The sequence below is a fragment of the Kosakonia sp. YIM B13588 genome (assembly GCF_042788165.1).
Classification (GTDB): Bacteria; Pseudomonadota; Gammaproteobacteria; order Enterobacterales; family Enterobacteriaceae; genus Kosakonia; species Kosakonia sacchari.
The window spans coordinates 1-57,671 of record NZ_JBHZPO010000003.1 but is presented as its reverse complement, the minus strand read 5'-3'; the positions used below and the strand labels follow the sequence as shown (position 1 = coordinate 57,671).

Genomic DNA, 57,671 nt, shown 5'->3' with positions numbered 1-57,671 from the left:
TAAATCAGGCGCCGATATATTCTGCCAGGCATTATTTGCGCAGAGCAGAATCAGTAAATAATTTTCAGGTTCAAATGAACAAAGCAAGTCGCGGGCAAAAAAGTATAGACCATTGTTCTGATTTGGCATGGTGAAAATTCTGATTTTATCCGGGCCCTGCTCTTTATCTAACTTAATGATTTTGCGCAGGTCATGACCCATACCGATTGCCGCTACCAGCGCGTCTTTATCCTGGGCCGCGAGCGTTTGATTTATCAGGCTTATTGCATCTTGTTCACGATCGGTATTTACCCACCAAACACCGCCCGCAGGCATATGACGCAATTCGTCCCATAACGACTCAATGCCGATAGAAAATATGGGCTCCACGATGTCCCTCTTGATGCAAAATTGTCTGTATCTCAGTTTACTAGCGAAAGCCGAGAAATAAACCTAACATTGAAATTAAAGAACATCAGATTTAGCATGTAAACGAATTTTCTCGGGTACGATGCCTTGCTACATCTGTACATGTATTTCTATTCGAAGGGATCGGGCCAGAATGCATAACAATGAACCCAAAACGCAGTCAGACCCTACTCTGGGCTATACATTCCAAAATGATTTTCTGGCGTTAAGTAAGGCATTTTCATTGCCTGAAATTGATTACGCCGATATTTCCCAGCGAGAACAGTTGGCGGCGGCATTTAAGCGCTGGCCGCTGCTGGCAGAATTAGCCCGTCAACAATAAGGGATAACCAGGATGGCCATCTTGGGATTACAGGGGATTCGCGGTGGTGTGGGTACAACATCGATCACTGCGGCTCTGGCCTGGTCATTACAAATTTTAGGCGAGTCGGTGCTGGTGATTGATGCCTGCCCTGATAATCTTTTGCGCCTGTCATTTAATGTCGACTTTGAACATCAACACGGCTGGGCGCGCGCGGTACTGGATGGACAAGACTGGCTTGATGCCGGAATGCGCTATACCTCGCAGCTCGATCTCTTGCCTTTTGGCCGTCTGGCGGAAAATGAGTGGGAAAACCTCCATTTATTGCACGAACCGCTTAGCCAACTCACCACCATTTTGCAGGCGCTGAAAACGCAGCAAAGTTATCAGTGGGTATTAATCGATCTCCCGCACGGCGTTTCGCCGCTGACGCGCCAGTTTGTGGCGCAGTGCGACCATCTTTTTACGGTGGTAAAACCCGACACCAACTGCCATATCCGTTTGCATCAACAATTGTTGCCTGCGGGCGCGCATATTCTGCTTAACGATCTGCGCATCGGCAGCCAGTTGCAGGACGATCTCTGGCAGGTGTGGCTGCAAAGCCAGCGGCAGATCCTCCCGACCCTTATCCACCGCGATGAAGCGATGGCGGAATCGCAGGCATCGAAACAGCCATTGGGCGAATACCGGGCAGATTCGCTGGCGGCGGAAGAGATATTAACGCTGGCGAACTGGTGCCTGCTGCACTGCGCGCACACGCAAGAAGTAACCGGTGAGCAGGAAGGGAGCCCGCAATGAGCCGCCTTTCCGCCTGGTTGCTGATCCCGCCGGTGAGCGCGCGGTTAAGCGAGCGCTACCAGCGTTACCGTGAGCACGGCGCTTCCGGGTTTAGCGCAGCCTCTGGCTGTTTCTGGGCGATCCTCGCATGGATGTTTATTCCGCTGGAGCACCCGCGCTGGCAGCAGCTCCGTGCGCAGCAGCATTTGTGGTTCCCGCATATTGATCCTGATAAACCGCGGCCGCTCGATCCGGCGCGTTACCTGCTGCAAACCTTGTGGTTGCTGGTTATGCTCCCCTGGGGTGATAGAAAGTCGCCCCGTCGCCAACGTTTTGCCCGGGCGCGCGTGCTGCGTGGGCGCTGGTATCACTGGCTGGATACGCTGCCGGAGCGCGTAACGCACCGTACCGGCCATCTGGATGATAAAAAAGAGTTGGCGCATATCAGCCCGCGTGCGCGCCGCTTTATTCTCGGCATCATTGTGGTTTTCTCGCTGATCCTCGCCATTCTGTGCATTACGCAGCCGTTTAACCCGCTTTCGCAGTTTGTTTTCCTGATGCTGTTATGGGGCGTGGCGCTGCTGGTACGCCGAATTCCGGGGCGTTTCTCCGCCCTGATGCTCATCGTCCTTTCGCTCACCGTTTCCTGTCGCTATATCTGGTGGCGCTACACTTCGACCCTGAACTGGGACGATCCGGTGAGCCTGGTGTGTGGCCTGGTGCTGCTGTTTGCGGAAACTTACGCGTGGATTGTGCTGGTGCTTGGCTATTTCCAGGTGGTATGGCCGCTTAATCGCCAGCCGGTGCCGCTGCCGAAAGATATGTCGTTATGGCCTTCTGTCGATATTTTTGTACCGACCTATAACGAAGATTTGAATGTGGTGAAAAACACCATTTATGCCTCGTTGGGTATCGACTGGCCGAAAGACAAACTGAAAATTTGGATCCTCGATGATGGCGGGCGCGAAGAGTTCCGCCAGTTCGCCAAAAGCGTCGGCGTTGAGTACATCGCGCGAACCACCCATGAGCACGCAAAAGCGGGCAACATCAATAACGCGCTGAAATACGCGAAAGGCGAGTTCGTGTCGATTTTCGACTGCGACCACGTGCCGACACGCTCGTTCCTGCAAATGACCATGGGCTGGTTCTTAAAAGAGAAAAAGCTGGCGATGATGCAGACGCCACACCACTTTTTCTCGCCGGATCCGTTTGAACGCAACCTGGGGCGTTTTCGTAAAACCCCGAATGAAGGCACGCTGTTCTACGGGCTGGTGCAGGATGGCAACGACATGTGGGACGCCACCTTTTTCTGCGGTTCTTGTGCGGTGATCCGCCGTGGGCCGCTGGATCAGATTGGCGGTATTGCCGTTGAAACCGTCACCGAAGATGCGCACACCTCGCTGCGTTTACACCGCCTTGGGCATACGTCGGCGTATATGCGCATCCCGCAGGCGGCGGGGCTGGCGACAGAGAGCCTGTCTGCGCATATTGGTCAGCGTATTCGCTGGGCGCGCGGCATGGTGCAGATTTTCCGCCTCGACAACCCGCTGATGGGCAAAGGGCTCAAACTGGCGCAGCGTCTGTGTTACGTCAACGCGATGTTCCATTTCTTATCGGGTATACCGCGGCTTATCTTCCTGACCGCGCCGCTGGCCTTTTTGCTGCTGCATGCCTACATCATTTACGCACCCGCGCTGATGATTGCGCTGTTCGTGCTGCCGCACATGATTCACGCCAGCCTGACTAACTCAAAGATTCAGGGCAAATATCGTCACTCTTTCTGGAGTGAGATCTACGAAACCGTGCTGGCATGGTATATCGCGCCACCGACGCTAGTGGCGTTGATCAACCCGCACAAAGGGAAGTTTAACGTCACCGCCAAAGGCGGCCTGGTGGAAGAAGAGTATGTGGACTGGGTGATTTCACGTCCTTACATCTACCTTGTGCTGCTCAACCTGGTGGGGATCCTGGTGGGGATTTGGCGTTATTTCTACGGCCCGGAAAACGAAATACTCACCGTCTTCGTCAGTATCGCGTGGGTGTTCTACAACATGATTATCCTTGGCGGTGCGGTCGCGGTCTCTGTAGAGAGTAAACAGGTTCGTCGCTCGCATCGCGTTGAAATGTCGATGCCGGCGGTGATTGCCCGCGAAGATGGGCATCTTTTCTCCTGTACCGTACATGATTTCTCCGACGGCGGGCTTGGCATCAAAATTAACGGCCAGGCACAGGTGCTTGAGGGGCAAAAAGTGAATTTGCTGCTCAAACGCGGCCAGCAGGAGTATGCGTTTCCCACCACCGTGGCGCGTGTTCACGGTAATGAAGTGGGCCTGCAATTGATGCCGTTGACGACCAAACAGCATATCGATTTTGTGCAGTGTACTTTTGCCCGCGCCGACACATGGGCGTTGTGGCAGGACAGCTTCCCGGAAGACAAGCCTCTGGAAAGTCTGATGGATATTTTGAAACTGGGTTTCCGCGGCTATCGCCATCTCGCGGAATTTGCTCCACCGTCTGTCAAAGTGATTTTCCGCTCATTCACCGCGCTGGTGTCCTGGGTGGTGTCATTTATTCCGCGCCGTCCGGAACGGAATGTGGCAGTGCAGCAACCGATGACGTGACTGGCTCAACAATGATGAAAACGCGATGAAAAGAAAACTTTCCTGGATTTGTGCAGTGGCTATGGGGACGAGTGTTTTATCTCCGGTGATGACGTATGCAGCGCCAGCCCCGACGGTTCCGGCTGTTGCGCCCGCCACTGAGCCGGTGGCAACGCCTGCGCCGGGACAAACGGAATCATTGACGCCAACCACGCCGACAGACGGCCAAAATGTTGTCGGACAGGTAATGCCGGGCGTACCGGGGGCGAATGCGCCGGTGGTCGCCGCCAACGCGCCGTCGCGCGATGTGAAACTGACTTTCGCCCAAATCGCGCCGCCGCCTGGCAGCATGGTGCTGCGCGGTATCAACCCGGACGGCGGCGTTGAGTTTGGTATGCGCAGCGATGAGCTGGTTTCGAAAGCGGTGCTCAACCTTGAGTACACGCCATCGCCCTCTCTGCTGCCGGTGCAATCTCAGTTGAAGGTCTATTTGAATGATGAACTGATGGGCGTCTTGCCGGTCACCAAAGAGCAACTCGGCAAGAAAACGCTGGCGCAGGTGCCGATCAACCCGCTGTTTATCACCGACTTCAACCGGGTGCGGCTGGAATTTGTCGGCCATTATCGCGATGTGTGCGAAAACCCGGCCAGCAGCACGTTATGGCTGGATATTGGTCGCAGCAGCTCGCTGGATTTGACTTACCAGAAGCTGGCGGTGCAAAACGATCTCTCCCACTTCCCGATCCCGTTCTTCGACCCGCGTGACAACAGAGCGCTGACGCTGCCGATGGTTTTCGCTGGCGCACCGGACATTGAACAGCAGCAAGCCGCTGCGGTTATTGCTTCCTGGTTTGGCTCCCGCACCGGCTGGCGTGGGCAGAGCTTCCCGGTCACTTACAACACGCTGCCGGACCGCAACGCGATCGTCTTCGCCACCAATGACAAACGTCCTGATTTCCTGCGTGATGCACCGGCGGTGAAAGGGCCGACCATCAGCATGATCAACCACCCGAATAACCCGTACGTGAAGCTGCTGGTGGTGTCTGGACGTGATGACAAAGACCTGATGCAAGCGGCGAAAGGTATCGCTCAGGGTAACGTGCTGTTCCGTGGCGATAGCGTTACGGTGGATGAGGTGAAACCGCTGCTGGCGCGCCAGCCTTACGATGCGCCGAACTGGATACGTACCGACCGCCCGGTCACCTTTGGCGAACTGAAAACCTATGAAGAGCAGTTGCAGTCGACCGGGCTGGAACCCTCGGCGATTAACGTGTCGCTGAACCTGCCGCCGGATCTCTATCTGCTGCGCAGTACCGGTATCGATATGAACCTGAATTATCGTTACACCGCGCCGCCGACCAAAGACAGCTCGCGCATGGATATCAGCCTCAACAACCAGTTCCTGCAATATTTCAACCTGACCAGCAACCAGGACACGAACCGTCTGTTGCTGCATCTCCCGGTGTTGCAGGGGCTGCTGGACAACAAAACGGATGTCTCTATTCCGGCGCTGAAGCTGGGCGCGGTGAACCAGTTGCGCTTTGATTTCCAGTATATGAACCCGATGCCGGGCGGCACTATTGAGAACTGTGTGACCTTCCAGCAGGTGCCAAACCGCGTGGTGATCGGCGACGACTCCACCATCGACTTCTCGAAGTATTACCACTTTATTGCGATGCCGGACTTACGCGCCTTCGCCAATGCGGGCTTCCCGTTTAGCCGGATGGCCGATTTGTCGCAAACTATCGTCGTCACGCCGCCGCAGCCCACACCTGCGCAAATGGGCACGCTGCTCGATTCGCTAGGTGCGGTGGGCGCACAGACCGGTTTCCCGGCCATCAATGTGCAGCTGACTAACGACGGTAATCAAATCAAGGATAAAGACGCCGACATCATGATTATCGGTACCATTCCACCGGCGTTAAAAGACGATAAGAAAATCGATCTGCTGGTGAATGCGGCGCAAAGCTGGGTGAAAACGCCGCTGCGCCAGACGCCGTTCCCGTCGATTGTGCCGGATGCCGCCGACCGTCAGGCCGATGCGCAAACCGGGATCACGTCCGATGGCCCAATGGCGGCGATTGTCGGCTTCCAGTCGCCGTATCACGATCAGCGCAGCGTGGTCGCGCTGCTGGCAGACAGCCCGCGCGGGTATGAATTGCTAAATGGCGCGATGAATGACAGCGGCAAGCGCGCGGCGATTTATGGCTCGGTGACGGTGATTCGGGAATCTGGCGTCAATGGCCTGCGCGTGGGCGATATTTATTATGTCGGTCACTTGCCGTGGTTTGAGCGCATCTGGTACGCGCTGGCTAACCATCCGGTGCTGCTGGCGGTGCTGGCGGCGGTCAGCGTGGTGTTGCTGGCGTGGGTACTGTGGCGTCTGCTGCGGATCATTAGCCGTCGCCGCCTCGACCCGGATCACGAGTAACGAAAATGAGAACGCGACGTTGGTGGGTGATAGTGGTGTTGTTGCTGGTGGCGGTAAATGTGCGCGCCGCCTGCTCCTGGCCTGCCTGGGATCACTTCAAACAAGCCTATATCAGCGACGGTGGCCGGGTGGTTGATCCCAGCGATCAACGCAAGATAACCACTTCAGAAGGGCAGAGTTATGCGCTGTTCTTCGCGCTGGCGGCTAACGATCGCGACACCTTTGCCAGGGTGCTGCAATGGACGCAAAACAATCTGGCGCAAGGCTCGCTTAGTACCCATCTTCCCGCCTGGCTGTGGGGCAAAAAAGAGGACGATAGCTGGACGGTGCTCGATACTAATTCAGCGTCTGACTCCGATCTGTGGATTGCCTGGTCGCTACTGGAAGCGGGACGTTTATGGAAAAACGACGAGTACAGCCAGCTGGGTAAGGCGCTGTTAGCCCTCGTCGCTAAAGAAGAAGTGGTGACGGTGCCAGGGCTGGGTTCGATGCTGCTGCCGGGCAAAATCGGCTTTGCCGAACCGACCACCTGGCGTTTTAACCCGAGCTATCTGCCGCCGCAGCTGGCGAGCTATTTCAGCCGCTTTGGCGCACCGTGGTCGACGCTGCGCGAAACCAATCTTCGCCTGTTGCTGGAAACCGCGCCGAAAGGCTTTGCACCCGATTGGGTACGTTTTCAAAAAGGGAGCGGTTGGCAGCTTAAGTCCGAAAAGACGCTGGTGAGCAGTTATGATGCCATCCGCGTTTATTTGTGGGTCGGCATGATGCACGACCGGGACACGCAGAAATCGCGCCTGCTGGAAAAATTTAAACCGATGACCAGCGTGACCGCGAAAAATGGCCGCGTGCCGGAAAAAGTGGACGTGGCGAGCGGAAAAATTCTTGGGGATGGCCCGGTGGGGTTTGCCGCCGCGCTGTTGCCCTTTTTACAGGATCGCGATGCGCAAGCCGTACAACGGCAATGGGTCGCCGATCATTTCCCCGGCGACGATGCCTACTATAGCTATGTCCTGACCCTGTTTGGCCAGGGGTGGGACCAGCACCGTTTTCGCTTCACCCCTCGCGGTGAGTTACAACCTGACTGGGGCCAGGAATGCGCAACTTCACAGTAAGCTTACTCTGTTTCTCACTCGCGCTTGCGCTGGCTCCCGCCGCGCTTGCGGCCGATACTGGCGCGCAGCAGCAACTGCTTGATCAAGTCCGCCTTGGCGAAAGCACCAAGCGCGAGGATCTGGTGCGCCAGTCGCTCTACCGCCTTGAGCTTATCGCGCCGGATGACCCGGAAGTCATCGCCGCGCGCTTACGTTATTTGCTGCGTCAGGGTGATAACGCGGGCGCGCAAAAGCAGCTTGATCGCATGAAACAGCTGGCACCCGATTCCAGCACCTATAAATCGGCGGTGACCACCATGGCGCTCTCCACGCCGGAAGGTCGTCAGTCGCTGCAACAAGCGCGTTTGCAGGCTACCACTGGCCATACGCAGGAAGCGCTTGCGGCCTACGACGCCTTGTTCAAAGGTAATCCGCCGCAGGGCGATCTGGCGGTGGAGTACTGGATGCTGGTGGCAAAAGTGCCCGCGCGTCATGCGGAAGCGGTTAAACGTTTGCAAGCATTGAATGCCGCGAATCCTGGCAACGATCAGTTGCAGGGCGGGCTGGCGCAGATGCTATTTGCCGACGGACGCAGCGCGGAAGGGTATGCGGTGCTGGAACAGATGGCGAAAACCAGCAATGGCCGCGCAGCAGCAGCGAGCATCTGGTATCAACAAATTCAGGCGATGCCGACCAGCGACGCGAGCGTGAAAGCCCTTCAGCGTTTTCTGACGCTGTTTAGTTCTGGCGACACGGTAGACAGCGCCCGTACGCTGCTTGCCGCGCAGCAAAAACAGTTGGCTGACCCGGCGTTTCGCGCGAAAGCAACAGGGCTTGCAGCGGTGGATGCCGGGCAGGGCGCGAAAGCGGTGGGCGAGTTGCAACAAGCTGTCAACGCTAACCGCGCGGACAGCGAAGCGGTTGGGGCGCTGGGGCAAGCCTATTCGCAAAGTGGCGATCGCGCCCGCGCGGTAGCGCAACTGGAAAAAGCTATCGCCATGGATCCGACCAGCGGCAACCGCAGCAAGTGGGATAGCTTGTTGAAAACTAACCGCTACTGGTTGTTGATTCAGCAGGGTGATGCGGCGCTGAAAGCCAACAACGTGCAGCAGGCGGAGCGTTATTACCAGCAGGCACGCAACACGGATAACACTGACAGCTACGCGGTGCTGGGTCTTGGTGATGCCGCCGCGGCGCGAAAAGATAACGCGGCTGCCGAAGGTTTCTATCGCCAGGCGCTGCGCATGGATAGCGGCAACAGCAACGCGGTGCGCGGTCTGGCGAATATTTACCGCGCGCAGTCGCCGGAAAAAGCGGAACAGTTTATTCAGTCGCTCTCTGCCAGCCAGCGGCGCAGCATTGATGATATTGAACGCGGGTTGACGAACGACCGGCTCGCGCAGCAGGCAGAAGCGCTGGAAAACAGAGGTGATTGGGCGCAAGCGGCAGAGTTGCAACGCAAGCGGTTGGCGCTCGATCCCGGCAGCGTATGGATAACCTACCGGCTGGCCAGCGATCTGCGCCAGGCAGGGCAGCGGGGCGAAGCCGATTCGCAGATGAACCGTCTGGTCACGCTCAAACCGCGCGACCCGGAACAGGTCTACGCGTATAGCCTCTATCTTTCCGGCAATAATCAGCAACTGGCGGCGCTGAATCACCTCAATGCGCTGCCGAAAAGCCAGTGGAACAGCAATATTCAGGAGCTAGCCGACAGGCTGCAGGCCAACCAGTTGCTGGACAACGCCAACCGTCTGCGTGATGGCGGTCATGAAGATCAGGCGATAGCATTGCTGGTGCAGCAACCGGCGTCTTCACGAATTGATTTAACGCTGGCCGACTGGGCGCAGCAGCGCGGCGACAATAGTGAAGCACAGCGTTATTACCAGCGTGTTCTGCAAAGAGAACCCGCCAATGAAGAGGCGGTGCTTGGCCTTGCGGAGCTGTATGCCGCAGATGGCAACCATATGGCCGCGCGTGGCGCGCTGGCGAAACTGCCTGCGACGACGCCCGCCCAGCCGCCATCAATCAACACCCAGCGTCGGCTGGCGCTGGTACAAACCCAGTTGGGCGATACCGCCAGCGCAAAACGGATCTTCACAACTATTGTCCCGCAGGCGAAATCTCAGCCGCCATCAATGGAAAGCGCGCTGGTATTGCGCGATGCGGCGCGTTTCGGGGTACAAACCGGCGAGCCGCAGCAGGCACTGGACAGTTATAAAGATGCAATGGTGGCGTCTGGCGTCACGACGACGCGCCCGGTGGATAACGACACCTTTACCCGCCTGACACGCAATGATGAAAAAGATGACTGGCTGAAACGTGGGGTGCGCAGCGATGCCGCCGATCTTTACCGTCAGCAGGATCTGAATGTCACATTGCAGCATGAGTTTTCGGACTCCAGCGGTACGGGCGGGTATTCGGATTTGAAAGCGCATAACACCATGTTGCAGGTGGATGCGCCGCTGTCGGACGGGCGGATGTTCTTCCGGACCGATGTGGTGAATATGGATGTCGGAACCTTCAGTAAACGCGATGACGGCACCTATCGCCCGCGCTTTGGTACCTGTGTTGATGTTCCTTGCGTTGGCGGTAATCGTCACCAGTCTGATAGCGGTGCCAGCGTTGCGGTGGGGTGGCGAAACAATACTTGGTCGATGGATATTGGCACCACGCCGATGGGCTTTAATGTTGTGGATGTGGTGGGCGGGCTAAGTTACAGCAGCGATGTCGGGCCGTTTGGCTATACCGTAGATTTACATCGCCGCCCCATTTCCAGTTCATTGCTGGCCTTTGGAGGGCAAAAAGATCCGAGCAGCAACACCGGTAAAACCTGGGGTGGCGTACGGGCGAACGGCGGCACGCTGAGCCTCAGTTATGACAAGGGCGAAGCGAACGGCGTGTGGGCGAGCCTCGGGGCGGATACGCTGGAAGGCAAAAACGTTGACGACAACTGGCGTGTGCGTTGGATGACCGGTTACTACTACAAGCTCATCAATGAGAACAACCGACGCGTTACCGTAGGCCTGAACAATATGATCTGGCACTACGACAAAGATTTGAGCTATTACACCTTAGGCCATGGCGGTTACTACAGCCCGCAGGAGTATCTCTCATTTTCGGTGCCGGTGTTGTGGCGTGAGCGTACGGAGAACTGGTCCTGGGAACTTGGCGGTACGGTGTCGTGGTCGCACTCCCGCACTAAAATGATGCCGCGTTACCCTCTGCTTAGCCTGATCCCTGCGGATTTTCGCACCCTGGCAAGCGAGCAGACCGAATCCGGCAGCAGCAGTAATGGCTATGGTTATACCGCGCGAGCGCTCATTGAACGCCGGGTGACTTCCCACTGGTTTGTCGGTGCGGGTGTCGATATTCAGCAGGCCAAAGACTACACCCCAAGCCACGCTCTGATTTATGTGCGTTATTCCGGTGCGGGCTGGCAGGGCGATATGGATATGCCGCTCCAGCCTTTGGTGCCGCACGCCGACTGGTAAAAAAGGAGTATTCCTGGCGGGAAATAACGGTATAAAGCGATAATCGCACCGTTGTTAACCGCCAGCGATTCAAGAAGTTATCACCTTCTTTCCCCGCAGTTTTCCGCGAATTGAGATTCTGCTTAGCGGTTTATCTCAAGCGACGTGCGATAGAGTATACTCTGGCGGCTAAATACCCTTTTTTTCTGTTCTGCGCTCATTGTGTCTCTGGAGAGTGATTTTGCGTGTCAGCCGTTCTTTAACCATTAAACAAATGGCCATGGTTGCTGTTGTCTCTATGGTGTTTGTTTTTATTTTCTGCGTCATTTTGCTGTTCCATTTCTTACAGCAGAATCGCTATAACACGGCTACACAACTGGAAAGCATTGCCCGCTCCGTACGTGAACCGCTTTCAGCGGCGATTTTAAAAGCCGATATTCCCGAAGCAGAAGCGATTATCAAACAGATTAAACCGGCGGGCGTTGTCAGCCGCGCGGATGTGGTACTGCCGAATCAATTTCAGGCCTTGCGCATGAGTTTTATCCCGGAACGTCCGGTTCCGGTGATGATCACCCGGATGTTTGAACTGCCCGTACAGATCTCCTTGCCCATCTATTCGCTGGAGCGTCCGGCAAACCCGCAACCGCTGGCCTACCTGGTGCTGCAGGCGGATTCATACCGGGTTTATAAGTTCGTCATCAGTACCTTATCAACGTTAGTGACGGCTTACTTACTTTTAACGTTAATGCTCACGGTGGCGCTCACCTGGTGTATCAACCGGCTGGTGGTTCACCCGCTGCGAAAAATTTCCCGGGCGCTTAATGATCTTCCGGCGCAGGAGCTTGCCGGGCATCAACTGCCGGTGCCTCGCCTCCATCATGATGATGAAATTGGCATCATGGTGCGCAGCTACAACCGCAATCAACAGTTGCTGCTGCGCCAGCAAGAAGAGCTGAACACCCAGGCGACGCATTTCCCGGTTTCTGAACTGCCGAATAAAGCTTTCCTGATGGCGCTGCTGGAGCAAACGGTGACCCGGCAAAACCCGACAGCGCTGCTGGTTGTCGCCTGCGACACGCTGCGTGATACCGCCGGTGTGCTGCAGGAGTCTCAGCGCGAGATGTTGTTGCTGACGCTGGTGGAGAAACTGAAATCGATACTGACGCCGAACAGGGTGCTGGCGCAGGTGAGCGCCTATGACTTTGCGATTATCGCCCACGATGTGAGTGAGCCGTGGCATGCGATGACGCTGGGTAAGCAAGTGCTCACTGTAATTAACGAACGTGTGCCGCTGCATGGCATCCAACTGCGTCCCAATGCCAATATTGGTGTGGCGATGTTTGACGGCAACCTTTCTGCCGGGCAGCTTTACCACCGGGCGGCTTCTGCTGTCGTTAGCGCACAGCGCAAAGGGAAAAACCAGATCCAGTTCTTCGATCCAGAGCAGATGGAGCAGGCACAGCAATGGCTGGCGCAGGAGAGCGACATTCTTACCGCGCTTGATGAGGGACGTTTCGCGATCTGGTTGCAGCCGCAGGTGGATGCGGCGAGCGGCGAACTGGTGAGCGCGGAAGCGTTGCTCCGTTTGCGCCAACCAGATGGCAGCTGGGCATTACCGGAAGGGCTTATCGAACGTATTGAGTCCTGCGGCTTGATGGTCAACGTCGGGTATTGGGTGCTGGAAGAGTCCTGCCGTCTGCTGGCGGGCTGGCAATCGCGCGGCATTATGCTGCCGCTCTCGGTGAACCTCTCGGCCTGCCAGTTGACGCATCCCACCATGCTGGCCGATATGCTGGATTTGTTGCAGCGTTACCGTATTGCGCCGCAAACGTTGATCCTCGAAGTGACAGAAAGCCGCCATATTGATGATCCCCAGGCAGCAGTAGCGATTTTGCGCCCGCTGCGTGACGCCGGGGTGCGCATTGCGCTGGATGATTTCGGCATGGGCTATGCCGGGCTGCGCCAGCTGCATCATATGAAGTCGCTGCCGGTGGATGTGCTGAAAATCGACAAAATGTTTATTGAAGGCTTGCCGGATGAAAACAGCATGGTGGCCGCCATTATCCACCTGGCACGTAGTCTGGATCTGCGCATCGTCGCTGAGGGCGTGGAGAATGAAGCGCAGCGGGCATGGCTGGCTGATGCGGGTGTTGATGTGGCACAGGGCTTTTTATTTGGCCGCGCGGCGTCTGCCGAGGCGTTTGAACAGCAGTTTTTCGCCGTATCGGATAAGCCTGAAAACACGTAATTTGTTACGGGCTTGTGCGAGTCAGTTCAAAGTTTTTAACATTGTTGTTTCAGATTTGATGTAAGTTTATTTCTGTCATGTTTGACGGGTGTTATTTTTAAACCGCAGGCTAACTGAAAACCCTACAAAGCCTGAGGTTTAATATCAAGGACACCTTATGAAAACCTCCCTGTTTAAAAGTCTCTACTTTCAGGTTCTGACCGCGATTGCCATCGGTATTCTGCTTGGTCATTACTACCCTGAACTCGGGGCGCAGATGAAACCGCTTGGTGATGGCTTCGTGAAGCTCATCAAGATGATCATTGCCCCGGTGATTTTCTGTACTGTTGTTACTGGTATCGCCGGCATGGAAAGCATGAAGGCGGTGGGTCGTACCGGTGCGGTTGCACTGCTCTACTTCGAAATTGTCAGTACGCTGGCGCTCATTATCGGGCTGGTTATCGTTAACGTGGTGCAACCGGGCGCCGGAATGAACGTTGACCCTGCAACACTTGATGCCAAAGCCGTGGCGGTTTATGCCGAGCAGGCGCAACAGCAGGGGATTGTCGCCTTCTTGCTTGATGTCATACCGGCGAGCGTGATTGGCGCTTTCGCCAGCGGCAATATTCTCCAGGTGCTGCTGTTCGCGGTGCTGTTTGGCTTCGCGCTGCATCGCTTAGGCCATAAAGGCCAACTGATTTTTAACGTTATCGAAAGTTTCTCGCAGGTGATCTTCGGCATCATCAATATGATCATGCGCCTGGCGCCGATTGGCGCATTCGGGGCGATGGCGTTTACCATCGGCAAATATGGTGTCGGTACGCTGGTGCAACTCGGCCAGTTGATTATCTGCTTTTATGCCACCTGTATTCTGTTTGTGGTGGTGGTGCTGGGCACAATCGCCCGTGTTACAGGCTTCAGCATCTTCAAATTTATCCGCTATATCCGTGAGGAACTGCTGATCGTTCTGGGTACCTCTTCGTCTGAATCGGCACTGCCGCGCATGCTGGAGAAGATGGAGCGCCTGGGCTGCCGTAAATCAGTAGTCGGGCTGGTTATCCCAACCGGCTACTCCTTCAACCTGGATGGCACCTCCATTTATCTGACGATGGCGGCGGTGTTTATCGCTCAGGCGACCAACAGCCATATGGATATTTTCCATCAGATAACGCTGCTGGTCGTGCTGCTGCTGTCGTCAAAAGGCGCCGCCGGGGTGACGGGCAGCGGGTTTATAGTGCTGGCTGCCACGCTTTCCGCCGTCGGGCACTTGCCGGTGGCGGGGCTGGCGCTGATTCTGGGCATCGACCGCTTTATGTCCGAAGCACGCGCGCTGACCAACCTGGTGGGCAACGGCGTCGCGACTATCGTGGTGGCGAAATGGGTAAAAGAGCTCGATCAAAAACAGCTGGTCGACACGCTGGATAACCGTTCCAGCGCGGCGAAAACCCCCGGAATTTCTTCATAATTTCGTGACTTATGACCGCAGTCCCTTGTCGGGCTGCGGGTACCTGCGCATAATTACCTCCTGGGCTCGTCACAATTTACGATGAAATTTCGTGATAATTCACGTCGCGATGTGACGTTTTGCATTTCCCGCGGTCTAAAAGCGAAGTGTTTTAACACGCTTTTAGCCCCTTTGTGCGGGCATACTTTTTAACCAGGAATGTTGATTAGGGGTTCACATGCAGGGCACAAAAATTCGACTGTTAACGGGCGGTTTGCTGATGCTGGCGGCTGTCGGTTATGTGCAGGCAGATGCGCTCCAGCCTGACCCGGCCTGGCAACAAGGGACGCTGGCAAATGGTTTTCAGTGGCAAGTTCTGGCCACGCCCCAGCGCCCCAGCGATCGCATTGAGATTCGCCTGTCTATTGATACCGGTTCGCTCACCGAAGGCAGCCAACAGAGCGGTTTCAGCCACTTTATCCCCCGCGTTGCGTTGACCCATAGTGGTCGGCTTGAACCTTCCCAGGTGCGCTCGCTGTGGCAACAAGGTATTGACCCGAAGCGCCCGCTGCCGCCGGCGCTGGTCTCCTACGAATACACGCAATATAACCTCAGCATACCGAACAACCGCAGCGACCTGCTGAAAGAGGCGATGGTTTACCTGGCGGATGCCGTCGGCAATCTCACCATCACGCCGGAAACGGTCAATCACGCCCTCGCCAGCAACGATATGGTTGCTACCTGGCCGCCCGATACCAAAGACAGCTGGTGGCGCTACCGGCTGAAAGGTTCGCCGCTGCTGGGGCACGATCCCGCCGGAACGCTGAAAGAGCCGGTTGATGCGGCACAACTGAAAGGTTTCTACGAAAAATGGTACACGCCGGACGCCATGACGCTGATTGTGGTCGGCAACGTAGATAGCCGCGCCATCGCCGAGCAGATAGGTAAAACCTTCGGCGAGCTGAAAGGAAAACGCCAGACGCCTGCGCCGGTTGCGACGCTGTCGCCGCTGCCGCGCCAGTCGGTTAGCTTGATGACCGAAGGCGTCACCCAGGATCGTTTGTCGATTATGTGGGATTCCGCCTGGCAACCGATTCGCGAGTCTGCCGCGCTTGAGCGTTACTGGCGTGCGGATTTGGCACGTGAAGCCCTGTTCTGGCATATCCAGCAGAACCTGAGCAAAAACAACGCCAAAGAGATTGGTCTCGGTTTTGACTGCCGGGTGCTGTTCCAGCGGGCGCAATGCGCCATTAACGTTGATTCACCCAATGACAAGCTCAATACCAACGTCGGCGTGATTGCGCGTGAGCTGGCGAAAGTGCGTGAGAAAGGGCTGCCGGAAGAGGAATTTAAAGCGCTTATCGCGCAGAAAAACCTTGAGCTGCAAAAGCTGTTCGCCACCTATGCGCGCGCCAGTACCGATATTCTGATCAGCCAGCGGATGCGTTCTTTGCAAAACCAGGTGGTGGATATTGCGCCGGAGCAGTATCAAAAGCTGCGCCAGAACTTCCTGAACAACCTGACGCCGCAGATGCTGAATCAGGATCTGCATCAGCAGCTTTCACAGGATATGGCGCTGGTATTGCTGCAGCCGAAAGGTGAGCCGGAGTTCAACATGAAGGATTTGCAGGCAACGTGGGATGAAGTGATGGCACCACCAGCGGATAACGCCGCAGCGCCTGCTGCCAGTGGTGACGAAAGCCATTCTGACGTCTCGGACATTCCCCCGCAGCAGTGATGCTTAATTGCCCCTCTCCGGTAAAGGAGAGGGGTGAACTCCGTTATTGCGGCATGGCATCGCGCGGAATAATCGCGCCGCGATACTGAATGACCGTGCTGGCGGTTAAATGCCCGCGTTTTGCCGCTTCTGTCGCGTCGCCACCGGTCAGACGTACTGACAGGTAACCCGCGCTGAAGGAATCCCCGGCTGCTGTGGTATCAACCACTTTCTCTTTCGGCAGTTTCACCGCCGGAACTTCCACCAGCGCTTCACCAGCAATCGCTACCAGGCAGGAGTCTGCGCCGCGCTTAATAACCACTTCTTTTACGCCCGCGCGCTGCGTGCGTTCGATAACTTCTTCCACCGGTTTCTCGCCCCACAGCAGGTCTTCGTCATCCAGCGTCAGGAACGCGATATCCGTGCAAGCCAGCATTTGCTGATAAACCAGACGCGTCTCTTCTTTGCTTGCCCACAGGCGCGGACGGTAGTTGTTATCAAAAATCACTTTGCCGCCATTCGCACGGCATGCCTGCAGCAACGACAACAGCTTGTTGCGGCTTGTCGGGCTAAGAATGGCAAGGCTGATGCCGCTCAGGTAGAGATAATCGAAGGTCGCAAGCTGTTCGCAGATAGCCGCAGACTGCTCGCTCTCCAGCCAGAATTTGGCGGCCGCTTCGTTACGCCAGTAGTAAAAAGTACGCTCGCCGGTGCTGTCGGTTTCGATGTAATAGAGACCAGGCAGGCGGTTTTCCATCCGTTGTGTCAGGCTGGTATCGACATCCTCGCTTTGCCAGGCATCCAGCATCTGCTGGCTGAAATTGTCGGTGCCAAGCGCGGTAACATAGTGCACGGAAAGCGCCGCAGGATTGACCTGGCGGGCGATATAAACAGACGTGTTAAGCGTATCGCCACCAAAGCCACGGTTCACTTCCGTGCCTTTTTGTGACAGTTCAATCATGCATTCGCCAATGACGGCAATTTTCCTGGACATAGTCATCAACCTGGATCAGATAAATTAACGGTAGTGTGCGTTAGTGGGTGATTCGTGGTCAACTATATTAAAACAACGTTCCAGTATTTTTTTGAGCTAAAGCCTGTTCCTGGCAGATTTCCCGTCGGCGGTTTTTAAATTTGCCCGCAGACGGAGCGTAAAGTTATCGACACGCCCGCCGATAACTCATTGACGAATTCCTCCCGGTCATCGCCTTCGACAGGACAGCAGAAATGAAGTTAAAGCAGGTCATCCAGCAGCTAAACATTCCGGAAGCAAGCATTGAAAGCTTGCAGGAGCGTCGTTATTGGCTGCAATGCGAACGTGCTTATACTTATCAGCCCATCTATAAAACCGATGGTCGTCTGATGGCTGTTGAAGTATTGACCATTGTTACCCATCCGTCGCAGCCGGAAACGCGAATTGCGCCGGATCGCTACTTTTCCGAAGTGGCGGTGCGCCAGCGTGTTGATGTGGTGCATGAGCAAGTGGCGCTGCTGGCGGAACAAAAAGCGTTTTTCCTCAGCAATGATGTGCTGGCCTCGGTGAATGTTGATGGCCCAACGCTGCTGGCGATGCGCCAGGATACCGATCTGATGACACTGGTTAATTCGCTGCCGTGGATCCGCTTTGAACTGGTGGAACATATCCGTCTACCGCAGGATTCAACGTTCGCCTCGATCAGCGAAATCGGCCCGCTGTGGCTGGACGACTTTGGCACCGGCATGGCGAATTTCTCTGCGTTAAGCGAAGTGCGTTACGACTACATCAAAGTGGCGCGCGATCTGTTCATCATGCTGCGTAAAACGCCGGAAGGGCAAAATCTGTTCACCATGCTGTTGCAGTTGATGAACCGCTATTGCCAGGGCGTGATTGTCGAAGGTGTGGAAACGCTGGAAGAGTGGCGCGATGTTCAGGATTCGCCTGCTTACGCGGCACAAGGCTACTTTCTCTCCCGTCCGGTTCCTTTAGCCAAACTTGAACACGTGATACTCGAACTGTAACCGCAGCCCTTTCCGCGAGCCTCTACTATCTTTATGACAGGTAAGGCTTTAAAGGAAAGGCAGAACGATGACAAAAACGAGTAAAGCGATTAACGCCGTCTTCGCGACGTTGCTGTTGCTGATTGTGGTCGCCATTATCATCATCGCCACATTCGACTGGAACCGCCTCAAACCCACCATTAACGAAAAAGTCTCCATGGAGCTTAACCGTCCGTTCGCTATTCGCGGCGATTTGGGCGTGGTGTGGGAGCGGCAAAAAGAGGAAACCGGCTGGCGCAGTTGGGTTCCATGGCCGCATGTTCACGCCGACGATATTATCCTGGGCAACCCGCCGGGCATCGACGAAGTGACGATGGTGCATTTACCCCGCGTTGAAGCCACCCTCGCGCCGCTGGCGCTATTCACCAAAACCGTTTACCTGCCGTGGATCAAACTGCAACAACCCGATGCCAGGCTGATTCGTCGCTCGGAAAAGCTCAATAACTGGACCTTCACGCTCGCCAGTGACGCCAACAAAGACGCCAATGCGCAGCCTTCCAGTTGGTCATTCCGGCTGGATAATATTCTTTTTGATCGTGGGCGTATCGACATTGATGATGCACTCAACCGCGCCGATATCGAGATTCTGGTAAATCCCTTAGGCAAGCCGCTGCCGTTTAGCGAAGTGACCGGCAAAAGCGACAGCAAAGTCAAAGCCGGGGATTACGTCTTTGGTTTGACGGCGAAAGGGCATTACAACGGCCAGCCGCTCTCCGGCAATGGCAAAATCGGCGGCATGCTGGCGCTGCGCAGCGAAGGGACGCCTTTCCCGGTGCAGGCCGATTTCCGCTCCGGTAACACGCGCGTGGCGTTTGTCGGCACCATTAACGACCCAATGAACATGGGCGGTGCCGACCTGCAACTCAAGTTCGGTGGTAACTCCCTTGGCGAACTGTATGATTTAACCGGCGTGCTGCTGCCGGATACGCCGCCATTTGAAACCGATGGCCATCTCATCGCGAATCTCAACAACGAAAAAGGGTCGGTGTATGACTATCGCGACTTTAATGGTCATATCGGCGAAAGCGATATTCATGGCACGCTGCGCTACACCACCGGCAAACCGCGACCAAAACTGGAAGGCGACGTTGAATCGCGCCAGTTACGGCTGGCGGATTTGGGGCCGCTGATTGGTGTCGATTCCGGCAAAGGCGCTGAGCAGTCAAAACGCACCGAGCAGCAAAAGGGTGAGAAAGCGGGGCAACCGGCGGGCAAGGTGCTGCCGTATGACCGCTTTGAAACCGACAAATGGGACGTAATGGATGCCGATGTGCGCTTTAAAGGCCGCCGGATTGAGCACGGCTCAACGCTACCCATCAGCGACTTGTCGACCCATATTCTGCTGAAAAATGCCGACCTGCGCCTGCAACCGCTGAAATTTGGTCTTGCGGGCGGCACCATCTCATCGAATATCCATCTCGAAGGGGATAAAAAACCGATGCAAGGGCGGGCGGAGATTCAGGCGCGGCGGCTGAAGCTCAAAGAGCTGATGCCCGATGTTGAACTGATGCAGAAAACCCTCGGTGAGATGAACGGTGACGCAGAGCTTCGCGGCGTGGGCAACTCCGTGGCGGCGCTGCTGGGCACCAGCAACGGCAACCTGAAACTGTTGATGAACGACGGTGTGGTCAGCCGTAACCTGATGGAAATTCTCGGTCTTAACGTCGGCAACTATATTGTCGGTCAGCTGTTTGGTGATGACGAAGTACGGGTGAATTGCGCCGCTGCGAACCTTGATTTAGTCAACGGTGTCGCGCGTCCGCAAATCTTCGCTTTTGATACGGAAAACGCGCTGATTAACATTACCGGCACCGCCAGCATGGCGTCGGAACAACTCGACTTAACCATTGATCCTGAAAGCAAAGGCGTGCGGATTGTCACGCTGCGTTCTCCGCTGTATGTGCGTGGCAGTTTTAAAAACCCGCAGGCGGGCGTTAAACCCGGGCCGTTGATTGCGCGCGGTGCGGTGGCAGCAGCGCTGGCAACCTTAGTCACCCCGGCGGCGGCACTGTTGGCGTTGATCTCGCCATCAGAAGGCGAACAGAATCAGTGCCAGACCATTTTGTCGCAGATGAAACACTAAGCAGCACAACGGGAAGTGGCCCTCTCTTCAGCGAAGAGAGGGCAAAAAGGTTACAGCGACTGGTGTTTGGTTTCGTGAGTCAGCAGCAGCGCGATAAGCGTTAATGTTGCCATCGCGGCCAGGTAAATCCCGACGTACATCAGACCATAATTCGCCTGCAGCCAGGTGGCGATATAAGGTGCCACCGATGCGCCGAGGATCGACGACACGTTGTAAGAGAATGACGCGCCGGTATAACGCACTTCCGTCGGGAACAACTCCGGCAGCAGCGCGCCCATCGGGCCGAAGGTCAGCCCCATCAGGCTCAGGCCAATCAGCAGGTAGGCCATCACCAGCGCCGGGCTACCGGAACCGAGCAGCGGCGGGAAAACAAACAGTGCGAACAGAATAATCAGCGACGTGATAACAATCATGCTTTTACGGCGGCCAAACGCGTCCGCCAGCAGGCCAGCGACTGGCACCATCACACCAAAACCGATTACCGCCATCATCAGCATCCATAGCACTTCGTTACGCGGCAGTCCAAGGCCCTGCGGCGAGGTACTGAAGGTCATGGAGTAGACCGTCATAATGTAGAACAGCGTGTAGGTCGCCAGCATGATAAAGGTGCCCAGCACGGTGACGCGCATATGTTTGGTCAGCAGCGTGCCCAGCGGCACTTTCACCTGTTTCTTCGCGGCGGCGACTTTGGCGAACACTGGTGTTTCATGCAGCGAAACGCGAACGTACAGGCCAATCAGCACCAGCACGGCAGAGAAGATAAACGGCACGCGCCAGCCCCACGCCATAAACTGCTCATCGGTCAGTAACCAGGAGAGCAGCAGGAAGGTGCCGTTCGCAAAGAAGAAGCCAATTGGCGCGCCCAGTTGCGGGAAAGAGCCGTACAGCGCGCGTTTGCGCGGCGGGGCGTTTTCCGTGGCCAGCAGCGCCGCGCCGCCCCATTCGCCGCCCAACCCCAGACCCTGGCCGAAACGCGCCAGTGCCAGCAGCAACGGTGCCATTACGCCGATGGTTTCGTACCCCGGCAGCAGGCCGATCAGCACGGTTGAAATCCCCATCGTCAGCAGCGACGCCACCAGCGTCACTTTACGGCCAACGCGGTCGCCAAAGTGTCCAAACACAGCGGAACCAATCGGGCGCGCAATAAAAGCAATGGCGAAGGTCGCCAGAGACTGTAGCGTGGCGGCCGTCGGGTCGCCCTGCGGGAAGAAGATATGCGGGAACACAATCACCGCGGCGGTGGCGTAAATATAGAAATCGAAGAACTCGATGGCGGTGCCAATCAGAGACGCAACGACGACTTTATTACGTGAATTTACCGGCGGATTTTCCTGCTCGTTGTCGAAAGTTGTAGCTGTAGCTTGCATAGAATTTTCTTATTTTTGCGCGAACGAACGACCATATTAGCCACAGCAAAAGCGACATTTCAATCTGTAACAAACCGGGTTTTCGCGCGAAAAACAGGCAAAAAGCGAATAATTTTCAGACTCACGATTTACCTTCTATGAAATGCTTCACAGTTTTTAATAATTAGAGAATAAAACTGGTTTTTGGTTAAATAAAAGTTACGGACTGGATTTTCATGCTGAAAACGCCGAGCGGGCTGAAATATTCCATTTCCTTCAGCCCGATAGCAGGATTAGCGGTGGGTTTTGTCCGGCATGCGCGGGTCGCCTTTGTACTGCGCGGTGGCGATCCACGCGGCGCAAAATAGCGTCAGACGAGCAAAGAAGTAGAAGAATGCCATCAGCCCGAGCACCGAACCAAACGCCGCACCGGAGGGCGATTTCACCAGCGATGGCAGTGTCCAGGTCATGATGATTTTGATCACTTCAAACCCAATTGCGGCGAGAAATGTACCGCGGATCAGCGCTTTCTTGCGCGGGCGGTGGCGCGGCAAACGCCAGAAGATCCAGAAGAAGAGCAAATAGTTCGCGAAAATAGAAATGGCCAGGCCAATCAGCCGCCAGGCTGGTTTCAGCCATTCGATGTAATTGAGATGCAGCGCGTTGATGATCAACTGTTGCGCGGAGCCCGCCACCGACGTTATTGAAAGCGTCACGATCAGCGCGACTAACAAGCCAATCAGCGAAATGAAGTCGCGGAAATACTTTACCCAGATTTTTTCTTCATCCTGCGCGTTACGCTCCCAGACATCGCGCGACTGAGCGCGGATCGCCTCACGCAGGTTGCCGGTCCAGTTCACGCCGGAATAGAGGGCGATAGCCAGCCCGACAATCCCTACCGTCGTGCGCTGCTGCACGGCAATATTGAGGGTGTTTTGCAGTGTCGAAGCCATCGTCGGGTCGCTCACGCTCATCAGGATTTTATTGAAGATGTCCTGCAATAGCGTTGGGTGCGAGGCGAGTACAAAACCGGCGGCGGCAAACGACACCATCATGATGGGTATCATCGACAGAAACGAGAAGTAGGTGATAGCCGCGCCAAACTGGTTACCCATGCGGTCGTTAAAACGTTCCGTTGCGCGGATCAGGTGTGCAACCACAGGCCAGCGCTGGATCTTTTGCACCATGTCGGTGAGTGATGCCAGCGTTGTACTGGCGGCAGTGGGGGCAGAATGTTTCTTTTCGGTGGGCTGCTCAGCCATCTTCCTGACGGGTTCGTAGTCGAGGTCTTGCGTCGGGCGTTTTTCATGATTTTCCGGCGTCATCAGGTCTGTTTTCCTTCTCCTGAATGTGTTGTAACTGAAATTATAGCTGCTAGTGGTCGACGTAATCCTTCAGCACGGTTGCCAGCCACTCCATAAACAGATGCACGCGGCGCGACAAATTACGGCGGTGCGGGTAAATCAGCGAAACCGGCATCGGTTCCGCACGATATTGCGGCAGGATCTCCACCAGTTTCCCCGTCCGCAGCGCTTCGCGTACGCCCACGCGCGGAACCTGAATAATCCCTAATCCGGCCAGGCAGGCAGAGTGGTATGTTTCGGTGCTGTTTACCGTCAGTATTCCACCCGTTTTCACCCAGTGTGTCTGCTTATCCTGCCAGACCTCAAAGCCCGGCGGGCGCGTACCGAGGTTAACGGCGTAATGCACCAGCGCGTGGGAGGATAAGTCGTCGAGCGTTTCGGGGTAGCCAAAACGCGCCAGATAATCGGGGCTGGCGCAGTTAATGACCGACAGCCGACCGAGCTGGCGGGCGATCAGGCCGGAATCTTTGAGCGTGCCGACGCGCACGACGCAGTCGAACCCTTCGCGAATAATATCCACCAGCCTGTCGCTGCTGCTGAGCTCCAGTTCAATGCCGGGGTATTGTTGCAGGAAAGCGGGCAGGCGCGGGATCACAAGGTTTTTCGCCACCCCGACCGGCATATCGACGCGCAAACGACCGCTGATGCTCGATGGATCATGCAGGAACATGCCGTCGAGCTCATCCATATTCGCCAGCAGATCTTTCGCCCGCTCGTAGTAAACCATGCCGTCCTGCGTGAGCTGGACGCGGCGCGTGGTGCGGTGCAACAACTGGGTGCCGAGGTGCGTCTCCAGCGCCTGAATCTGGCGCGATACGCTACCTTTAGGCAGCCCCATCGAATCCGCCGCGCGGGAGAAACTCTCCAGTTCCGCCACGCGAATAAACAGTTGCATTGCGTAAATTTTATCCATCACCACACTCGATTGTTGCCTGTAGTGAAACAGTGAAGCGTAATTTAGCACCTTTATTGTTTATTAGTCAGCTAATAAGCTTTTTCCACAGTCTGACAACAGCGAAACGAGGTTTCTTATGACACAACATATTGCTTTAGTGACGGGTGGCAGCCGCGGTTTGGGTAAAAACGCGGCGCTGAAGCTGGCGGCGAAGGGAACGGGTATTATCCTGACCTACAACAGTAACGCCGAAGAAGCGCAGAACGTGGTGCGTGAAATTGAGCAAAAAGGCGTGAAAGCGGTGGCATTGCAACTTAACGTCGGCGATATCACCGGGTTTGATGCTTTTTTGCGTAATGTGCAGGAACAGTTGAAATCGGTGTGGCAACGCGAGACATTCGATTATTTATTGAACAATGCTGGCGTCGGTATCAGCGCAACTTTCGCTGAAACCAGCGAAGAGCAATTCGACCAGATGGTGAACATCCATTTTAAAGGACCATTCTTTCTGACGCAGTTGCTGTTGCCGCTGATAAAAGAGGGCGGGCGCATTCTGAATGTTTCGACTGGCTTAACGCGTTTCTGCCAGCCGGGTCGTGCCAGCTACGCCGCAGTAAAAGGGGCGATGGAAGTGTTGACCCGCTATCAGGCGAAAGAGCTAGGCGAGCGCGGTATTTCCGTCAACATCATCGCGCCGGGCGCGATTGCCACCGATTTCAGCGGCGGCGTGGTGCGGGATAATGAGCAGGTTCACCAGTACATTGCCTCGCAAACCGCGCTGGGCCGCGTCGGGCAGCCCGATGATATCGGCGATGCGATTGCCGCATTGCTGAGTGACGATTTGGCCTGGATGACGGCGCAACGCGTGGAAGTGTCGGGCGGGATGTTCCTGTAAAACTGGTCACGCCCGGCGGCGTTTTCGCTCCCGGGCGTGCAGTGTTACTGTTTCTGAAAATGCGTTACCCGAACACGCGCCGGTTGTTGTTTTTTATCCAGCGAACCGCTGATGCCGACCAGTTCATCCGGCGACACGGATTTACCATCAAATATCGCCACAGGGATATAAAGCTGAATCTGATCGGTTTTGTCGCGGAACAGGTAAAGATCACCGCTCTCCTTCTCAACCAGGTTACCGCGCAGCGAGACGGACGCGCCATCATGCAGGGCTTTTGCCTGTTTGACGGTCATGGTGCGCGCATCTTCCATGCCGCGATAGCCGTCATCCATTTTATGCGGCGGTGGCGGCGCTTTGTCCGCTTTCAGACCGGGGGCTTCTTCTGCGAATGCCGTCATGGAGAACAGCGCCACCAGACTGGCGGCAAGCACAATTTTCTTCATAACCTCTCCTGAATATTGCCAGAACACGTCCTTAAGCCTGGCAGAGCATAGCGAACTATGCTGACGAATTATCATTTTTCGTCATATTCTTGGCGCAGTAAGCCAAACAGCCAGTCGTTATGCCAGCGTCCTCCCAGCCAGTAGGACTCGCGCAATTCGCCTTCGAGGATAAATCCTGTTTTTTCCAGCAAGTGTCGGGATGCGTGATTTCCCGCCGTTACGGTAGCGGTGAGTTTACGAATACCGCCTTCGCTGAAGGCGTAATCACACAGCGCTTTTAGCGACTCCTGACCATAACCTTTGCCCTGCGCGGCAGTCGCGAACAGGAAGCCGACTTCGGCGCAATCATCCTCGCGGTGAATATAACCGGTTACGCCCAGCGGTTCGTTTGTCGCCGTGTCGCGTACCAGCAGGCAGAGCCAGTGGCGGCTGCCGGGGGACCAGGGAGCCAGCCGGGCGTCGAATGCTTCACGGATCTCATGTTCACTGCGGGCATCGGCAACATAGCGCATTACCTGCGGATCTTGTTGCAGCGAAATAAAGAATGACCATGCCTCTTCTGTTATTGGCGAGCAGGTCAGTCTTGGGGTAAAAAGTATTAACACAGTGAATGTCTCCTGCTGTTTTTTTTTCGGCTTGAAACCACTATCACTGATAATAATCGTCAACTGCGCTATCTTTTAGCTACTCATAAATAAAGAAAAAATTAAGCGCTCAGGTTGGCCAGTTAATTGTTTCTTCAGTTGTACTTAAAGGAAAATAATGACTCTTTCTGCCCCATTGAATACGGGTGAACAGTTTGAAAAATGCATTGCTATTATTCGCGAGGCGTCTGTTGAAATCTTATTGCTGCTGAATGTGCATTTTGATGAAGGCAAAGACCCGCGCTGGTTTTTGGAACAACTGGATGTTGCGCGCCTGAGTTTGGGTGGCTGGGGCGCGGTGGCTAAACGACTCAAACTCAACGATGCGGAATTAACACAGTTCACTTTACAGCTGCGTCACTTGCAGCAGCTCGTTCCGCGATATGAGAGCGGGCAGAATGTGACGGAAAATCAGCTTATTGCGGCGCTGCGATTTATCAGCGCGCTGGAAAACCTGCGTAATAAGCAGAAGTTGCTGAGCTACAACACGGTCTTGCCGTCGGATGATGCGCAGCAGCGGCAAGGGCTACAGCAGCTTCGCGCCATGGAAACGATGATTAAATCGCTGGTGATGCAGGTGTGGCCGGATAGCGAAAAGCTGCGTAATCACCTGAAAACACAGTTTGGTGCCGATCGTGTGCGGCGCTGGTTACGGCTTGGCGATCACAATGATGTACTGAGCGGCATGCGGTTTAGCGAGCTGGCACTGTTGCTGATAGATAAAAAAGAGTTTAGCCAGCGTTATGCCCGGCTGTTTAATGACGCCTCGGAGCTGAACCTGCTACTTGAACCGCGCAAAACGTTGCAAACCTTTCTGGATGACATTCGCCAGATGCGCGCAAGCGTGGTGTCAGGACAGCCGCTCACCTCTAATCAGTTGCTGTTATTGAACAGCTATTATCCGCAAATTACCGGACCGGTTCAGCGCGCGTTTGACGAGGGGCGCACGCAAACCAATCCCGCTGAAATACTGCGTGAGGCCGGCGGGGAGTTAGACGCTTACTGGGAGCAGACGCGGAAAAAAGATCGCGCTGCCGGAGGTGATGCGATGCCGATGCGTGACAGTATTGATAAGCCCGCAAAACGATCAGTGCGCAGCCGCGAAGAGCGCGACCAGATGCTCTCTGGCGTGCTGTGGAGCGCGGTCGGTGTGATGGTGTTGCTGATGGTGATTGGCGCCTTCTGGATGTTTACCAGCGGGATGTCTGGACCGGTGGCGCGCCAGGCCCGGGTTACCGTGCCGATTGCCGAGGATCGCGAACGCCCCTCACCAAAAGAGGAACTCAGCCGCCTGGGGCTGCCGCGCGACGAAAATAATTTCCGTGCGGCGATTGATCGCAACGATACGCGCGTGGTGTCGCTGTTTTTACGTACCGGGATGAACTGGAAACTCTCCTGGACGGAAAACGCGGTTATAGCGGATTACAACGATGTGCTGGATCTGCTGCTGAGATATCGCTTGCAAATGGATGAGAATCGCCCTTGTCGCCGTTTTATCGCGACGCTGACCCATGAAATGGCGGTGAACAACAAAAAGCTGACCTCGATTACGCGCGACTATTTACGCGCGTTTTGTACCGTCAAGCCGGTAGTAGATCGTCAGCGGTATGAGATGGAGCAAGCGCAGTTACGTTTCGAAGCCGATCCGTCGGATGAAAATCGCAAGTGGTCGGATATTCAAACCTCGATTTATGACGTGATTGATTAATTTTCTCAGGCACATGCTTTCGCGTTACGAACAGCAAACTGGCACATCCTGGCGCTTACAAACGTAAGCGACCAGGATATGCCAGCATAGCCAATCAAGTGATAGCGCGCCGCTGAAGCGGCAGCTTACGGTTCGCCGTACAAACCGATAAGGCGGCGCACCACACCGTTCGTCCAGCCGAAACCATCCTGTAACGGGTATTCACCCCCGCCACCTTCTCGCGGCGTACTGCTGGCGATGTGGTACTTCTCAATCAGCTTGTGATGCTGCTGATAGTAGTGATTTACCGTCTGCAACCAGCTATGGGCGATCTCATTGCCCAGCGAGTCGTTACCGTACATTTTGAAGCCCTGGATCGCCATCCATTGCAGCGGTGCCCAGCCGTTGGGTTTATCCCACTGTTCGCTGGTTTCGTACTCTGTTGCCAGAATACCGCCAGGTGTGAGCAGGCGTGCTTTTACGGCGTCCGCCAGCCGCTCTGCCTGCTCATGAGTCGCCATACCCACATACAGCGGGACAATACTGGCCGCGGAAAACAGCGCCATCTGCTCACGACGCCAGTCGTAGTCACGATAACAGCCATTCTCGTCATCCCACAGATAGCGGTTCACGGCCGCGCGGCGGTCGCTCGCTTTCTGGCGGAACAGCGCTTCGCGTTCTCTGTCGCCTTTAAGCCCGGAAATATTGGCAATCGCGCTTTCCAGTTTGAACAGAAACGCGTTCAAATCAATCGGGATAAACTGCGTGGTGCGAATGCTCGCCAGCCGTTGCGCATCGCGCAGCCAGCGCGAGGAGTAGTCCCAGCCGGAAGCCGCGCCCGCGCGCAAATCGCGATAGACTTCACTTGCCGGTCGCCCTGAATGGCGCGCGGTTTCAACGTCCTCAAGCCAGGATTCGTCGCGCGGCGTGTCGCGATCGTCCCAGTAGCGGTTGAGCAGCGAACCGTCTGGCATACGCACCGCGTGGCGGTACGCCTGGTTCAGCGCCAGCGATTCGGCGCCATCCATCCAGAACGCGTACTCCATTAACAGGTGATCAAGATAGCGCCGCGCACCGCGTACGCCGTCCTCTTCAAATAGCTCGACCATCAGCGCGAAAACTGGCGGCTGCGAGCGGCTCAGATAATACGTGCGGTTGCCGTTCGGAATATGACCGTAACGCTCAATCATCCATGCGAAGTTATCCGCCATACAGCGCAGCAAATCGTCGCGACCGCTCTCTGCCAGCCCCAGCATAGTGAAGTAGGAATCCCAGTAGTAGGTCTCGCGGAATCGTCCGCCGGGCACAATGTAAGCCTGCGGCAGCGCCAGCAGAGAGGACCACGGAATGTGATCCTGCGGCTCGCGGGTGAGTATCGGCCACAACTGGTCGATATGCTCTTTTAACGAGTTCTCCGGGTTGGAGACATACGCTTTGGAATAGTCCTCCGGCATCCAGAAATGCGCTTTCACGAATTGGCGCAGATCGAACTCCGGTTTACGTTTGATTTTGCGATAGCGAATCAGAATATCGAGCGGATCCATTTTCGGCGCGCAGTCGGGAAAGGTTTTACTGTCGGCAAAAATGCGCGACGACTGCACGTGTTCAAACAATTCAAGATAACGATCGGCAGGGGTTAGCGCGTCGGACGCCGGTAACCCTTCGATCATTTCCGGCTCCGGCTCCGCCTCGATCATTTCATCCAGTTTTAACTCGCACGGATCGGTTTCGTAGACGATCTCTTCCTCAATCACGAACTCGACGGATTCTGCGCTTTGTAGTTTCTGGTTGAACATAAGGATTATGGCCTCCGGATGTCGTCGTAAAAAATTACGGGTGTTGCCCGGCTATCTATTAAGCGTAGACATTCGCTTCGATCCGTGAAGGACGAAGTGTGCAGTCGATCACGTTTTAGCGTGGTAAGAAATGAACGCCAAAACTCACAACCTACTGATTAATAGTGTATAAAACGTACTGAAGCTCATTTAACGCAGCGGCGAAATTAGGAGCATTCGTTTTGCAACGATTTGTGAATAATCGCCCGCATAACCTAATCATGGGGTGTAGCCGGTCAGTACCCCCGCAATGACTGAGGAAAAGCCTTTGCAGCTCGTCTCTATTACGTTAGAGCAATGTCTCGATATCCGCCATACGGTACTGTGGCCGCATTTTCCCCGTAATGCTTCGCGCGTAGAAGGTGATGACGATGCCCGCCATTTTGGTGTGCTTGAAACCGGGCAAATTGTCAGTTGCTTATCGGTTTTTATGCTTGATGAACGGCGGTGCCAAATCCGCAAATTCGCCACCTTGCAAACGCATCAGCAGCAAGGTTATGGCCGCTTTCTGTTGCAGGGCGTGCTGGAAAAGTTAGTCCAGGCGGGCGTTGAGTTTGTGCAACTGGATGCCAGAACGTCGGCGGCGGCATTTTACGCGCGCTTTGGTTTTATGGCGCAAGGCGAACCGTTTTATAAACAAGAAGTGCAATACATTCGTATGTCGCGCACGGTGTAAAACCCGGCGACGAACGCCGCCGGGGTAAGGATCAACGCGGGATTTGCTGCGTAATGCAGTGGATGTTGCCACCGCCGAGCAAAATCTCACGCGCCGGAACGCCAGTAATGACGAAATCCGGGAACATCTCTTCGAACAGTGCTTGCGCTGCGCCATCGGTCGCCGAATCCAGCAGCGGGTAAATAATCTGCTGGTTACTGACCAGGTAGTTAACGTAGGAACCCGCCAGGCGGTTGCCTTCGTGGCGCTCAATCGCTGTGCCTTTTTCGACATCGCTGGTCTCTTCAGCGCTGGCGAACAGCGGCAGCGGAGATGGCACTTTCCACACTTTCAGCGTGCGTCCTTGCGCATCTTTAGTGTTTTCCAGCACCTCAAGCGCGGCAACGGAGCGCGCGTACTGCGGATCGTTCTGGTCGTCAGTCCAGTGCAGAGCGACTTCGCCAGGACGAACGAAACAGCACATGTTATCGATATGACCGTCGGTTTCGTCATTGAACACCCCTTCCGGCAACCAGATAATCTGCGTCACGCCCAGATAGTCGCGCAGTTGCTGCTCGATCTGCGCTTTACTCAGATGCGGGTTGCGGTTCCGGTTCAGCAAACATTCCGCAGTGGTCAGCAACGTGCCTTCGCCATCGACGTGAATGGAGCCGCCTTCCAGCACCAAATCGGTGTTATAGCATGGCATCTGGTGGTAAGCCGCAACCTGCCCGGCCACCAACTGATCGCGATCCCAGCTTGCATACAAACCGCCATTCAGCCCGCCCCAGGCGTTAAATGTCCAGCTAATACCACGCTTTTCACCGGCGTTATTGACCACCACGGTCGGGCCCGTATCGCGCATCCAGGCATCATCGCTTTCCATTTCTACCAGCGTCACTTCCGCTGGCATGGTGGCGCGCGCTTTGGCCATTTCGGCGGCAGGCACACCCATGATCACTGGCGTGTTGCGCGAAATCGCTTTGGCGACCGCAGAAAACGCCTGCTGCGCCGGCGCGGCGTCGGCACGCCAGTTATCGGTGCGGTAGGGCCAAATCATCCACACCGCCTGATGCGGCGCCCATTCCGCCGGCATGGCGAAACCATCTTTCACGGGCGTGGTCAGCTGTACCATCGCTTAGCTCCTTACGCTGCCATCGGAGGTGGCAATCGCGCTGTACATATTCGGGCGGCGATCGCGGAACAGCCCCCATGCGGCGCGCTGTGCGGCAATGGCGTCGAGATCGAAGGTGTGCACCAGCACCGCTTCGTCGGTTTTGTTTGCCTGCTCAACCAGTTCACCGGTCTGATCGGCGATAAAGGAGGAGCCGTAGAAGGTCATTTCCAGGCCTTCGATGTATTTGCTGGTTTCAGTGCCAATACGGTTAGACGCAATCACTGGGATGACGTTCGCGGCGGCGTGGCCCTGCTGAACGCGCGTCCAGTGCGGCTGGCTGTCGATATCCGGATAAGCCGGTTCTGAACCAATCGCGGTCGGGTAGAAAATCACTTCTGCGCCTTGCAAGGCGAGAACGCGAGCGGTTTCCGGGAACCACTGATCCCAGCAGATGCCGACGCCGATTTTCGCATAGCGGGTGTCCCACACTTTGAAACCCGTATCGCCAGGGATGAAGAACTGTTTCTCCTGGTAAGCGGGGCCGTTTGGAATATGGGTTTTACGGTAGGTGTCGAGCACGCTGCCGTCGGCGTCAATCATCACCAGCGAGTTGTAATAGGCGTTGTTGCACTTTTCAAACAAGCTCAGCGGCAGCACCACTTCCAGCTCTTTGGCAAGCGCAGAGAAGTGTTTGATCAATGGGCTGTTCGCCACTTCCTGCGCCAGTGCGTAGTGTTCCGGGCTTTGATCGATGCAGAAGTAAGGCGCGGCGAACAGCTCCTGAATCAGGATCACCTGCGCGCCTTTGCTATGCGCTTCACGCACCAGACGTTCAGCATTTTGAATGTTCTTATCCAGATCCCAGCTACACGCCATTTGCGTTGCGGCGACGGTTACATTTCTCATAAAAAACTCTCCCGTTGTTCTCGGTTCAGGCAGTGCAAATCGTCAGCACTTATTTTGCTGCAAACTATAGCAACGAAATACGTTATGCATAAAATGTATTGTTATCATGAAAACATGAACAGGATGCATAGTAGTGATCGACCTGAATTTGCTGCGGCTGGTGCCTATTCTGGCGAAAGAGAAGAGCGTGACCCGCGCGGCGCTGAAAGCGAATCTGTCGCAATCTGCTTTTAGCCATGCCCTGAATCGCCTGCGTGAGCAGCTCAACGATGAGATGTTTATCCGCACGCGCAACGGCATGGAACCGACGCCCTACGCCGCGATGATGATCCCGGTGATCGAGAGCGCGCTGAGCAAGCTGGATACCGCCACGCGCGGGCCAAGCCATTTCGATCCGCTGCGCGACGCTCACACGTTTTACATTGGCGCGGTGGACTATTTCGAGTTCATGTTTATGCCGGTTCTGACCGCGCGGTTTAAAACTATTGCGCCGAATGTCCGGCTGTCGGTCGATATTCTTTCAGAAACCATTAAGGTTGAGCGAGTGGAGCAGGGGCAACTGGATGCGTTCATCGGCGTCGATAACGTTCAGCATATCCCGCATTATTTTAATAAACATAAGCTTATCTCCGACCACTTTGTCGCTATCGCTTCCGTCGAACGCACCGATTTGCCGGAACAGCTCACCATGAGACATCTGGTAAGTGAAGCGCAAATCCATTTACCGGCGGTCAGCTCCGGCGCGGATCATATTGACGGCTGGCTGCTCGAACAACACCTCTACCGGCCGCTGGCGACGGTAGTACAAAGTTACGCCGTTGGTGGGCGCGTGGCGGTGGCGACTGGTTATTTAATGTGCGTGCCGTTTCGCATTGCCAGGGAACTGGCAACAATGTTGCCGCTGCGCATTATGCAACTGCCGGAGGGCGCGCCATCATACGATTTGCTGCTGCTGACCCATCGATTATTCGACTACCAGCCAGCGGTGCAGTGGCTGATTAACGAACTGAAGGCGGCGAGGATTTAGCGGGAAAAATGATTTCACACAAACCGTATTGCTTGAATGCTTACTTAAAAAAGCGGGAATGCGTTTTTATTTTCTTAGGTTGATCAATTAATGTTGATATTATTAGATATGCATTTATTTAATTCTTGGGCGTATTTTTTATGAGAATAGTCTCAATGAATGGGCGGCGGCAATATTGATGCCAGTGAGTTGTTTCCTTGGCGACTATAGAAAATGTTAAGATGGTTAGTGTTGTATTTACTGGCTGACAATTATAGGTATTAAATCCAAGGAGAAAGGTGTGGCGGATAATGAAGGCTCGATAAGGTTATTGACATTAGGCGAGTTGCGCCTTGCTAAATCAGTTTTCGGAAATTCGATTCCTTACCACACTGTTTGGATTCACCACGATAGCTATTTCCCATTGGGACTGCAAAAAAGAGAATTTGCTATGTCGCCTAATGGTGAATTGTATTTTCGGGATTGGTTCAGAGATGATTCTTCACGGGAAAAATAGATTTACAGCATCTTTTTATTCATGAAATGACACACGTTTGGCAACGAGAACGTGGTATGCAGGTCAGACTCAGAGGTCTTTTCAGCTGGAATGCCGACTACGGCTATCGCTTAGATGGGCGAAGACTCGCACAATATCCGCTTGAACAGCAGGCGCAGATAGTGGCTGATAATTTTGTTCTCGAAACATATGGATTAGGTAATGGGATAGAGCTTAAGACATCAAAGACGGTCACCTCAAGAAATATCGTGCAACATGAGGCTGATTTGAAAGCTCTTTATAGAGTCGCGTTACGTAATTTCCCAAATGGATTATGAAAATGAAAATATGCGCTAAATGTGTTCCTTTTTTGTTTCTACCTCTGCTTAGCGGTTGTCCAATGGGGGATCGGCTGGACCAACGATATAAGCCAGCGGAGACCACCTTGGTCACATTGAAGAATGAGCAAATTTGTTTTGGGATCCTCTCTGCTGAAGATTATCAGCCTGTATTTATCAGCATTGCACCGCGCCACACTCCTCATAAAGAGCGTTGGTATCAGCAACATCCTCGCTTATCTGTTAATAACGGTGAAATGTGCATTCCGCCTGGTGTTTATAAATTTCCCGCTAAAGGGCAGTTTGTGGCGAGCTTCACGCTGGAATCGAAAGAAAAAGCAAAAACTACTGAATTTAATACCCGTCGTTTTGATACTGCTTTTGAGATAAAAGAGGGGCACGCAACAGTAATCAAGGTTGATAAAAATGAGTTTTAAAAGAGACCGTTGCTTCGCTTTGGTACGATATTTCACTGGCAGGCATAAAGCAGGATAAAAACTACTTCTGCAAAGTTGATCTTTCCGTGTGTAAAATGCGGCCTCATTACTTTTTTATAAGAGCCTGGCTCGAATGGTTGTGATTCTCTTATAACTTTCGGATGGATATACCGGAATATGAAAGCGCTATTGATTCGTCATCCGCAAACCGAGTGGAACCGGGCAGGCATTATCCAGGGGCAGCTCGATAGCCCGCTAACGACGCGCGGGCGCGAAGAGGGCCACGCTTTGGTTCGCGGGCTGCGGGATGCGGGGATTCACCCTGACGTCGTTTTTTCATCGCCGCTCGGCAGGGCGCAGCAGATGGCTTTGTTAATCGCGGAACAATATCACTGTGATATCCGCCTCGACGATGCGTTACAGGAGCAGAATTTCGGTGAGTTTGATGGTCAGCTGCTGAGCGATATTCGCCGGGAATATCCCCGTTTCGGTGATGATGAGGCTTTTCAACCGCCGCAGGGTGAATCGCTGGGGCAGGCCGCGCAGCGGTTGCTCGACTTTTTACACCGCTTGCCGGATCTCTGCCCGCATGACACGGTAGCGCTGGTGTCGCATGGGCAAATTATGCAGGCGGCGATAGCGCAGTTACTGGAAATCTCCCTCGAAAATGTGGCGCGTTACCACCATCCCAATGCCAGTTATTCACTGCTGGAGATCAACGACGACACCTGCCGGGTAGTGCGCTGGGGAGTGGCCAGCCATTTGCTGGGGTTAAAAAGCGGCTAACTGCCGCGCCTGATGGTCACTTCTTAAAAAAGCCGGTAATTTTTTGCATCAACGACGGTTTCGCCTCTGGTATTGCCCACGATGGATTTAATAAATCGCCCGGCAGCAGATAGAGGCGGTCATCATCGTCCCGCACTTGCGCCTTCAGGGCTGCAGCGATTTCCAGCATTTTGCAGTAGAGCGGTTCTGCGGGCGATTTGGTGGTGATTGCGCCATCATTCCACTCCAGCCAGCAGGTTTCTTGCCCTTTCCATAGCGCGTAAAATTCACCGTTGCGCCGATCAAAAGCGAGCTCTTCATCATGATTCACCAGTTGAACCCATTCTTCGCTGCCGATCGGCTGCGTTTCGCTTTCCGACCAACATTCCGCCCGGGTGATATGCATTTCCCAGCCCATTAATGGCTCCTTTTTTGCTGCCGAATAATGTTGCGATTTTGTCAGAGCATCGCGCCGGTAAGACGGTAAAAAAAAGAAGCCCGCAGGGGCTTCTCTTCGTGTTTAACGCACAGGAAATACGTGTAGCGCGCTGCTTAACGCATAGTAACGAATTCTTCAGCGGCTGTCGGGTGGATTGCCACTGTGTTATCGAAGTCTTTTTTGGTCGCGCCCATTTTCAGCGCCACCGCAAAGCCTTGCAGCATTTCGTCCATGCCGGAGCCGATACCGTGAATGCCGACAATTTTCTCCTCCGGGCCAACGCACACCAGCTTCATACGACACGGCTGGCGATGGGTGGTCACGGCGGTATACATCGCAGTGAAGGATGATTTGTAGATTTTCACCTGGTCATCGCCATACTGCTCACGTGCTTGCGGTTCGGTCAGGCCAACGGTGCCAATCGGCGGATGGCTGAACACCACGGTCGGAATATTGCTGTAGTCCAGATGCTCATCCGGTTTGTTGTTAAACAGACGTTCGGAGAGGCGGCGACCGGCTGCCACGGCGACCGGTGTCAGTTCTACCGCGCCGGTGTTATCGCCCACCGCGTAAATGCCCGGCACGCTGGTGTTCTGGAACTTATCGACTTCGATATACCCTTTGTCGTTGGTTTTCACGCCGGTGACCGCAAGGTTGAAATTATCGGTTGCCGGTTCGCGGCCAATCGCCCAAATCAGGCTGTCCACGGTTTGTGAACGGCCATCTTCCAGCGTCAGCGTCAGGCTGCCGTCGGCGTTTTTCACCACCTCTTTCGGCACCGCGTGGGTGTGCAGCGTCGGGCCTTCTGCCGCCATCACTTCAACCAGCGTTTCAGTGATTAACGGATCAAAGCTGCGCAGCGGCGCGTGTTTACGCACGAACAGGTGCGTTTCGGCACCCAGGCCGTTGATCACGCCCGCCAGTTCCACGGCGATATAACCTGCGCCAACCACCGCCACGCGTTTTGGCAGCGCGGGCAGTGCGAAGAAACCGTCGGAATCAATACCGTATTCAACGCCCGGAATATTCGGATGGCTAGGACGGCCTCCGGTGGCGATCAGGATATGGTCGGCGGTGATGGTTTCGCCGTTCACTTCCACGGTTTTGGCATCGACAAAGCGCGCGAAACCCCGGATCACATCGACATTGTTTTTACCCAGCACGTTATCGTACGAGGTATGAATGCGGTCGATGTAGGCGCTACGGCTGGCAACCAGTTTGCTCCAGTCGAAATGGTTCACGGTGGTGTCGAAACCGTAATCCGGGCCGTACAGATGAATCGCTTCAGAAATCTGCGCCGCGTGCCACATCACTTTTTTCGGCACGCAACCGACGTTCACGCAGGTGCCGCCAAGTTCTTTTGCTTCGATCAGCGCGCATTTTTGACCGTACATAGCCGCACGGTTAATCGATGCGATACCGCCGCTGCCGCCGCCAATAGCGATGTAGTCGTAATGTTTGCTCATGGTTGTTTCCTTAATCCTGAACGAAGTCGAAAATGTTCGCGATTGTAGCGCGCAGCCGAAAAGGTTCCACCAATGGCTGCGATTACTCCGGCACCACCTGGTGAATCAGCGTATGTCCGGTGCCGGCTGGCACCAGTTTGCTGTGCAGCCACGGCAGCACGCTGTTCATTTGCGCTTCGAGTTTCCACGGCGGGTTAATCACAATCATGCCGGAAGCCGTCATGCCGCGCTGATCGCTGTCCGGGCGTACACCCAGCTCGATTTGCAGGATGTTGCGAATGCCGGTGGCTTCCAGATCGCGCAACATACGTTTGATTTGCTGGCGCAGCACCACCGGATACCACAGTGCGTAAACGCCGGTGGCAAAACGTTTGTAACCTTCGTGGATACCGCTGACTACTGCCTGATAGTCGGTTTTCATTTCGTAGGGCGGATCGATAAGGATCAAACCACGACGGGAAACCGGCGGCAGCTTGGCTTTTAACTGTTGATAGCCGTCGCCGCGCGCGACGCGAGTGCGGCTATCTTTCTGGAACTCCTGGCGCAGCAGCGGGTAGTCGCTCGGGTGCAGTTCAGTCAACAGCAGGCTGTCCTGCTCGCGCAGTAGTTCGCGGGCAATCAGCGGAGAACCCGGGTAGTAACGCAACTGCTCGCTACGGTTGAAATGACGCACCACGTTCATGTACGGCTCCAGCTCAGCCGGTAAATCATCCTGCTGCCAGATACGGGCAATGCCTTCCAGATATTCGCCAGTGCGTTCTGCATGTTCGCCGGAAAGCTGATAGCGCCCGGCACCTGCGTGGGTGTCGAGATAGAGAAACGGTTTCTCTTTTTCTTTCAGCGCTTCGATTATCAGGCTCTGAACGGTGTGTTTAAGGACGTCGGCATGGTTGCCTGCGTGGAAGCTGTGGCGATAACTGAGCATGGATACTGAGATTCCGGAAAATAAACGAGATTTCGCACAGTTTACCGCAGATTGGTGCAGATTACCGTAGCCCGCGCCCGCTTGTTTCAGCGGGGCGCAAAAGGTTTCAAAACATAACTGTGTCATGAAAATGTCAAACTGTGGGGCTAGCGTCGCTTTCAGACAAGGTAATTGTTTGAATAAAAGGATAAAAAATGAAAATTCGTCTCACGCTTTTAACTGCCGCGCTGCTGTTGGCTTATCAGGCGAGCGCGAAAGATATTTCCGTTATGCAAGCGCGCGATATCGCGAATACGACGACGCCTGCGTCAGAAAGCCAGGCGTATATTGCACTGGAAGCGCAGTCGCTGGCGGGCTTGCGCCAGGCGTTGCAGGGAAGTGCCTCCTCGTTGACGCGCGATCAACTTGAGCACTCAGCCCAGCATCAACAAGCGGACAACGCGTGGCTAAAAGCGCGGGGTTATGACTTCCAGGTCAAAGCCAATCAGCAAGCCGGGATTGCGCTACTTTCCGCATTTAGTTCGCTGCCAAAAACGACGCTGGATGCCAACCTGCAAACTGCCGAGGAAATTAACCTCAACGCGACAAAAGGTTTACGTCGCCAGGCGCTGGCCGATGCCGAAGGCATCAGCTATCTCTACTTTATTGCCGATGCGCTGGGACCAAAGCTGGGCAAAGCGTTTCTCACCGCCTATGACAAAGGCGAGTTGGGCAAAGCCGCGGCGCTGATCAAAGCGACGGAGATCAGCACCAGCGCGGCGAAAAAGCACTTTGATTACAAGCGTCCATTCCTGATTGCGGGCAACACCATTCACCTGGTGGCGGACGATGTGGTGGTGAAAGACAATAAAGCCTACACCGCAGACGGCGGCTCTTTCCCGAGCGGCCACACCAATACCGGCTATACCGATGCGCTGCTGATGGCGGAAATGCTCCCGGAACGTTTTGATGCGCTGATGACGCGCGGTGCGCGCTACGGCTACTCGCGCGTGGTGTTAGGTGTGCATTACCCGCTGGATGTAATGGGGTCGCGCATGGTGGCACAGCGCAATGTGGCACATTACCTCAACGATGCGGCTTACCGTACGATGTTTAACGAAGCCCGCGATCAGTTGCGTGCCGCGCTGGAAAAAGAGTGCGGTACGACGCTGGCGCAATGCGCGCAGACCGCCGGCAAAGACGATCCTTATCGTGACCCGGCAATGCGCGATTTCTACCGCTTTACAATGACCTACGATCTGCCACAACAGAAAGGGGCAGCGAAAGCGGTGACTGTACCACAAGGCGCAGAAGTGCTGCTGGAAGCGGCGCTGCCGAACCTTTCTGCCAGCCAGCGCCGTGCGTTGATGGTGAAAACGGCCTTACCGGCGGGTTATCCGCTTTCCGGCACGACAGATGAGCAAAATTTCTGGCAGCGTTTGAACTTGTCCGCTGCCTTCGAAATGGCGCATAAAGCGCGCTGAGTTACCCGCATAACGACGCCCGGATGGCGCAAGGTCGCCGGGCTTTTTCTTCGCTGCTGCTTATTGCAGCGATACCCAGCTAAGCGCAACGTCCGGGATTGAAATCTCCTACACTTAACCCCATGCTAGAAAACATTGCCAAGCGCCTGAGCGCTTTATTCACCTCATTCCAAGGACTGCGCATATGACCAACCCTTTATTGACGCCTTTCGTGCTGCCACCGTTTTCTCAAATCCTTCCTGAGCATGTTGTTCCCGCCGTAACCAAAGCGCTGGACGATTGCCGGAACGCGGTGGAAAGCGTTGTCGCGCAGGGCGGCCCGTATACCTGGGCGAATCTTTGCCAGCCGCTGGCGGAAGTGGATGACCGTCTTGGTCGCCTCTTCTCGCCGGTCAGCCACCTGAACTCGGTGAAAAACAGCCCGGAGCTTCGCGAGGCTTACGAACAAACGCTGCCGCTGCTCTCTGAATACAGCACCTGGGTTGGGCAGAACGAAGGGTTATACAACGCCTACCGCGATCTGCGCGACGGGGAGCATTACGCTTCGCTGAGCGTCGCTGAGAAGAAATCGGTCGACAACGCCCTGCGTGATTTCAAATTGTCGGGCATCGGCTTGCCGAAGGAGAAACAGAAACGTTACGGCGAAATCGCCGCGCGTCTCTCTGAGCTCGGCAATATCTACAGCAACAACGTGCTGGACGCCACCATGGGCTGGAGCAAGCTGGTGACGGACGAAGCGGAGCTGGCTGGTATGCCGGAAAGCGCGCTGGCGACGGCAAAAGCGCAAGCGGAAGCCAAAGAGCAAGAAGGCTGGCTGCTGACGCTGGATATCCCGAGCTATCTGCCGGTGATGACCTACTGCGACAACCAGGCGCTGCGTGAAGAGATGTATCGCGCGTACAGCACCCGTGCTTCCGATCAGGGCCCGAACGCCGGGAAATGGGACAACAGCCCGGTGATGGCGGAGATCCTCGCGCTGCGCCACGAGCTGGCGCAACTGCTGGGCTTTGAAAGCTACGCCTTTAAATCGCTGGCCACTAAAATGGCGGAAAACCCGTCGCAGGTGCTGGAGTTTTTAACCGATCTCGCCAAACGTGCGCGTCCGCAGGGCGAAAAAGAGCTGGCGCAGTTGCGTGCTTTCGCCAAAGCCGAGTTCGGTGTGGATGAGCTGCAACCGTGGGATATTGGCTACTACAGCGAAAAACAGAAACAGCACCTTTACAGCATTAGCGACGAACAGTTGCGCCCGTACTTCCCGGAAGAGCGCGCCGTGAACGGTCTGTTCGAAGTGGTGAAACGCATTTATGGCATCACCGCCAAAGAGCGTAAAGATATCGACGTTTGGCACCCGGATGTGCGCTTCTTTGAACTGTATGACGAGAGCAACGAGCTGCGTGGCAGCTTCTACCTGGATCTCTATGCTCGCGAGAACAAACGCGGCGGCGCCTGGATGGACGACTGCGTGGGTCAACTGCGCAGAGCCGATGGCTCGCTGCAAAAACCGGTGGCTTATCTCACCTGTAACTTTAACCGCCCGGTGAATGGCAAACCGGCGCTGTTTACCCATGATGAAGTGATCACCCTGTTCCATGAGTTTGGTCATGGTTTGCATCATATGCTGACGCGCATTGAAACCGCCGGTGTGGCGGGCATCAGCGGTGTGCCGTGGGATGCGGTCGAGCTGCCGAGCCAGTTTATGGAAAACTGGTGCTGGGAGCCGGAGGCGCTGGCGTTTATCTCCGGTCATTACGAAACCGGCGAGCCGCTGCCGCAGGAGCTGCTGGATAAAATGCTGGCAGCGAAGAACTATCAGGCAGCGATGTTTATTCTGCGCCAGCTGGAATTCGGCCTGTTCGACTTCCGCCTGCATGCCGAGTTCAGCCCGGAGCAAGGGGCGAAAATCCTCGAAACGCTGGCAGAAATCAAACGCCAGGTTGCGGTAGTGCCGGGACCGTCATGGGGGCGCTTCCCGCATGCGTTCAGCCATATTTTCGCTGGCGGTTACGCGGCAGGTTACTACAGCTACCTGTGGGCCGATGTGCTGGCGGCGGATGCGTTTTCCCGCTTCGAAGAAGAGGGGATTTTCAACCGCGAGACCGGGCAGTCATTCCTTGACAACATCCTGACTCGTGGCGGTTCGGAAGAGCCCATGGATCTGTTCAAACGCTTCCGTGGCCGCGAGCCGCAGATTGACGCGATGCTTGAGCATTACGGTATCGAAGGCTAATGCATTGAAAATCTGTTTGCTGGATGAAACGGGCGCCGGAAACGGCGCCTTATCTGTTCTTGCGGCCCGCTTTGGGCTGGAGCAGGACAATGACAACCTGATGGCGCTGGTGCTCACGCCGACGCATCTGGAGCTCCGTAAGCGCGACGAACCGAAGCTCGGCGGGATTTTTGTCGACTTTGTCGCCGGCGGCATGGCACACCGGCGCAAGTTTGGCGGCGGGCGTGGTGAAGCGGTGGCGAAAGCGGTCGGCATCAAAGGCAGCTATCTGCCGGAAGTGGTGGATGCGACTGCGGGGCTGGGACGCGATGCGTTTGTGCTGGCATCGGTGGGCTGCCGGGTGCGGATGCTGGAGCGCAACCCGGTTGTCGCCGCGTTGCTGGAAGATGGCCTGAATCGCGGCTATGCCGATGCGGAGATTGGCCCGTGGCTGCGTGAACGGCTGCAGTTGATTCATGCCTCAAGCCTGACCGGGCTTGCGGATATCACACCGCGCCCGCAGGTGGTTTACCTCGACCCGATGTTTCCGCATAAGCAGAAAAGCGCGCTGGTGAAAAAGGAGATGCGGGTGTTTCAGTCGCTGGTTGGCCCGGATCTGGATGCCGACGGTTTACTTGAGCCCGCGCGCCAGCTCGCCATTAAACGCGTGGTGGTTAAACGCCCGGATTATGCACCGCCGCTGGCAGGGTGCGCGACCCAATCGGCGGTCGTCACGAAAAGTCATCGCTTCGATATCTACCCCGGTTCCGGAGAGTAAACAGACGGCGGCATGGGCTGCTCCCCGTAAGGCTGTACCAAAAACCAGCCACTTCTGTGAGCTTAACCCGACAACACGGCACCAACATCTGTTGATGACCACATGGGGTTTGTAGTGAGCAATAAAAAGCCCGGCCGCATTGCGCGAGCCGGGCGGTATTTAGCCTAACGTTTAGCCGTTAGCGTAATATCAATCTTCTTCTTCATCCCGCAGCGGGACAATCAGCATATCGACGTGCACGGTGTTAATAAGCTGGCGTGCGGAAGACATCAGTTTGCTCCAGAAATCCTGATGGTGGCCGCATACCACCAGATCCATATCGTATTTCTTAATAGCATCCACCAGTACTTGCCCCAGATCGCCGCTGCCGCTCAGGGTTTCAGTGATCGGGTAACCTGCGTTGGTGGAAAGCTCGGTCAGTGCCTGATGCGTTTCGTCGGAGATACGTTTTTGCATATCGCCGAGGTTAACGTCGATAAGGCCTGTATAAAGATCGGAGTAGTTTACATCGACATGAATCAGGGAAATTTTCGCGTTGTACGGTCGCGCCATGGATACCGCTTTCTCAACCAGCAATTTGCTTTCGGGGGAGAGATCGACTGCGATAAGGATATGTTTGTAAGCCATAGTGTTACTCCTTCCATAAGTTGTCGATGACCATCGGGGTTAAAACCCCCTGATGCTGTTGCACTGCGCCCGCATCCTGCGTTTCACGTGAGCGTAGCGCCCGGCCTTAAAGATCTCATTGTGAAGATATTTCTACCTTATAACGCTCTTTTAGCACCGTCAATCAACCTGGATCACGATTCACTTAAGCCAGATTTACAGCCAGATGCGTTGATGATGGTGATGCTTGTGGCAAAAAAATAAACTGATCTCCTACACTATAAATAAACCGTACGGAAAACAGACGGTGTCCCTCAGTTGTCTGGCGCATGGAAGCGAAGTCAATTGCGGGACACCGCCTGTGTTGTCATCCCGTACGGCGATTAATACTCTTCGTTGTTTGGCTTGGTTGGGTATCCGGGAGCGAGGGTCCAGGAGCGAATCTCTGTGGGCGGTCGCCGGGGAGGGGATATGGTAATCAGCACTGTTGCGCTGTTTTGGGCTTTGTGTGTCGTATGTGTGGTTAACATGGCGCGTTATTACTCATCGCTGCGTGCGCTGTTAGTAGTACTTCGCGGATGCGACCCTCTACTTTATCAATACGTGGACGGTGGCGGCTTTTTCACTTCCCACGGTCAACCGAGCAAACAGATGCGGCTGGTGTGGTATATCTACGCCCAGCGCTATCGCGACCATCATGATGATGAATTTATTCGCCGCTGCGAGCGTGTGCGCCGTCTGTTCATTTTAACCAGTTCGCTCTGCGGTCTGGTAGTCGTAAGCCTGATCGCGCTGCTGATTTGGCACTGAATTGAAACCATAAAAAAACGGGCCAGTAAGCGGGCCCGTTTTTTGTCATGCGCGAAACGCGTTAAATCAGATGCAGTGACAGCCAGTAGAGCACGCCGGACAGAATAATCGATGCTGGCAGGGTGAAGACCCAGGCCATCAGAATATTGGTCACGGTTTTACGCTGCAGGCCACCACCGTCAACGATCATCGTCCCGGCAACGGAAGACGACAGCACGTGCGTAGTGGAAACCGGCATCCCGGTATAACTCGCCAGACCGATAGAAACGGCGGCCGTCATCTGCGCGGACATGCCCTGCGCATACGTCATGCCTTTCTTACCGATCTTCTCACCGATGGTTGTCGCCACGCGACGCCAGCCAATCATCGTACCCAGGCCTAACGCCAGCGCGACGGCCATGATTATCCAGATTGGCGCGTACTCGATGGTGCTCAGCATATCGCCTTTCAGCTTCTTCAGCAGACGCTGGTCGTCAGCGCTGACTTCCGGCTGCTTCGCCACCTGGTCGGTGATATCAGACAGGCAGAGCATAATGCGACGCAGCTGGCTGCGTTGTTCCACCGGCAGTTTGTCGTAGCTTTCAACGTTGGTCAGCATCGTTTTCGCGCGATCCAGCGCCATAATGGCGCGTCCCGGATGGCAATGGAACTCACCCGGTTGGGTGGCCACTTCTTCCGGCGTTGGAATGAGCGGATCGACACCGGTCGCTTTTTGCAGCAGCGCCGGATGTTGCTGGAAGTACGTTTCCACGTTGTTGACGGCATCACGCGTACGGGTGATGTCGTAACCGGAGGCATTCATATTGACCACGAAGCCCGCAGGTGCAACGCCAATCAGCACCAGCATAATCAAGCCGATACCTTTCTGACCGTCGTTCGCACCATGCGAGAAACTCACGCCAATCGCCGAGAGGATCAGCGCGATGCGCGTCCAGAACGGCGGTTTTTTCTTGCCGTCGATTTTCTCACGTTCAGCAGGAGTCATATGGATGCGCGCACGTTTTTTCGTATTGCTCCAGTAACGACGCAGGATAAACACCAAACCGCCAGCGAAGACCAGGCCTACGATCGGTGAAACGATCAGCGAAGCGAAGATATTCAGCACTTTCGGGATGTTTAACGCGTCCACCACCGAGGTGCCGGTCATCAACGCATTGGTTAAACCAATACCGATAATCGCGCCAATCAGGGTGTGGGAGCTGGAAGCAGGCAGGCCCAAATACCAGGTGCCAAGGTTCCAGATAATAGCGGCCAGCAGCATGGAAAAGACCATCGCCAGGCCATGCGCAGAGCTAACATTCAGCAGCAGATCGGTCGGCAACATATGCACAATCGCATACGCGACGCTCAACCCACCCAGCAAAACGCCGAAGAAGTTAAACACCGCTGCCATCACGACCGCCAGCTGAGAACGCATAGCGCGTGTATAAATGACGGTTGCTACGGCGTTGGCTGTGTCATGAAAGCCGTTAATAGCTTCATAGAACAGAACAAAAACCAGAGCAAGCAAGAGTAATAGCCCGGTATGAAGATCCAGGCCGGCAAACAAATGTACCATAGGTCGTTAAGCCATTTTGAGGACATGAACGCGGCGCATTATCAGGGACATTGGCAGCGTCGGCAAAGTGAATTATGGATTTTTTTTGACATTATTTCTTAAATTAAACTGACATTTTAAAATTAATTTATATTTTTCAATGCCCTGTTACCTTTCGCGCGTATTCACGCTGGTGCGACCAGCGTGAACTCTTTACAATCCGCCACGATTTATCAATGAGGGTGAAGTTGTGGAAAAGTTTGATGCCATTGTTATCGGCGCCGGTGCGGCGGGCATGTTCTGCGCGGCGCTGGCCGGGCAGGCGGGCCGTCGGGTGTTATTGCTGGATAATGGCAAAAAACCTGGCCGCAAGATTTTGATGTCCGGCGGAGGACGCTGCAACTTTACTAACCTTTATGTCGAGCCTGCGGCATATTTGAGCCAAAACCCGCATTTTTGCAAATCTGCGCTGGCGCGCTACACCCAGTGGGACTTTATCGATCTGGTCGGTAAATACGGCATCGCCTGGCATGAAAAGACGCTGGGTCAGCTTTTTTGCGATGATTCGGCGAAGCAAATCGTCGATTTGCTGGTGGCCGAATGCGAAAAGGGCAACGTTATCCAGCGTCTGCGTACGGAAGTGCTTAGCGTTGAGCGCAACGACGATGGCTACACCTTGCAACTCAACGGCGAAAACGTGCAGGCGAAAAATCTGGTCATTGCTTCCGGCGGTTTGTCGATGCCGGGGCTGGGAGCCTCGCCGTTCGGTTATAAAATCGCCGAGCAGTTCGGTTTAAAGGTGCTGCCAACGCGCGCCGGGTTAGTACCGTTTACCCTGCATAAACCACTGCTGGAGCAGATGCAGACGCTTTCCGGCGTCTCGGTGCCATCGGTGATCACCGCCGAGGACGGCACGGTTTTCCGCGAAAACTTGCTGTTTACCCATCGGGGATTATCCGGCCCGGCCATTTTGCAAATTTCCAGCTACTGGCAGCCCGGTGAATTTGTCAGTATTAACTTGCTGCCCGATGTCGATCTGGACGGCTTCCTCAATCAGCAGCGCGATGCGCACCCGAATCAGAGCCTGAAAAACACCCTGGCTTTGCAGTTGCCAAAACGGCTGGTGGAGTGTCTGCAACAGCTTGGACAGATCCCGGATGTCACCTTGAGACAGCTCAATAGCCGCGAGCAGGAGAATCTGGTTGCGCTGCTGACGAACTGGCGCGTGCAGCCGAATGGCACCGAAGGGTATCGCACTGCAGAAGTGACGCTCGGCGGCGTCGATACTCATGAGTTGTCGTCGCGCACCATGGAAGCCCGCAATGTGCCGGGGCTGTACTTCATTGGTGAAGTGATGGATGTCACCGGCTGGCTTGGCGGGTACAACTTCCAGTGGGCGTGGTCGAGCGCCTGGGCCTGCGCACAGGCCTTAGCGGCGGATCCTTCTGCCTGAGTCCGCGCTGCGATGAATAAAAAAGCCCTGCCCGGGCTTTTTTATCGCCGGTGAATCGCTCATGTTTCTTTTGTTACAGCGGCACGCCTGAGCTGGTGGAGACGAGAGCGCTTTCAGGAAACGTGCGGTGTTTGCTGAGGTTGTACTGGTCCACGGTTTCGAACATCTGGGCGAAAAGGGCATCGTCTTTTTTCGCCCAGAATGTCTCTAAATCATCCCCGCCCCATATCTCGTGGGTATGGCATACAAATTCGAGCAAACCGCTTTCATGCGGCGTGAAGTCGATACGTTTGGCGCTATTCGCCGCAATAATGTGTTGATAGAAAAGCACGATCTTACAGTCGCAGCCTTGCGCGTTGTACAACGACAGGAATTCGTTGAGATGCTCCCGTAAAAGGGAGAGATCCGAATGCTCGGTGATTCTGTGATGATAGAGAAACACAAAATCTTTTTTGCCCCGGTATTGTAGCTGGCGGGAAATGCGGCGTTGAAATGCGCGGCTGTCTTCTTTAATTCTTAGCGGGTCATGATGGGTGAATTCAAAGCCCAGCATATGTCTTTCGCTGTATTGCCCCACGCATTTTTCGTAAAACGTCGAACGCACAACGGCATGCTCGCCATCCGGGAAATGTTGTAAATGCTCTTTTTCCAGCAAATGGCGATAATCGTCTTTTTCCATTTGCAGAATATATTCAATATTCGAGCGGCCAGATGAAAAAACGGAACTGAAGGATTTTCGGTTATGTCGGCGAAGAATATCATCGGGAAGGCAATTCTCACCCAATGAAACCCAAAGTACTTGCGAAGTGAAATTATTGCGATATTTCCATTTTTTATGCAGGTTGCGCATCGTTCTTTTCAGCGATTTGAGGTTATCTCTCACGCGTTGTTTAATAGCTTCGCCTTTCATCAGGGGCACCTCATGTTGTTATTACACCATTCCAAATAAAGTGATGAGTCACCTTATCGCTGCTGATTTTTATCTGTTCCGCTGCTTTTGAACATGTGCACAGCGTGAATATAACTTGTTGTATTTATTATTATTTGGTGCGTTTTTTCTATTTTGCGCTGGCATTGTGAAATAAATAAATTCGATTTACTGAGAGTGATCAGTAAATTACGGGCATATCAATGACATCCGCTATTACTTCCGTTTTGCGGATTTTAAAATAAGAAAACTTGGGTGATAGCCTGGTGATAATTATTTCTTCTTACAGAGAAGATAAATTATGCCAGTCATAATAATAGAGTTAGGTCATATACATGATATATCCTAAGTTATGCTCTTTATTAAGAAATTCCTCACGGCACGTTGCATTAGCGCCGTGAACAGGAGATAAATTTGATATAAAGACTCACACGCCGTTACATATTTTACACTTTGTCTTGCCTTTACCCTTCATCAGGAAAATCTCAAAATCGTCCGACCGGTTTGATGAAGGTCGCGGAATTAAAATAAAGCCGCGTCAATTTTTGTGGAGCCGACTGTTTTTACACCTTTAATGTTTGCCGTCCTCTGCCGATAACCTCAGCACGCCCTCTGTTGCGCAATGACTGAAAATATCTCTGACAAGGAATGAGAATGAAAACCGGCACGTTACTTCTGCCCGCACTGCTTGCCACCGCTATTAGCGTTCAAGCCGCTGATTACCCTGAAATCCAGGGCAAAAAAATCGTCAGCAACACAGTAAACCCGTTGTTAATGCTGCGCGTGAACGACCGCATTTCCGCCATGAATCAGGTGGTGTTTGACGACGGGCAACACATTAACCGCTGGGATGGTTTTGATTGCACCACCAACAAAGCGGTGAAGCTGTACTGGGAAATGCTGGATGATAAAGACGCGGTGGTTCGCCGCTTCTACGGCGACAGCTACGACCGTTACGCAGAGCCAAAACCCCAAAGCGCGCTGGATGATATTGCTAAAAATCTTTGCCAGGCTTCCCGACTGAAAAACCCAGGCTGGGTCTATATCGAGAAAATGTCGAAATACGAAACGCCAATCCTGCTGGATACGGCTTCTGTGTTGCGGGTTAATGAGTTAGTGATCGCTAAAATTGGCTTTGAATACAGCGAAATCACTTTCGATCCGCCGTATGACGCGCCCTACGATTTGAAACTTGAAGTACATGGCTATAACTGTGAAACCCAGCATGACAATGTGATTGCCGGGCTGGATATCACGCCCGAAGGTTATGTCTCGGACAGCCTGACTGGTAAAGCGGCACAGCGTCGCGCGGACACGTTTGTCAACACACCAGCCACCACCGCTGCGTTGAAACAGCTTTGCGCCATGAGCACGCCCACTGCGTTTAAAGGGGAAGGGGTGTATGTTCCGTCAACGAAGAAAAAAAGCGTCTCCACCCTCCTTGGCCCAGGTCTGCCAGACTTCACCAATAATTCACCGAAATGGATGGCCCAGTTCCCGCTGCACGCAGATATCGAAAAGCAGGCTCTGCAAATCGTTAATCCGTGGGCCACACCGCGCTTTAAAAAGCTGACATGGAACATGCAATGGAGCGATAACGATGTCGTACCGATGCAACTCGATGTGCAACCCAACGGGCTTATGCTGCTGCTGGAAAACTACAAAATGTTCAAGGCGCAGCGCCTGACGATGGGCAACCTTGGGCAGTTAAAAGGAGCCATCAGTCTGAGTTACACACCAACGGTAACCCGTGAACTTCACACCAATCTGCGCTTCCCGCTGCACCAGGGGCAGACATTCACCTTTGATACGGTGGCACCGAAAACGGGCAAAGATGAGAAGAACACGGTGATCAATCGTCGTTGCGAAGTGACCGGCAGTGATGACGCGCGCCAGGTAAGCAGCGTGCTCAGCGGACGTTACTGGAAAGTCGCCTGCGAGATTGAAAGCGATGGCGAAACGCGAAAAGAGACGCTGGCCTGGCTGTCTGATCTGAACGTCTTTATGCCGTTAACCCAGTGGGTAAAAGGCAAAGAGGTACCGGTGAAAGTGACCAATATTGAAGTCACACGCTAGTCAAACGTAAACCTGAGCCGCCTGGCTCAGGCACAACCGTTAGCCAGACCGCCAGGCGGGTTTTCACCTGCCGGTGCAGGCAATGCAGAGCGTGTAAAAGCGTTATTCGCAAGTGCCATGCGTTGAGGTATGAATCAACGCATGGCGCTATCAGTAGCGGCGGAATGAAGAGAGTTTATGCAACTGGCGACCACGGCCGTCAAAGTTGTCTTCGTTCAGCCAGCTATTCATCATCGACGAGAGACCCGACCATTCGCGCACGGTAATCGAGAACACCGTAATATCGCTCAGCCGGCCTTTACGAATTTTCTTCTCCCGCAAAATGCCTTCTTTCACAAAACCAATACGTTCCGCCGAATGAATCGCGTCCGCGTTATAACTGCCGGTGCGCCATTCACATCTGCGATACTTCAACTGGTCGAAAAAGTAAGACAAAACAAGATAAAGGCTTTCGGTACTCATACGTGTTCTTTTCATTAACGGCGTCCAGTTAACGTCGCCAATATCAAAAGAACCATTTTCCTGATCGAATTTCCCGGTATAAAAAATACCTTTTATTTGCTTATCCTCTTTATCTTGTACCGCGAAATAGATCCTGTCAGGGCGTGACGCGAGATTTCTGAGATAGGCATAACATGCGGTCATATCTTTCGGCCGGGGATCTTCAAGATAGGTCCAGTCCCGGTCATCATCAATGCTTTGCCATTCCGGGAAGAGATCTTCCGCGTGATCCACGACAAGCGGTATAACGTCGCAGTAACGGCCTTTAAGCGAAATTTTTTCTGGCAGCGGGCGTCTTGTCCAGTCCTGGATCTCCTGACCAATGCGCTGTCCATACTGATTAAAAAATTCCATTATCCCCTCCTGATTATTACGAATTTAATCCTGCTTAACTCTTATTTAATGGGTGTTAAATGGCAATGACATATAGAGCTATATTTTATCGGCATATAATTATGAGACTTTATATAATCACGCAAATAATATAACGGCGGGTGTTTTAAAAACTTATACTGCTTTTCATCTGGCGTGTCTGCGCTTTCGCGTGAAAGTGGGATAATAATCGCGAAACATGTATTGCATAATTTAACTTAGCGCTTTTGAATAACACGGTTGCAACAGCGCAATAGCAATTTAGCGGCATAAGATTTGGCCTAAGCGTCATTTTTTAACGATTGTTCCCCGTCTGCTTGTAAAAAAATGACTCTTTTTTTAGTAGGTTAATCGCGGATTAGGATAATTCCTGGCATTTCTTGACGCGAAAAACCAGACAATATTGATCTTTTTGTTTACAGCAATCGTGCGGTAGCTTTTTCTCAAACCCGTAAGGTTAAACTTCTGGACAGCACCCGGAATCGTGCATGTCCCTACGTCAGGATCCGATTTATGAGCAATCGAATTACTGTTCAGTTACCCGTCGAAGGACTGCTTTTCTGGAAGATTTCCGGACGGGAAGCGCTGTCCGAAGCCTTCACCTTTAACCTGCAGTTGCTGGGCACCGACGCGCGAATGGACCGCAGCACGCTGCTGGGTAAATCGGTGACTGTCGCTATTCCAACCCAAACGCTGACCGGCGCGCCGCGCTACCTGAACGGCAAAATCACCCGCGTGGCGGTGAGCGCTATTGAACTTTCCGGCACCCGCTACGCAGTGTATCAACTCACTGTTGAACCCGATCTCTGGCCGATGAAGCGCGACCGCAATCTGCGCATCTTCCAGGGCCAGACAGTACCGCAAATCGTGAAAACCCTGCTCGGCGAATACCAGGTCAACATTGAAGACAAACTGACCGGCAGTTACCGCACCTGGGACTACTGCGTGCAGTACCAGGAGAGCAGCTTTGATTTCATCAGCCGCCTGATGGAGCTGGAAGGTATTGCTTACCACTTCCGTCACGAAGCGGACAAACACACGCTGGTGCTGACGGATGCGGCGACTCAGCATGATCCCTTCAGCGGTTACGAAACGATCCCTTATCACCAGACCCCTTCCGGTGGCAGTACCGACGAAGAGGGCATCAGCCAGTGGGCGCTGGAAGATAGCGTAACGCCGGGGCTTTATAGTCTTGATGACTACGATTTCCGCAAACCCAACGCGTGGCTGTTCCAGGCGCGGCAAAATCCGAGTTCACCCTCGCCTGGTACCATCGATGTTTATGACTGGCCAGGCCGCTTTGTCGAACACGGTCACGGCGAGTTTTACGCCCGCATCCGCCAGGAACGCTGGCAGGTGGAGCATCAACAAATTGAAGGCACGGCGACGGCAATTGGCATTGTGCCGGGCAGCACGTTCCAGTTGACCAATGCAGCGTTCTTTAACGATAACGGCGAATATCTGGTGACGGCGGCGAACTACTTTTTTGAAGAGAACCGCTATGCCAGCGGTGCTGACAGCGAAACCATTCACCGCATTGATTTCAGCGTTATTCCTTCCTCGGTGGTGTTCCGCCCGGCGCAGCAAACCGCATGGCCGCGCACCTACGGCCCGCAAACTGCGCGCGTCGTTGGCCCGCAGGGTGAAAGCATCTGGACGGATAAATATGGCCGCGTGAAGGTGAAATTCCACTGGGACCGGCTGGCGAAAGGCGATGACACCAGTTCCTGCTGGGTGCGCGTCTCCAGCGCATGGGCCGGGCAGGGCTTCGGCGGGGTGCAGATCCCGCGCGTGGGCGACGAAGTCGTTATCGACTTTATCAACGGCGACCCGGACCGGCCAATTATTACCGGACGTGTCTATAACGAAGCCAGTATGCCACCGTGGGCGCTGCCCGCTGCCGCTACGCAAATGGGCTTCCTCAGCCGCTCAAAAGATGGCTCGGTCGATAACGCCAACGCCCTGCGTTTTGAAGACAAAGCGGGCGAAGAGCAGGTGTGGATCCAGGCGGAACGTAACATGGATACGCACGTAAAAAACGACGAGACGCACAGCGTTGGCGGTTCACAAAGCGTGAGCGTCACCCGTGATTACACCGGTTCGGTGGCGGGCAAACATACCCAGGCAACACAGCTCTCGCACGAACAACTGGTTGGTGGCGGCTTTACACAGATGGTGCAAGGGCCGCTGGTGCAGGCTTCCGACAACAGCATTCAACTGGTGGCGGGTCAATCGGTGCTGACGCTGGGCGCAAACGGCACCGTCACGCTGAAATGCGTGGACTTTCAGATCGATGCTATCGGTTCGGGCGCTATCAACACTGCGGGCCTGCTGGATTTAAACCTGACAAAACCGACAAAAGGTGAAGATGCGCAACCCACCATTGCGCAGATCCAGGCGGCGGTAAAAGCGGCATTTAATCAAGGGACGGATAAATAATGGCGACGGCGCAATTTGTACTTTCCGAAGGCGAACTCACGCTGCCGGATGCTTACCAGGATCGCAGCATTAACGTGCTGAAATTCAAAGAGAACAACGCAACACTGGTGATTACCCGGGCGTGGGATATCAAACCCGGCGACGAAGAGAGTTTCCTGAACCAGCAACTGGCGAAAGTGAAGCGCAGCATGCGCAAAGTGGTGACCGGGGAAACGCAGGACAGCACGGTTGCCGGGCAGCCCGCCCGCGAAGTGTCGCTGCGTTTCGAAAACCAGGGCGCAGTGATATATGAAAAACTCGCCGTGACCCGCATTGACGACCATCTGCTGGTGCTGACGCTCAGCCGTACCATGCCGTTTGATACGGATGCGGACGCGTTCTGGACATCAATCCGTACAGGTTTACAGCTGAGGGCGTAAGGATGACGGATTACATCGCGGCCCGCATTGAAGACCCGCTGGTTCATAGCTCTGCGCTGGCGGATATGGTCAGTGGGTTGGTAGAAGGGGCGATTGTCCTGGGGATTGTGTTCGTCGCCGGAACGGGCATTGGCGCCGTGGTGGGCGCCGTGGCGATTGGCGCGCTGATGGTCAGCGGTACGCTGGGCAAAATTGGTGATGCGGCCGGGAAAATGGTGGATGCGCTCATCGACCCCGGACCGCCGGATGCGCATATCGTATCCGGCTCGGACGATGTCTTTATCATGAAAAAAAAGGCGGCGCGCGCCGCCGCGACGGTGGACAGGGGCTATTTACAAAACCTTGCCGCCGCGCCTGCCGATGACAGCATCGACTGGGCGGCTATCGGCATGTTAGCCCTTGCTGGTGCAGCCGCGGTGATGAAAACCGCCCTGAACCCGAGTGCAGCGCTGCTGGCGGTGGCCGAACGCGCCAGCCATCTCACGCTCGACGACATGAAAAAGTGGGGCTCTAATCTGTGGGATGACTTGACGCAGCCGATGGTGGAGAGCGCCGATCCGCATGCCACACCGATGCCGAAAGATAACGTCGACTGTAAAAAAGGGCATATGGTCACCAGTAGCAACTTTGTCGCCCAGGGTTCCAGAACCGTTTTAATCAACAACCAGCCTGCCGCGCGCAACGGCGAGAAAAGTACCTGCGAAGCCGAAATCAAAGTCAAAGAAGATCCGCGTGTGCGCATCGGCGGCGAAACCATTACCGTGCGCGACATCCGCAGCGGCAAAAACCAACTCGCATACCTGATTGGCAACCTGCTGGGGAGCCTGGGTATTGGCGCGCTGTCGCGCCTGATCAAAATGGCCTGTGAGCGCCAGCTTATCCGCGGCCTGCTCAAAGAGATCATTTGCCCGCTCGGCGGTATGGCCGTTTCACAGGTTCTTACCGCAACGGCCATCAACGCGGTGAGTACTGCTTTCCCGGTAAACATTCCTACCGGAGCAAAGGTTCTCGCTAAAGAAGAGGATCTCGATTTTGTGCTGCCAGACCGTATGCCGCTTTACTGGCAGCGCATCTATCACAGCCGCAACCGCGCCACCGGCATGCTCGGCACCGGCTGGATGCTGCCGTTTGAAACACGGCTGCTGCGCCTGGCCGATAATCAGCTGATCTTCCGCGATATGAGCGGGCGCGAGCTGGGGCTGGGCGAAGTGCTCAGCGGCGATATGATCTCCTACCCGGAAGATGGTCTGAAGCTATTTTGCAGCCCGAACGGGGCGATGGTTATTCAAACCGGCGACGGCGAGCAACAGATTTATGAGCCGGATCCAACGCGTCCCGGTGAGTGGCGCATGCACCGTCTGTATGACCGCCACGAAAACGCCCACTATTTTAGCTGGAATGAACAAGGTCAACTGGCGCGTATCTCCAGCGATAACGAAGCGCTGGACGTAGAACTGGAGTACGAAGCAGCGTTCGGACGACTGCGTGCGGTTTACCAGGTTTACGGCGGCGCACGCCATCTGCTGGTGTCCTATCGTTATAACGAACAAGGGCAACTGATTGCCGTTATCGATGCCGATGATATTGTCACCCGCCAGTTCGGCTGGGATCGCGCCAGCGATATGCTGGCCTGGCATGGCTTTTCGACCGGCTTAACCGTGCATTACCAGTGGCGTCCCGCAGCCGATTCCAGCCACTGGCGCGTGAGCGGCTATCAGGTGCATGACGAACAAGGCGCGGTGCTGGAAAACTGGCGTATCGACGCTGATGAAACCAAACGCTACGCGCGCGTCAGCAACGATGAAGGCGTGGTGAGTGAGCACCACTGGGATGCGTTGTACCGCATCACGGATTATACCGATGTGCACGGCGGCAACTGGCAATTTAGCTGGTCGGGGAAATCTGAGCAGCCGCTTGCTGTGATTCAGCCGGACGGCGGTCGCTGGGAATATGCGTGGGACGATCGCGGCAACATGATGCTGGAGCGCGATCCGCTCGATCGCGCGACGCTGAAAACCTGGCACCCGCTGTACGATTTCCCGCTGACCGAGGTGTTACCGGACGGCGCAAGCTGGCGCTATGAGTACAACCTGGCGGGCGATGTGGTGTCGTTGACCGACCCGGAAGGTGGTGTAACGCGCTTTGAGTGGAACGACCAGGGTGATTTACTCCGCCGTATCGATGCGCTGGAAAACAGCCACCGCTTCTGGTGGGATGCGCTGGGGCAGTTGATCCGCGAAGAGGATTGTTCCGGTAATCTGAGCCGCCGCCAGTATGACGATGCCGGTCGGCTTGTGCTGACTACCGATCCGCTTGGCAACACCGAACGCTATATCTGGAGCCCGGCAGGCCGCCTCAAAACGTTCATCCGCGCCGATGGCCGCGAAACCCTCTTCCGATACAACAAAGCCGGGCTGTTATGCGGCCAGAGCGTAGATGGCGTCAGCGAGCGCAAAGTGACACTTAATGCACGCGGGCAAGTAACCGAAGCCACCGATCCCGCCGGGCATGTTACCCGTTTCCGCTTTAACCGCGCGGGTCGTCTGGTAACGCTGACCAACGCCAACAATCAGCAATGGCGCTTTGATTACACCGCCACCGGTTTGCTGACGCGCCAGTATGATTACGCCGGGCGGCAAACCGAATATCAGTACAACGCGGCGCAGCAAGTCGCCACGCTGGTGCGCCACCCTGTTAGCGGCAGCAACCTGCCGCCGCAGGTGATGAATTACGAATATGACGCGCTTGGGCGCATGGTCGCGCGGGAAACCGAGCAGCACCGCACCGAGTACCGCTATAGCGAACTGGCAACGGAAGTGCGCCGCTATGTCTACAGCGAGTGGCGTCAGGCGGCGATTGATATGCGCGAACCGGAAAACGCAGAAGTGATTGTTTTCCAGCGCAATAAACTTGGCGACCTGGTGAGCGAGGAGAACCACGCTGGCAAATTCGTACACCAGTACGACGCATTAAGTAACCTCAGCGCCACCACGTTCCCGGACGGGCGGCAGATGCAGTGCCTGCGCTACGGCACCGGGCATCTGCTGGAGATGCAGCTCGTCTTCGGCGGCAAAACGCTGCCCATCACTGGTTACCAGCGCGACAAACTGCACCGCGAAACCCATCGCACGCTGGGCGCGCTGGAGCTGGAGACGCAGTACGATATCGCCGGGCGCATCACGCAGCGCCGCTGCATGGACAATGTGCGCGACCGGCTGGTCTTCGAACGCCGCTACCAGTGGGATCGCGCCGACCAGATTATCCGCCAGATGTATACCGACGGCGCGCCGCCAAGCCCTGCGGAGAAATACCGTCAGTCGCTATGGGGCTACGACGCGGCAGGGCGTATGACACAGAGCATTCAGCCAACCGGCGAAGAACGTTTCTGGTATGACGCGGCGGACAACCGCACCACGCCGGATTTACCGCCGGTGTGGGACAACCTGCTGAAACGCCTGGAGGGCGTACGCTGGGAGTATGACGGTTTTGGGCGCATGACCGAACGCCACGACAGCCATCGCGGCACGGTGCAGCGCTTCAGCTATGACGATGAACACCGCATCAGCCAGGTGATTATTGAGGGCAACGCAGAGTTCACCCGGGCCGCATACCGCTATGACGCGCTCGGTCGCCGCACGGAAAAACAGGTGTGGCGACGCCATACCCGCAGCGCGGAACGCACGCAGTACGCGTGGTCGGGACTGCAGATGGTCGGCGAATGCAGCGACAGCAACCCGGACGCCGCCGTGCAGTATATCTATACGGAAAACAGCTACGAACCGCTGGCCCGCGTCGACAGCCGCGGCGGGCACGCGGAAGTTTACTGGTATCACACGGA

The 57,671-nt window shown here is 54.8% G+C and carries 45 protein-coding genes (1 of these 45 running past the window's edge); 28 read left to right on the top strand and 17 right to left on the bottom strand.

The window, feature by feature from the left end:
* A protein-coding gene (bcsE, locus tag ACFX4U_RS07760; RefSeq protein ID WP_313508000.1) for a cellulose biosynthesis c-di-GMP-binding protein BcsE crosses the window boundary here: on the bottom strand, window positions 1-369 show its start. 1,191 nt of this gene lie to the left of the window's left edge; only the first 369 of its 1,560 coding nucleotides appear in the window; it begins with the start codon at window positions 367-369; its stop codon lies beyond the left edge, outside the window.
* A 172-nt stretch (window positions 370-541) separates the two neighbouring features.
* Here bcsE and bcsR point away from each other — a divergent pair, with 172 nt between their 5' ends.
* The 9 genes from bcsR to ACFX4U_RS07715 all read left to right on the top strand — a co-directional run bounded on the left by bcsR (window position 542) and on the right by ACFX4U_RS07715 (window position 16,487).
* Window positions 542-730 carry a cellulose biosynthesis protein BcsR gene (gene bcsR, locus ACFX4U_RS07755; protein ID WP_017458258.1) on the top strand — a complete coding sequence of 63 codons (189 nt, stop codon included), beginning with the start codon at window positions 542-544 and terminating at the stop codon, window positions 728-730.
* 12 nt (window positions 731-742) lie between these two features.
* Complete coding sequence (bcsQ, locus tag ACFX4U_RS07750; RefSeq protein WP_313507999.1) at window positions 743-1,507, top strand: cellulose biosynthesis protein BcsQ; 765 nt, start codon at window positions 743-745, stop codon at window positions 1,505-1,507.
* Complete coding sequence (gene bcsA, locus ACFX4U_RS07745; protein ID WP_313507998.1) at window positions 1,504-4,107, top strand: UDP-forming cellulose synthase catalytic subunit; 2,604 nt, start codon at window positions 1,504-1,506, stop codon at window positions 4,105-4,107. The genes bcsQ and bcsA overlap by 4 nt, the downstream gene beginning before the upstream one ends.
* A gap of 25 nt (window positions 4,108-4,132) precedes the next feature.
* Window positions 4,133-6,517 (top strand): cellulose biosynthesis cyclic di-GMP-binding regulatory protein BcsB, encoded by a 2,385-nt coding sequence (gene bcsB, locus ACFX4U_RS07740; RefSeq protein WP_313507997.1) that lies wholly within the window; start codon window positions 4,133-4,135, stop codon window positions 6,515-6,517.
* Between the two features lie 5 nt (window positions 6,518-6,522).
* Window positions 6,523-7,629: a cellulose synthase complex periplasmic endoglucanase BcsZ gene (gene bcsZ / locus ACFX4U_RS07735; RefSeq protein ID WP_313507996.1), complete on the top strand. Its 1,107-nt coding sequence runs from the start codon at window positions 6,523-6,525 to the stop codon at window positions 7,627-7,629.
* Window positions 7,611-11,099: a cellulose synthase complex outer membrane protein BcsC gene (bcsC, locus tag ACFX4U_RS07730; RefSeq protein ID WP_313507995.1), complete on the top strand. Its 3,489-nt coding sequence runs from the start codon at window positions 7,611-7,613 to the stop codon at window positions 11,097-11,099. Before bcsZ ends, bcsC begins: the two co-directional genes overlap by 19 nt.
* 220 nt (window positions 11,100-11,319) lie before the next feature.
* Complete coding sequence (gene hmsP, locus ACFX4U_RS07725; RefSeq protein WP_313507994.1) at window positions 11,320-13,326, top strand: biofilm formation regulator HmsP; 2,007 nt, start codon at window positions 11,320-11,322, stop codon at window positions 13,324-13,326.
* Window positions 13,327-13,483: 157 nt separating this feature from the next.
* Window positions 13,484-14,770, top strand: a complete 1,287-nt coding sequence (locus tag ACFX4U_RS07720) for a dicarboxylate/amino acid:cation symporter (RefSeq protein ID WP_200551261.1) — start codon at window positions 13,484-13,486, stop codon at window positions 14,768-14,770.
* A gap of 217 nt (window positions 14,771-14,987) precedes the next feature.
* Entirely contained in the window at window positions 14,988-16,487 is a 1,500-nt protein-coding gene (locus ACFX4U_RS07715; protein ID WP_313507993.1) for a pitrilysin family protein, read from the top strand.
* Between the two features lie 43 nt (window positions 16,488-16,530).
* On the opposite strand, the gene ACFX4U_RS07710 is transcribed toward ACFX4U_RS07715, so the two are convergent.
* On the bottom strand, window positions 16,531-17,460 hold the full coding sequence (locus ACFX4U_RS07710) for a sugar kinase (protein WP_200551263.1): 930 nt from the start codon (window positions 17,458-17,460) through the stop codon (window positions 16,531-16,533).
* 233 nt (window positions 17,461-17,693) lie between these two features.
* On the opposite strand from ACFX4U_RS07710, the gene pdeH reads away from it, so the two are divergent.
* Together pdeH and ACFX4U_RS07700 are read left to right on the top strand one after the other, a co-directional pair.
* Window positions 17,694-18,464, top strand: coding sequence for a cyclic-guanylate-specific phosphodiesterase (pdeH, locus tag ACFX4U_RS07705; RefSeq protein ID WP_305734732.1), 771 nt, complete (start codon window positions 17,694-17,696; stop codon window positions 18,462-18,464).
* Window positions 18,465-18,531: 67 nt separating this feature from the next.
* Window positions 18,532-20,586, top strand: a complete 2,055-nt coding sequence (locus ACFX4U_RS07700; protein ID WP_313507992.1) for an AsmA family protein — start codon at window positions 18,532-18,534, stop codon at window positions 20,584-20,586.
* A gap of 50 nt (window positions 20,587-20,636) precedes the next feature.
* Here ACFX4U_RS07700 and ACFX4U_RS07695 read toward each other — a convergent pair whose 3' ends face one another.
* The 3 genes from ACFX4U_RS07695 to ACFX4U_RS07685 all read right to left on the bottom strand — a co-directional run bounded on the left by ACFX4U_RS07695 (window position 20,637) and on the right by ACFX4U_RS07685 (window position 24,209).
* A complete protein-coding gene (locus ACFX4U_RS07695; RefSeq protein WP_200551266.1) occupies window positions 20,637-21,953 on the bottom strand; it encodes an MFS transporter in 1,317 nt (438 codons plus the stop codon).
* A gap of 272 nt (window positions 21,954-22,225) precedes the next feature.
* On the bottom strand, window positions 22,226-23,257 hold the full coding sequence (gene yhjD / locus ACFX4U_RS07690) for an inner membrane protein YhjD (protein ID WP_305734734.1): 1,032 nt from the start codon (window positions 23,255-23,257) through the stop codon (window positions 22,226-22,228).
* Window positions 23,258-23,306: 49 nt separating this feature from the next.
* Window positions 23,307-24,209, bottom strand: a complete 903-nt coding sequence (locus ACFX4U_RS07685) for a LysR family transcriptional regulator (protein ID WP_305737546.1) — start codon at window positions 24,207-24,209, stop codon at window positions 23,307-23,309.
* Between the two features lie 118 nt (window positions 24,210-24,327).
* Between ACFX4U_RS07685 and ACFX4U_RS07680 the strand changes: the two genes are divergently transcribed.
* Window positions 24,328-25,086 (top strand): SDR family oxidoreductase, encoded by a 759-nt coding sequence (locus ACFX4U_RS07680; RefSeq protein WP_313507991.1) that lies wholly within the window; start codon window positions 24,328-24,330, stop codon window positions 25,084-25,086.
* A gap of 44 nt (window positions 25,087-25,130) precedes the next feature.
* Here ACFX4U_RS07680 and ACFX4U_RS07675 read toward each other — a convergent pair whose 3' ends face one another.
* Together ACFX4U_RS07675 and ACFX4U_RS07670 are read right to left on the bottom strand one after the other, a co-directional pair.
* The gene (locus ACFX4U_RS07675; protein WP_313507990.1) at window positions 25,131-25,529 is read right to left on the bottom strand and encodes a YdeI family stress tolerance OB fold protein; all 399 of its coding nucleotides are present in this window, start codon (window positions 25,527-25,529) and stop codon (window positions 25,131-25,133) included.
* Between the two features lie 71 nt (window positions 25,530-25,600).
* Window positions 25,601-26,134 (bottom strand): GNAT family protein, encoded by a 534-nt coding sequence (locus ACFX4U_RS07670; protein WP_313507989.1) that lies wholly within the window; start codon window positions 26,132-26,134, stop codon window positions 25,601-25,603.
* Between the two features lie 157 nt (window positions 26,135-26,291).
* On the opposite strand from ACFX4U_RS07670, the gene ACFX4U_RS07665 reads away from it, so the two are divergent.
* On the top strand, window positions 26,292-27,881 hold the full coding sequence (locus tag ACFX4U_RS07665) for an STY4199 family HEPN domain-containing protein (protein WP_313507988.1): 1,590 nt from the start codon (window positions 26,292-26,294) through the stop codon (window positions 27,879-27,881).
* Between the two features lie 125 nt (window positions 27,882-28,006).
* Here the strand turns inward: ACFX4U_RS07665 and ACFX4U_RS07660 are convergent, their stop codons facing one another.
* Window positions 28,007-29,656, bottom strand: coding sequence for an alpha,alpha-trehalase (locus ACFX4U_RS07660; RefSeq protein WP_017458277.1), 1,650 nt, complete (start codon window positions 29,654-29,656; stop codon window positions 28,007-28,009).
* 307 nt (window positions 29,657-29,963) lie between these two features.
* Here ACFX4U_RS07660 and ACFX4U_RS07655 point away from each other — a divergent pair, with 307 nt between their 5' ends.
* Window positions 29,964-30,371, top strand: coding sequence for a GNAT family N-acetyltransferase (locus tag ACFX4U_RS07655; protein WP_313507987.1), 408 nt, complete (start codon window positions 29,964-29,966; stop codon window positions 30,369-30,371).
* Window positions 30,372-30,402: 31 nt separating this feature from the next.
* On the opposite strand, the gene aguA is transcribed toward ACFX4U_RS07655, so the two are convergent.
* Together aguA and aguB are read right to left on the bottom strand one after the other, a co-directional pair.
* Window positions 30,403-31,485 (bottom strand): agmatine deiminase, encoded by a 1,083-nt coding sequence (aguA, locus tag ACFX4U_RS07650; RefSeq protein ID WP_313507986.1) that lies wholly within the window; start codon window positions 31,483-31,485, stop codon window positions 30,403-30,405.
* A gap of 3 nt (window positions 31,486-31,488) precedes the next feature.
* The gene (gene aguB / locus ACFX4U_RS07645; RefSeq protein WP_313507985.1) at window positions 31,489-32,373 is read right to left on the bottom strand and encodes an N-carbamoylputrescine amidase; all 885 of its coding nucleotides are present in this window, start codon (window positions 32,371-32,373) and stop codon (window positions 31,489-31,491) included.
* Between the two features lie 133 nt (window positions 32,374-32,506).
* Here aguB and ACFX4U_RS07640 point away from each other — a divergent pair, with 133 nt between their 5' ends.
* The 5 genes from ACFX4U_RS07640 (at window position 32,507) to ACFX4U_RS07620 (ending at window position 35,436) form a co-directional block, all read left to right on the top strand.
* Complete coding sequence (locus ACFX4U_RS07640) at window positions 32,507-33,400, top strand: LysR family transcriptional regulator (RefSeq protein ID WP_249880165.1); 894 nt, start codon at window positions 32,507-32,509, stop codon at window positions 33,398-33,400.
* Between the two features lie 280 nt (window positions 33,401-33,680).
* Window positions 33,681-33,896, top strand: a complete 216-nt coding sequence (locus ACFX4U_RS07635; protein WP_313507984.1) for a hypothetical protein — start codon at window positions 33,681-33,683, stop codon at window positions 33,894-33,896.
* A 56-nt stretch (window positions 33,897-33,952) separates the two neighbouring features.
* Window positions 33,953-34,213, top strand: coding sequence for a hypothetical protein (locus ACFX4U_RS07630; RefSeq protein WP_313507983.1), 261 nt, complete (start codon window positions 33,953-33,955; stop codon window positions 34,211-34,213).
* The gene (locus ACFX4U_RS07625; RefSeq protein ID WP_380219058.1) at window positions 34,210-34,650 is read left to right on the top strand and encodes a putative T6SS immunity periplasmic lipoprotein; all 441 of its coding nucleotides are present in this window, start codon (window positions 34,210-34,212) and stop codon (window positions 34,648-34,650) included. The genes ACFX4U_RS07630 and ACFX4U_RS07625 overlap by 4 nt, the downstream gene beginning before the upstream one ends.
* A gap of 177 nt (window positions 34,651-34,827) precedes the next feature.
* Window positions 34,828-35,436 carry a histidine phosphatase family protein gene (locus ACFX4U_RS07620; RefSeq protein ID WP_313507981.1) on the top strand — a complete coding sequence of 203 codons (609 nt, stop codon included), beginning with the start codon at window positions 34,828-34,830 and terminating at the stop codon, window positions 35,434-35,436.
* 16 nt (window positions 35,437-35,452) lie between these two features.
* Here ACFX4U_RS07620 and ACFX4U_RS07615 read toward each other — a convergent pair whose 3' ends face one another.
* The 3 genes from ACFX4U_RS07615 to ACFX4U_RS07605 form a co-directional block, all read right to left on the bottom strand.
* Window positions 35,453-35,833 carry a hypothetical protein gene (locus ACFX4U_RS07615; protein WP_313507980.1) on the bottom strand — a complete coding sequence of 127 codons (381 nt, stop codon included), beginning with the start codon at window positions 35,831-35,833 and terminating at the stop codon, window positions 35,453-35,455.
* Window positions 35,834-35,967: 134 nt separating this feature from the next.
* A complete protein-coding gene (gorA, locus tag ACFX4U_RS07610) occupies window positions 35,968-37,320 on the bottom strand; it encodes a glutathione-disulfide reductase (RefSeq protein WP_020455643.1) in 1,353 nt (450 codons plus the stop codon).
* Between the two features lie 82 nt (window positions 37,321-37,402).
* Window positions 37,403-38,245: a 23S rRNA (adenine(2030)-N(6))-methyltransferase RlmJ gene (locus ACFX4U_RS07605; RefSeq protein ID WP_200551281.1), complete on the bottom strand. Its 843-nt coding sequence runs from the start codon at window positions 38,243-38,245 to the stop codon at window positions 37,403-37,405.
* Window positions 38,246-38,439: 194 nt separating this feature from the next.
* Here ACFX4U_RS07605 and ACFX4U_RS07600 point away from each other — a divergent pair, with 194 nt between their 5' ends.
* The 3 genes from ACFX4U_RS07600 to rsmJ all read left to right on the top strand — a co-directional run bounded on the left by ACFX4U_RS07600 (window position 38,440) and on the right by rsmJ (window position 42,692).
* Window positions 38,440-39,708 (top strand): phosphatase PAP2 family protein, encoded by a 1,269-nt coding sequence (locus tag ACFX4U_RS07600; RefSeq protein ID WP_313507979.1) that lies wholly within the window; start codon window positions 38,440-38,442, stop codon window positions 39,706-39,708.
* A gap of 184 nt (window positions 39,709-39,892) precedes the next feature.
* Window positions 39,893-41,935: an oligopeptidase A gene (gene prlC, locus ACFX4U_RS07595; RefSeq protein WP_349350386.1), complete on the top strand. Its 2,043-nt coding sequence runs from the start codon at window positions 39,893-39,895 to the stop codon at window positions 41,933-41,935.
* Window positions 41,936-41,939: 4 nt separating this feature from the next.
* Entirely contained in the window at window positions 41,940-42,692 is a 753-nt protein-coding gene (gene rsmJ / locus ACFX4U_RS07590) for a 16S rRNA (guanine(1516)-N(2))-methyltransferase RsmJ (RefSeq protein WP_305734747.1), read from the top strand.
* Between the two features lie 189 nt (window positions 42,693-42,881).
* Here the strand turns inward: rsmJ and uspA are convergent, their stop codons facing one another.
* A complete protein-coding gene (uspA, locus tag ACFX4U_RS07585) occupies window positions 42,882-43,319 on the bottom strand; it encodes a universal stress protein UspA (RefSeq protein WP_007369617.1) in 438 nt (145 codons plus the stop codon).
* A 450-nt stretch (window positions 43,320-43,769) separates the two neighbouring features.
* Here uspA and uspB point away from each other — a divergent pair, with 450 nt between their 5' ends.
* Window positions 43,770-44,108 carry a universal stress protein UspB gene (uspB, locus tag ACFX4U_RS07580; protein ID WP_017458289.1) on the top strand — a complete coding sequence of 113 codons (339 nt, stop codon included), beginning with the start codon at window positions 43,770-43,772 and terminating at the stop codon, window positions 44,106-44,108.
* Between the two features lie 61 nt (window positions 44,109-44,169).
* Here uspB and pitA read toward each other — a convergent pair whose 3' ends face one another.
* Window positions 44,170-45,666: an inorganic phosphate transporter PitA gene (pitA, locus tag ACFX4U_RS07575; RefSeq protein ID WP_200551285.1), complete on the bottom strand. Its 1,497-nt coding sequence runs from the start codon at window positions 45,664-45,666 to the stop codon at window positions 44,170-44,172.
* A gap of 229 nt (window positions 45,667-45,895) precedes the next feature.
* Here pitA and ACFX4U_RS07570 point away from each other — a divergent pair, with 229 nt between their 5' ends.
* Window positions 45,896-47,098, top strand: a complete 1,203-nt coding sequence (locus tag ACFX4U_RS07570; protein ID WP_313507977.1) for an NAD(P)/FAD-dependent oxidoreductase — start codon at window positions 45,896-45,898, stop codon at window positions 47,096-47,098.
* Window positions 47,099-47,171: 73 nt separating this feature from the next.
* Here the strand turns inward: ACFX4U_RS07570 and ACFX4U_RS07565 are convergent, their stop codons facing one another.
* A complete protein-coding gene (locus ACFX4U_RS07565) occupies window positions 47,172-48,008 on the bottom strand; it encodes a DUF1796 family putative cysteine peptidase (protein WP_313507976.1) in 837 nt (278 codons plus the stop codon).
* A 672-nt stretch (window positions 48,009-48,680) separates the two neighbouring features.
* On the opposite strand from ACFX4U_RS07565, the gene ACFX4U_RS07560 reads away from it, so the two are divergent.
* The gene (locus ACFX4U_RS07560; RefSeq protein ID WP_313507975.1) at window positions 48,681-50,102 is read left to right on the top strand and encodes a hypothetical protein; all 1,422 of its coding nucleotides are present in this window, start codon (window positions 48,681-48,683) and stop codon (window positions 50,100-50,102) included.
* Window positions 50,103-50,252: 150 nt separating this feature from the next.
* On the opposite strand, the gene ACFX4U_RS07555 is transcribed toward ACFX4U_RS07560, so the two are convergent.
* A complete protein-coding gene (locus ACFX4U_RS07555; protein WP_313507974.1) occupies window positions 50,253-50,957 on the bottom strand; it encodes a GNAT family protein in 705 nt (234 codons plus the stop codon).
* A 531-nt stretch (window positions 50,958-51,488) separates the two neighbouring features.
* On the opposite strand from ACFX4U_RS07555, the gene ACFX4U_RS07550 reads away from it, so the two are divergent.
* From ACFX4U_RS07550 to ACFX4U_RS07540, 3 genes are all read left to right on the top strand, one after another.
* The gene (locus ACFX4U_RS07550; RefSeq protein WP_175273671.1) at window positions 51,489-53,414 is read left to right on the top strand and encodes a type VI secretion system Vgr family protein; all 1,926 of its coding nucleotides are present in this window, start codon (window positions 51,489-51,491) and stop codon (window positions 53,412-53,414) included.
* Entirely contained in the window at window positions 53,414-53,833 is a 420-nt protein-coding gene (locus ACFX4U_RS07545) for a DcrB-related protein (RefSeq protein WP_017458296.1), read from the top strand. Before ACFX4U_RS07550 ends, ACFX4U_RS07545 begins: the two co-directional genes overlap by 1 nt.
* 2 nt (window positions 53,834-53,835) lie before the next feature.
* Window positions 53,836-57,671: DUF6531 domain-containing protein (locus ACFX4U_RS07540; RefSeq protein ID WP_380217976.1), on the top strand; the 3,836-nt coding region annotated here is incomplete at its 3' end.

Excerpts from the sequence above, each read along its gene's own strand:
- bcsR (WP_017458258.1), top strand. The coding sequence starts at position 542 with ATGCATAACAATGAACCCAAAACGCAGTCAGACCCTACTCTGGGCTAT.
- bcsQ (WP_313507999.1), top strand. The coding sequence starts at position 743 with ATGGCCATCTTGGGATTACAGGGGATTCGCGGTGGTGTGGGTACAACA.
- bcsA (WP_313507998.1), top strand. The coding sequence starts at position 1,504 with ATGAGCCGCCTTTCCGCCTGGTTGCTGATCCCGCCGGTGAGCGCGCGG.
- bcsB (WP_313507997.1), top strand. The coding sequence starts at position 4,133 with ATGAAAAGAAAACTTTCCTGGATTTGTGCAGTGGCTATGGGGACGAGT.
- bcsZ (WP_313507996.1), top strand. The coding sequence starts at position 6,523 with ATGAGAACGCGACGTTGGTGGGTGATAGTGGTGTTGTTGCTGGTGGCG.
- bcsC (WP_313507995.1), top strand. The coding sequence starts at position 7,611 with ATGCGCAACTTCACAGTAAGCTTACTCTGTTTCTCACTCGCGCTTGCG.
- ACFX4U_RS07720 (WP_200551261.1), top strand. The coding sequence starts at position 13,484 with ATGAAAACCTCCCTGTTTAAAAGTCTCTACTTTCAGGTTCTGACCGCG.
- ACFX4U_RS07715 (WP_313507993.1), top strand. The coding sequence starts at position 14,988 with ATGCAGGGCACAAAAATTCGACTGTTAACGGGCGGTTTGCTGATGCTG.
- ACFX4U_RS07710 (WP_200551263.1), bottom strand. The coding sequence starts at position 17,460 with ATGTCCAGGAAAATTGCCGTCATTGGCGAATGCATGATTGAACTGTCA.
- pdeH (WP_305734732.1), top strand. The coding sequence starts at position 17,694 with ATGAAGTTAAAGCAGGTCATCCAGCAGCTAAACATTCCGGAAGCAAGC.
- ACFX4U_RS07700 (WP_313507992.1), top strand. The coding sequence starts at position 18,532 with ATGACAAAAACGAGTAAAGCGATTAACGCCGTCTTCGCGACGTTGCTG.
- ACFX4U_RS07695 (WP_200551266.1), bottom strand. The coding sequence starts at position 21,953 with ATGCAAGCTACAGCTACAACTTTCGACAACGAGCAGGAAAATCCGCCG.
- yhjD (WP_305734734.1), bottom strand. The coding sequence starts at position 23,257 with ATGACGCCGGAAAATCATGAAAAACGCCCGACGCAAGACCTCGACTAC.
- ACFX4U_RS07685 (WP_305737546.1), bottom strand. The coding sequence starts at position 24,209 with ATGGATAAAATTTACGCAATGCAACTGTTTATTCGCGTGGCGGAACTG.
- ACFX4U_RS07680 (WP_313507991.1), top strand. The coding sequence starts at position 24,328 with ATGACACAACATATTGCTTTAGTGACGGGTGGCAGCCGCGGTTTGGGT.
- ACFX4U_RS07675 (WP_313507990.1), bottom strand. The coding sequence starts at position 25,529 with ATGAAGAAAATTGTGCTTGCCGCCAGTCTGGTGGCGCTGTTCTCCATG.
- ACFX4U_RS07665 (WP_313507988.1), top strand. The coding sequence starts at position 26,292 with ATGACTCTTTCTGCCCCATTGAATACGGGTGAACAGTTTGAAAAATGC.
- ACFX4U_RS07660 (WP_017458277.1), bottom strand. The coding sequence starts at position 29,656 with ATGTTCAACCAGAAACTACAAAGCGCAGAATCCGTCGAGTTCGTGATT.
- aguA (WP_313507986.1), bottom strand. The coding sequence starts at position 31,485 with ATGGTACAGCTGACCACGCCCGTGAAAGATGGTTTCGCCATGCCGGCG.
- aguB (WP_313507985.1), bottom strand. The coding sequence starts at position 32,373 with ATGAGAAATGTAACCGTCGCCGCAACGCAAATGGCGTGTAGCTGGGAT.
- ACFX4U_RS07630 (WP_313507983.1), top strand. The coding sequence starts at position 33,953 with ATGCAGGTCAGACTCAGAGGTCTTTTCAGCTGGAATGCCGACTACGGC.
- ACFX4U_RS07625 (WP_380219058.1), top strand. The coding sequence starts at position 34,210 with ATGAAAATGAAAATATGCGCTAAATGTGTTCCTTTTTTGTTTCTACCT.
- ACFX4U_RS07620 (WP_313507981.1), top strand. The coding sequence starts at position 34,828 with ATGAAAGCGCTATTGATTCGTCATCCGCAAACCGAGTGGAACCGGGCA.
- ACFX4U_RS07615 (WP_313507980.1), bottom strand. The coding sequence starts at position 35,833 with ATGGGCTGGGAAATGCATATCACCCGGGCGGAATGTTGGTCGGAAAGC.
- gorA (WP_020455643.1), bottom strand. The coding sequence starts at position 37,320 with ATGAGCAAACATTACGACTACATCGCTATTGGCGGCGGCAGCGGCGGT.
- ACFX4U_RS07605 (WP_200551281.1), bottom strand. The coding sequence starts at position 38,245 with ATGCTCAGTTATCGCCACAGCTTCCACGCAGGCAACCATGCCGACGTC.
- ACFX4U_RS07600 (WP_313507979.1), top strand. The coding sequence starts at position 38,440 with ATGAAAATTCGTCTCACGCTTTTAACTGCCGCGCTGCTGTTGGCTTAT.
- prlC (WP_349350386.1), top strand. The coding sequence starts at position 39,893 with ATGACCAACCCTTTATTGACGCCTTTCGTGCTGCCACCGTTTTCTCAA.
- uspA (WP_007369617.1), bottom strand. The coding sequence starts at position 43,319 with ATGGCTTACAAACATATCCTTATCGCAGTCGATCTCTCCCCCGAAAGC.
- uspB (WP_017458289.1), top strand. The coding sequence starts at position 43,770 with ATGGTAATCAGCACTGTTGCGCTGTTTTGGGCTTTGTGTGTCGTATGT.
- pitA (WP_200551285.1), bottom strand. The coding sequence starts at position 45,666 with ATGGTACATTTGTTTGCCGGCCTGGATCTTCATACCGGGCTATTACTC.
- ACFX4U_RS07565 (WP_313507976.1), bottom strand. The coding sequence starts at position 48,008 with ATGAAAGGCGAAGCTATTAAACAACGCGTGAGAGATAACCTCAAATCG.
- ACFX4U_RS07560 (WP_313507975.1), top strand. The coding sequence starts at position 48,681 with ATGAAAACCGGCACGTTACTTCTGCCCGCACTGCTTGCCACCGCTATT.
- ACFX4U_RS07555 (WP_313507974.1), bottom strand. The coding sequence starts at position 50,957 with ATGGAATTTTTTAATCAGTATGGACAGCGCATTGGTCAGGAGATCCAG.
- ACFX4U_RS07550 (WP_175273671.1), top strand. The coding sequence starts at position 51,489 with ATGAGCAATCGAATTACTGTTCAGTTACCCGTCGAAGGACTGCTTTTC.
- ACFX4U_RS07545 (WP_017458296.1), top strand. The coding sequence starts at position 53,414 with ATGGCGACGGCGCAATTTGTACTTTCCGAAGGCGAACTCACGCTGCCG.